The sequence below is a fragment of the Sphingobium sp. V4 genome (genome assembly GCF_029590555.1).
GTDB lineage: Bacteria > Pseudomonadota > Alphaproteobacteria > Sphingomonadales > Sphingomonadaceae > Sphingobium.
This window is the reverse complement of sequence record NZ_CP081002.1, coordinates 403,003-459,339: the sequence shown is the minus strand read 5'-3', so window position 1 is coordinate 459,339 and position 56,337 is coordinate 403,003. Positions and strand designations below refer to the sequence as shown.

Below are 56,337 nucleotides of genomic sequence, written 5' to 3'. Positions count from 1 at the left end.
ATCGACAGCGCCGACATCCAGCCCGCGCCCGATGTCGAGGTGAATGAACAGAGCGCAATTGCCGGCCTGGTCCGCATCGAACGCCGGACGTCGGACGCGAGCCATGCCGAAACCATGGTGCTGCTGCTGGACCTCGATGCGCTCAGCCTGACCCGCCATATCATGGATATCGCCGCGTGAACCAGGCCGTCGCCATCAGCGGCGACGGTGCTGGAGCCGGGTCGCCGCTTGCCGCACAGGGCGAGCTGACCACGGCCCAGTTCCGCGAGATCGCTGCGATCATGCAGAAGGACGCGCGCATCCATCTGGTGGAAGCCAAGATGACGCTCGTCCATTCACGCCTGAGCCGCCGGCTGCGCGAAAACGGGCTGACGCGCTTTGCCGACTATCTGGCGCTGGTGCGCGACGATGCGCAGGAGCGGGCGGCGATGGTCGTCGCGCTGACCACGAACCACACCCATTTCTTCCGTGAAGCCCATCATTTCGATCATCTGCGCGCCCATGTCCTGCCCCGCCTGCAAGCGCGGGCGCGGGCCGGGCAGAAGGTGCGGATCTGGTCGGCGGGCTGTTCCAGCGGAGAGGAAGTCTATTCGATCGCCATGACGATGGCCGGTGAAAGCGGGTCGAGCGCCGCCTGGCTGAAGCAGGGTGACGTGCGCCTGCTGGCGACCGACATCGCCCCACATGTGGTGCGGGCCGTCAGCGATGCGCGTTACGCGACTGGAACGATCCAGCCGATTCCGGCTGCCTATCGCCAGCAATGGCTGCGGCAGGAGGGGCCGGACAGCCATGTCGTGTCCGACGCGTTGCGATCGCTGGTGACCGCGCGGGTGCTCAACTTGTTCGAACCCTGGCCGATGCGCCAGAGCTATGATGCGATCTTCTGCCGGAACGTGATGATCTATTTCGACGACAAGGCGAAAGCCGAACTGGAGGCGCGCTTCGTCGAGATGCTCAGCCCCGGCGGTACGCTCTATATCGGCCATAGCGAAAGGCTGATCGGCCCCGCTGCGGGGCTGATGGAGCCGGCCGGCCAGACTATCTATGTTCGCAGAGGAGGCGCGCAATGAGCGAGACGACGCGCGTCCTGATCGTCGACGACAGCCCGTCGATGCGGGCGATGCTGACGAAATTGCTGGGCAGCGACCCGCAGATCGAGGTGATCGGCGCTGCGCCCGAACCCCATGCCGCGCGGGAGATGATCAAGACGCTGAACCCGGACGTGGTGACGCTGGATATCGAGATGCCGGGGATGGACGGCCTGTCCTTCCTGGAAAAGATCATGCGGCTGCGCCCCATGCCGGTCATCATGTGTTCCACGCTGACGGCGCGGGGCGCGGAGGCGACGATCGAGGCCTTGCGCCTGGGCGCGGTAGACTGCATCGCCAAGCCATCGGGCAATGCCGAGGAAATGGCGCAGAACGGCGCGCTGTTGCGCAAGATGGTGAAGGCGGCGGCGCGGTCCTCCGTCCGTCGCGCGCCCGCGCCGCCGGCTCCGCTGGCGTCCGCCGGCAAGCTGCGCGACGTCGTGATCGCGATCGGCGCGTCCACCGGTGGGGTCGAGGCGCTGTTCTCGCTGGTCGGCGCGCTGCCGCCCGATTGCCCGCCCGTGCTGGTCGTCCAGCACATGCCGGCGGCCTTCACCAGCGGCTTTGCCGTCCGCATGGATCGGGACTGCCGCGTCAAAGTGGTCGAGGCGGCGCATGGGATGATGCTGCAACGCGGGACGGTCTATGTCGCGCCCGGCGGCGCGCAGCATATGGAACTGGTCGGTGGCAGCAGCGGCAAGATCCGGCTTCTGCCCGGTGATCCGGTGTCGGGACATCGTCCATCGGTGGACATGCTGTTCCGTTCCGTCGCGCCCCTGGGGACGCGCGGGGTGGGAGTGATCCTGACCGGCATGGGCAGCGACGGGGCGCAGGGCTTGCGCGTCATGCGCGATGCGGGCGCCCGCACGCTGGGCCAGAACCGCGATAGCTGCGTCGTTTACGGAATGCCACGCGCCGCCTTCGAACTGGGTGCGGTGGAAAGGGAAGTGAGTTTGTCGGCCATGCCCGAGGCGATCCTCGGTCTGTGCCGGCTTTAAATCGGGGTAGGGTTCATGCCGGCAGCGTCTGCAATTAAGGTAATGGTGGTCGACGATCAGACGAGTATGCGCGCGATGATCCGCCGCACGCTCCAGGATCTGGGGTTCAAGGATGTGCGCGACAAGGCCGGTCCGGTCGAAGCGCTGGCCGCGATCAAGGCGGATCGCGTCCACCTCATCATCTCGGACTATAATATGCCCGACATGGACGGGTTGCAGTTTCTGGAGGCGGTGCGCGCCGATCCGGTGATCGGCAAGACCGTGTTCATCATGCTTACTGGTTCGGCCGACAAGGAGGTCGTGCAGAAGGCGGCGGCGCTGGGCGTCAACAATTATGTGGTCAAGCCCTTCGCGCCCGCCGCGCTCAAGGAGAAGATTGAGCGCGTCTTCGGCGAGCTGGCCTGAGCCCATGCGCCGCGTCGCGATCGTCCAGGGCGAATATCATGTCGTGTCGGAGCCGGGCGTCGTCATCACCACGCTGCTCGGTTCCTGCGTCGCCGCCTGCCTGCAGGATCCGGTGGCGCGGGTGGGAGGCATGAACCATTTTCTGCTGGGAGAGCCGGGCGCCGACGCGCCGGTCGGCACTGCGGACATGCAGCGCTATGGCGTCCATGCGATGGAATTGCTGATCAACGCCATGATGCAGCGGGGCGCCCAGCGTTCGCGCCTGCGTGGCCATCTCTACGGCGGCGCCAATATCATCGCGGGGTTGGGCGGGATCGGCAGCGGCAATGCCGCTTTCGCGCGTGGCTTCATGGAGACCGAAGGGATCGCCATCGGTCGATGCGAACTGGGCGGGGTGCAGGCGCGCAAGGTCGAATATATGCCTTTCGAAGGACGGGTACGATCGACCAGCGTCGCCGAGGCGCCGCCCCTGCCGCCCCGCACCCGGCCAGCGCCGGTGCTGGCTGCGGCGGGCGATGTCGAGCTATTTTGAGGAATCGGGGGACAAGATGACGAGGCAAGTGGCGCTGTGCGCCGCGCTGGCGCAGGAAATGCGCGTGACGCGGGGGCTCGTGGAGGAATTGGCGGCCACATTGGTCGCCGACGAGCGTTTCGTGATGGACTATCTGGACCAGCTCCAGGCGTTCGACCTGATCGTCCAGCATGTCGACGAAAGCGCGACGCTGCTCGACCGGGTGGCGACGGGGCAGGATCTGGACAGTGCGGTCGATGACGTGCGGCTGGCCGTGGTGCAGCAGCGCCTGCGCCTGGCGCTGGGCTGAAGCGGGAGAGGGGCGAGATGAGCAGCGGCGGCGGCGAACCGACGATCATTATCCGGAAGGTCAAGAAGGCAGCGCATGGCGGCCATCATGGCGGCGCCTGGAAGGTCGCCTATGCCGACTTCGTGACGGCGATGATGGCTTTCTTCATGCTGCTGTGGCTGCTGGCCAATCCTGACAAGGCGCAGTTGAAGGGGCTGGCCGACTATTTTTCGCCGGTATCGGCCAAGGATTCGCCGGCGACGACCCTGACATCGCTGCCAGGCGCGCAGCCGGGGCTCGGCGGTCATTCGCGTCATGCGCAGGCGGCGGACAGCGATCCTGTGGGCGAACCGTCGGCGGAGGCCGGTGTCAAGGGCGCGTCCCGGGGCGGCACGGCCGAAGTGCCCGAAGCGGCTTTACGGGTCCTCGCCGAAGAGATGCGCCTGTCGATAGAGCCACCGATCACCGCCGTCGATGCGAGGCGCAACGTCGATGTCGAACAGAGCCGGGACGGGCTGCGCATCCATCTGGTCGACAGCGCCAAGCGATCCATGTTTCGCGGCAGCACCGCGCAGCTCAACGATTTCGCGCGGGACATGCTGGCGAAAGTTGCTGGCAAACTGGCGGGAACCAAGGCGCAGATCGCGATCGAGGGGCATACCGACAGCACAGGCGGACAGAGCGACGCGAACTGGCTGCTGTCCGCCCAGCGCGCGCTTGCCGCCCGCTCCGCCATGGTCGCCGCCGGGTTGACGCCCGATCGCTTCGGCGAAGTGGTAGCGAAGGCGGGAACCGAGCCAGTCTATCCCGATCGTCCGGACCTGCCGGAAAACCGCCGCATCACGATCGTCGTCCTGGCCGCGCCGTCGGCGTTGCCCCGCGACGCCAGTTTCAAATTCTGACCGGGAGGAAGGGCGATGAAGATAATCGCAGGTGCGCTGATCGCCCTGATATTGGGGGTCGGCGTGGGCGGGGCGAGTGCCTATGGCGTCGGCATGATCCGGCCTCAGGAGCGCCGTCCCGCTGTAATCGAGACGGAATTTGTTCCTACAGGAGCCATAATGGCGCCACTTGTCTTTCCAGATGGTCGACTTTCGGGTTATACGTCTTTCGATATACAGCTGGAAGTCTCTCAGGGACAGGGGGAATTGGTGAAAGCGAAACTGCCGTTACTGCTGAATGCGGTGAACATGCGTACCTATCGCACGCCCCTGGCCAGCGGCCCTGACGGGTTGATCCCGGGTGTCGCAGCATTTCGGAAGGTGGTCATGGACGCTGCGCGTGAAATTTACGGTCCCGACATCGTTCGTGGCGTGGCTGTGACGCAGGCGTCGCCCGTTTAGGAACAGGAAAGGAGACGATCTTGCCCCTGCCCAAAGAGTCCGCAGAGAAACGCGCGCCTGACCGCGCGCACAGGCCGCGCGAGGCCCGTGTCACCACCATCCTGCTGATCGGCAAGATGATCAGCGCGCATGGCGAGGCGCTGTGCCGCATCCGCAACCTTTCGAATGGCGGTCTGATGGCGGAGGTCCATGTGCCGCTGCTGGTCGATGACCCGGTCGCGATCGAACTCAAGGCCGGCGATCAATTGTCCGGTCGCGTGCGCTGGCTGTGCGAGGGGCGCATGGGCATCGCGTTCGACACGCCGGTCGACGTGGGCACGGTGCTCGCGCGCGCGACCGTGCGCAGCATCGAGCAGGGGCTGGTGCGGGCGCCGCGCTTCGCGGTCGACTGCCGCGCCGAATTACGCGGCGATGGTCGGCGCCATGCCGGACGGCTGGTCAATGTCTCGCAGGGCGGCGCCCGGCTGGAGGTGGATTTCGAGGCGGAGCAGGATCAGTTGCTGACGCTTGCCATTCCCGGCCTGCCGGAACGTAAGGGCGGTGTGCGCTGGGCGAGCGATGGCGCGCTCGGCATGGCGTTCGTGGAACCGCTGGCCTTCGAGGAACTGGGCGGCTGGCTGGCCTGGCAGCAATCGCAGGCATGAAGAACGGCCCGACGACAGCCTGCCGCCGGGCCTTTGGATAGGAGGGTGGATCAAGCTAGCCCGGCATAGCGAAACTCTTGACCAGCGATCCGGCGATCAAGGCCCAGCCGTCGACCAGCACGAAGAAGATGATCTTCATCGGCAGGGATATGGTCGCGGGCGGGAGCATCATCATGCCCATGGCCATCAGTACCGCCGCCACCGCGAGATCGATGACGAGGAAGGGCAAGAGCAGCAGAAAGCCGATTTCGAAGGCGCGCCGCAGTTCGGAGATCATGAAGGCAGGCATCAGAGTCGTCATCGGCAGTTGTGCGCGATTGGGCGCGGGCTTCCCCGAGAGCTGGACGAACAGGCCGACATCCTCGTCGCGCACATGTTTCAGCATGAAACCGTGGAACGGCGCGCTGGCCCGTTCCAGCGCCTGCGTCTCGTTGATCCGTCCCTCATTATAGGGGACCATTGCCTGCTTCCAGGCCGTATCGAAGGTCGGTCCCATGACGAAGAAGGAGAGGAACAGCGCCAGGCTGATGACCACAGGGTTGGGCGGGACTCCCTGGACGCCCAGGCCCGAGCGCAGCAGCGACAGCGCCACGACGATGCGGGTGAAGGAGGTGATGGTCATCAATATGCCAGGCGCGAGGCTCAGCACCGTCAGCATCAGCACCAGCTGGATCGCGCGGCCGGACAAAGACCCGTCGCCCGTGCCCGGCAGCATGTCCTTCGCGTGGGCGGCCTGGGGCAGGGCGAGCATCAGCGCGGTCGCGGCGATGGCGCCGCCGATCAGGAAAGATTTACGCATCCGGCGTCTCCGTTCCGGCATCGAGGATCAGCAGCCCTTCGGGAGCGATCAGCAGCATATGTTCGCGCCCGTCCTTGCGGATCAGTGCGACGCAGCGTCGCGGGTCAAGCGCGAGCCGCTCGACCAGTTCGAGGCGGCGAGGGGCACCGGCAGGCCCGAAACCGGACAGGAATTTCTGCGGCAGGCGGATCTCGTAGCGGCGCACGATCCACAGCCCGCCCGCGAGCAGACCCAGCACCACGCCCAGCGCGCCGATCATGCGCAGCAGTGATAGCATATCCATGGCGGATCAGCTCTTGCGCTGGATGACGCGAGTGATTTCCAGCGACATATGTTCGCCATCGACCAGGATCTTGCCCTCCGCCACCAGTTCGTTGTTCACATAGACGCGCGTGGGATCATTATGATCGCAGTCGAGCGGGATCATCGCGCCGCGGCTCATCTTGAGCACCTGCCGGATGGGCAGGTCGGTGGAACCGAGCACGATCGACAGGTCAATGGGGATACCTTCGAGGACCGACATAGGGGTCTCCTTTCAGGTTCGTTATAGGAATAATTTTATAGGATCAGGCCCGGCGCCCGGCAAAAATTGCCTATAAGGGGACTGTCTGCCTCACGCAGTCAGGAGCATGAAAGAATGGACCTGGATTCATCCATCGGCGTGTCGGCCTCCGGCCTGCGCGCCCAGTCGCTGCGGATGCGGGTGATCGCCGAAAATCTGGCGAACTCGGATTCCGTGGCGACCAGGCCGGGGGGCGATCCCTACAGGCGGCGCGTCACCACCTTCCGGAGCGAAGTCGATCGCGCCACCGGCGCCACCCGCGTGGCGGTGAAGTCGATCGAGGGCGACAAGAGCCAGTTCCAGCGCGTCTACGAGCCGGGCAATCCGGCCGCCGACGCCAGCGGCTATGTTCAGCGCCCCAACGTCAACAGTCTCATCGAAACCGCCGACATGAAAGCGGCGCAGCGATCCTACGAGGCCAACCTCAACGCCATCGAATCCGCGCGCGGCATGACCATGCGGACCATCGACCTGCTGAAATAAAGGAACTTTACATGGCAATCGGAACCCTCGACGCGGCGGCCGCCTACGGCCGCTCGCTCAAGACCCTCGCGCCCTTGGCGGGCGAAGGCACCACCGGCATCGGTCAGAAGGAGGCCGGCGGCGGCAGTTTCGGATCGATGATCGAGACCATGGTGAGCGATGCTGTGGGAACGCTGCGCGTCGCCGAGACGGAAAGCGCCAAGCAGGTGGCGGGGAAGGGTGACATGATCGATGTCGTCACCGCGATCGGCGCGGCCGAGACGGCGCTCGATACGGTCGTCGCCGTTCGCGATCGTGTGGTGAGCGCCTATTCCGAAATCATGCGGATGCAGATTTAGCGAAACTCCGCCCCCGTTCGCCTGAGCCTGTTGCAGGGCCAAAGTTCTCGCCGGCAAGGCACGCGGCTTGGGACAGGCTCAGCGCTGAACGGCGGCGACCAATCATGCCGGCTCCACCACCACAAAGGAACAGTCATGGCTTCCACTGACGTCATGGAAATCGTGCGCGCCGCGTTGATGCTAGTGCTGACCATCGCGGGACCGATGCTGATCGCCGCGCTGATCGTCGGTGTCGCCATCGGCCTGTTGCAGGCGTTGACCCAGGTGCAGGAAATGACGCTGACCTTCGTGCCCAAACTGGTGGTGCTGGGGATCGTGCTGTTGCTCAGCCTGCCGATGATCGGCCAGGCGTTGTCGGTCTTCATGGACCGCATCGCCGACGCCATCGTCCACGGATAGCGTCATGGACCAGATTCCCATCGATGCGGCGACGTTCCTGATCCTCTTCGCGCGGGTGGGGGCGGTATTGATGCTGCTCCCCGCCTTTTCGGAGGAAACCGTGCCTCCGCAGATCCGGCTGGTCATGGCCCTGGGCTTTTCCCTCGGCCTCTATGGTCTCCTCGGCCCGAAGATCGCCCCGCTAGCCGCATCGCAGGCGGTTCTGCCGATCATTATCATCGCCGAAATGCTGGTCGGCATCGCCATGGGCATGATCGTCAAGATGCTGTTCAGCGCGGCGGCCATGGCCGGCTCCATCGCCAGTATGCAGATCGGCCTTGCTTCCGCGCTGGTGGCCGATCCGTCCCTAGGCGGCCAGTCGCCGCTGCTCGCGCGCCTTATCGGCCTCGCTGCGGTGATCGTTTGCATGGCGCTGGGTGTCCATCATCTGTGGATCGCCTCGATCGTCAACAGCTACGCCCTGTTTCCGGTGGGAGGTCTGGCACCGGCACGGGATTTCGCCATGCTGGCGGTGGGCGTGCTGGGGCGGGCGACCGGGCTGGGCGTCAGCCTTGCCGCGCCGTTGATCCTCTATGGCGTGATCTTCAACCTGGGCCTTGGCCTCGCCGCCCGCGTGGCGCCGGCGATCCAGGTCTTTTTCATCACCCAGCCGCTCAACCTGCTGCTTGGCCTTTCGCTGTTGGCGATGGTCGGGGGCACGATGCTGACCGGTTTCGCCACTGCCATGGGCGATTTCATGGCCAGCGGCTGGAGCTTTTGACCCATGGCCGAGGCCGACAAGGACCAGCGCACCCACGCCCCGACGCAGAAGCGGCTGGAGGACGCCCGCAAGAAGGGCGATGTCGCCCTCTCGCCGGAGATGCGCCATGCGACGATGATGATCGGCGCGACCATCGTCATCGGCTGGGCCGGCATGTCGGCCCTGTCCGGTCTGGCTAGCATGCTCGCTCGCCTCTGGGGCAGCGCCGATGATTACCGCCTCGACGGCCATGGCGCCCGCGATGTCGCGGCCGGGATCATGAGCCATGTCGCGCTCAGCCTGGCGCCCGTCATGGGGGTATTGTTCGCCTGCGCACTGGGCACGTTGTTCCTGCAGGGGCGGGTGACACTGAGTTGGTCGCGCGTCGCGCCCAAATGGTCCAAGCTGAACCCCATGTCGGGCTTCAAGCGCCTGTTCGGAACCCGTGCTCTGGTCGAGTTCGCAAAGACGCTCGCGAAGTTCGGCGCCATCGCGACGGTCGCCTTTCTCGTGCTGCGCCCGCGCTTTGGCGGCCTCGATCAACTGGTCGGCTATACGCCGGGCGGTGTCGGTCTGGTTGCGGGCCGCATGGCGTTCGAGGCGATCCGCGCCGTCACTCTGCTGGTCGTGCTGCTGGCGGTCGCGGATTTCCTCTACCAGAATCGCGCCTTCATCAAGCGGATGCGTATGACGCTTCAGGAATTGAAGGACGAGCATAAGCAGAGCGAAGGCGATCCCAAGATCAAGGGCAAGATTCGCCAGATCCAGATGCAGCGTGCCCGACGCCGCATGATGGCAGCCGTCCCGGAAGCGAGCGTCATCATCACCAACCCCACCCATTATGCCGTGGCATTGAAATATGACCATGGCGCCATGGCCGCGCCGGTGGTGGTGGCGAAGGGCGTCGATGCCGTGGCGCTGCGTATCCGCGAGGTTGCGAAGGGCGCCAATGTCCCCATCGTCGAGGCGCCGCCGCTCGCTCGCGCGCTCTATGCCACAGTCGAGATCGACCGTCCCATTCCCATCGAGCATTATGCCGCGGTGGCCGAAATCATCGGCTATGTCATGCGGCTCGCCAGACAGGGGCGGTAGTCGTGCGCGCTTTGCTGCGGTCGTCGGCTCCGCCGACGCCGGCACGATCGAAAGACGCAATTTGCGCTTCCTTCTCCCCATTCCCTCTCTCCATCCTCCTATAAGGACTAAGATGAAGATGCTGACGAAATCGCCGACCCTGACCCTGGCCGCGTTGTTCGCGGCATTGGCGCCGGTCCCGGCGCTGGCCGGTCCCACGCCGCGGATCAAGGATATCGTCGATGTCCAGAATGTGAGGCCCAACCAGCTGGTCGGCTACGGTCTCGTGGTCGGCCTGCAAGGCACCGGCGACCGCATCCGCAACATTCCCTTCACCGAAGAGACGTTGCAGGCGATGCTGGAGCGGATGGGCGTCAACATTCGGGGGACGCAAATGCTGACGCAGAATGTCGCGGCGGTGTCCGTGACGGCGACCATGCCGCCCTTCGCCCGCGCCGGATCGACCATCGATGTGCAGGTTTCGGCACTGGGCGATGCCACCAGCCTTCAGGGCGGAACCCTGCTGGTGTCATCGCTCCGCGCCCTCGATGGCGAAATCTATGCCGTGGCGCAGGGACCGGTCGCCGTGTCGGGCTTCAAGGCGCAGGGGGCCGCCGCGCGCCTCAGCCGTGGAGTCACCACGACCGCCCGGATCGCGGGCGGAGGTATCATCGAGCGGGAAGTGCCTTTCGCGCTCAAATCCGCCACCAGCCTGAAGCTGGCGCTCAAGAATCCCGACTTCACGACGGCGGACCGGATCGCCGGCGTCATCAATCGGCAGATGCCCGGCACCGCCGAAGTACTCGATCCCGCGACGGTCGAAATCCGTCCTGCCGGCGCCTTTGCCGGTTCGGTCGTCGAGCTAGTCACCCGTGTCGAGAATATGACCGTGGAGGTCGACCAGCCTGCCCGCATCGTCATCAACGAGGCAGCGGGCACGGTCGTCATGGGTGCCGATGTCCGCATCAGCCCGGTCGCCATTGCGCAGGGCGGCCTGACCATCAGCGTCAGCGAAAATCCGGTCGCCTCGCAGCCCGGTCCCTTGTCCAATGGCGAGACGGTCACGCTCCCGCGCACGCAGATCACAGCGGACGATGGCAACGGCGCCTCGCTCGCCCTGCTGGGTGGCGGGGCGTCGCTCCAGTCCCTGGTGTCGGGCCTCAATGCGCTGGGCGTCAGCCCGCGCGACCTCATCACTATTCTCCAGGCCTTGCGCAGCGCCGGTGCGCTCCAGGCCGAAATCGCGGTGCAATAATATGGCGGACGCTGTCAGCGCGCTGCCCGTGACATCCCGTGCCACCGGCAGTGCCGCAAAGGTCGCGCGCGAGTTCGAGGGTGTCTTTGCCGGCCAGATCGCGAAGATCATGATGGAATCGGTCGAGATGGACGGCGACTTCACCGGCGGGTCGGGCGAGTCCATGTTTCGCGGCATATTGGCCGAGCAGATCGGCGCGCAGATCGCGAAGGGGCGGGGCCTGGGCCTCGCATCAGCGGTGGAGGCGCAGATTATCCGGATGCAGGGAGGAGAGAAGGATGCCCAATGAGATGATCGACATCATGACTTCCCTGTCGGCGATCATGAACGAGGAAACTCGGCGGCTGCAGGGGCAGGAGCGCGCGTTGAGCCTTGCGGAACTGGCGGCGGCGAAGGCCCGCCTCGTCGCGCGGCTGGAGGAGTTGCTGGCCCGGCGCAACCGGCATCAGCCGGAATGGGCCGAGGAAATGGAAGTCGAGATACGAGAGCGGCTGATCGAAGCGCTGGCCGAACTGCGCCACGCCTCTGCCACAAACGCCAGCTTGCTGGAGCGCCAGATCGACCTGTCGATGGAGATGATGACCGCGATCGCCGCCGAAGCGCGTCGTTTGGCGGGCAATCGCGCCCGCACCTATGGCGCGCGCGGTGATCTGGCTAAGATGGAACTGACCACTCCTATCTCCTTCAACGGCGAATATTAAGTCCAGGCTGATCGAAAGAAAAGGCGCGGCAGGGACCGCGCCTTTTTCGTATCCGCCCTGTCCTGTTCTCATGGATGGGATGAAAGGGCCCGCGTCCGGGCCGCATCGGCCGGTTCCGGCCGGCCGAAATAATAGCCTTGGCCGAATGCGCAATCGAGGTCGCGGAGAAACCGCGCATGGTCCGGGGTTTCGATCCCCTCGGCGGTGACGGGCATGGAGAGGCTGCGGCCGAGATCGACGACCGCCTTGACGAGCTTGCGGCCCGCTTCCCGGTCCAGCGACTGGATCAGCGTCCGATCGATCTTGAGATGGTCGATCTCCAGATTGCAAAGGCGGCTGAGGCTGGCATAGCCCGTGCCGAAATCGTCCAGGGCGATGCGAACGCCGGTATTGCGCAGCGAACGGATGGTTTCGTGCGCGCTCGCCAGATTATGGATCAGCGCGCTCTCCGTGATCTCGACGATAAGGCGGCCGGGCGCCAGCCCGGAGGCGAAGAGGATGCGTAGCAGCATGACCGCATTGTCGGGATCGCAAAGCTGTGCGGGCGAGATGTTGATCGACACGGTGAAATGCGCCGGCCAGTCCCGCGCATCGCGGCAGACCTGGCGCAGCATCATGAACAGCAGATCCCGGTCCAGCCCCATGTCGTCGACGATGGGCAGGAAGCGGTCCGGCCCCAGCAGCCCCTGGCGCGGGTGGTGCCAGCGCGCGAGCGCCTCGAACCCCTTGGGGCGGCTGTTGTCTAGCAATATGATCGGCTGATAATAGGGCAATATTTCGCCCCGCATCAGGCTGGTGCGAAGATCATTCTCCAATTCCGTGCGATCGTCGAGGTCCGTGAACATCTCCGGACAAAAGCATCGCACGGTCTCGCCACCGGCCTGCTGAGCATGGGACAAGGCGAGGGAGGCTGCATGAAGCAGGTCATCCGCCGACAGCGCCGGCTCGTCCGCGATCACCAGTCCGCCCGAAGCGGTCAGGTAAACCACATGCTCTCCCAGCAGAATGGGTTCACGGATGACTTGTTGTACCGTGTCCGCGAGTGCCAGGGCGATCGCTTCGTCACCGGCAAAGGGAAAGAGGCAGGCGAATTTGTCCGCCGCGAGATGGATCGACCGGACGGTCCGGATGCTCCCCAGCCTCTGCCGGGCGACGATCTCCAGCACCGCATCGCCCTTGGCGGGGCCGCACAGGTCGTTGACCAGGTCGAAACGGTCAAGGTCGATCAGCAGCAGCGCCAGCCGATCGGCAGGCTCGCGGGCCTCGACCATCTCGTCCAGCGCATGTTGCAGGCGCTGGCGCGAGGAAAAGCCGTTCGACATGACGGCCGACGGCGGGAGTGAGGAGCGCGAACCGCGTCCGAGCGCAGACTTGATCGTGCCAGAAATCGACATGGTTCAACCGGTTATCCTCCACTCTCCATTATAGGGCGGAGAATGACGAGCGATGTCCGGGGCGGGCCAATCTTTATTCGAACTGTGCCGACAGCACGGTTGCGACATCTTCGGGGGCGACATCGTCGATGGCGATCTCCCGATCGGGATGTTCGCTATAGCCGAACATCCGCCCTTGCCGGTCGAATGTCACGGACAGCAGCCGAAGGCCTTCCGCTTCACGGATGACCGCCAGGCCGCCGGCCGACGGAAAGCGATCGGGATCGACAATGATCGTCGACCGGCCCGGTAATCCCGAACCCAGCGTCGGCCGGCATATCCGCAGGCCATAGGCGCGCGGTCCGGCATTGCGGGGCGCTTCGACCTGTTCGCCGGTCGCGATGCGCGCGATCAGCCCGTCGTTGAGCGGCGCGCCGAATACCGGGACGAGGCGCACGGTGACATTGTCCGACGCGTGGATGGCGTCCAGCACGGGCGCCGAGACGTCGTCTGGCATGAGGCTGCCCAATGCCGGGTGCGCGGCCTTGGGGCGTGGCAGTGGCCGGGTGCGTCGACCTTCGGCAGCCAGTTCGCGCCGTAGCGCGAGAATTCTGGCGCGGGTCTTGGCGATCCGGGTTTCCGGGTTGGCGATCATGGGCAGCATGGCGTCCAGTTCACCCCTCGCATGGGCGAGGACGACATCCTGTTCCAGCCCGGCGGCATCGCGCACGCCGAAGAGGCGACACAGCGCCTGCTGGATGTCAGCGCTCCAACGATCGAAGGGCTTGTAGGCATTTTCGATCCGGGACAGGATGACCGGCGCGATGCCATAGTCCATTTCGAAGGCGGCGATCGTCAACGAAGCGTCCGCCGCCCGCCGCGCGCGAACGGCGGCGGCCACCAGCACGGCCAAGCTGTCCGCAAGCGGATCGGCGCTGTCGGGCGACTGAAATTCCGCCGCCCACGCCGCGATGTCGAAAGCGGCATCATCAATATCGATCAACAGCCGCTCCGGATCGACCTCCAGCGCAGTAGCAATCTGCCTGATTTCATCGGCACGGGCGAAAATCTCACCGCGCTCGATCTTCGACAGGCGAATATAGGTTATGGAAGGAATCGACTGGGATAGTTGCAGCAGCGACCCGGCATTTCTTTTTTTCCTATATTCCCGAATATTATTGGGAAACAGGAAGGCGCGGAAGGCATCGACGCCGGCAAGTGGACGCAGAACGGGGGCCGGGCGGGTCGTTCTGGAGCGGGATTGGCCAAATTTCTGCGTCATATTGCCCTCTGCGTGCGGAACAATTTTAGGAACGGCTCGTCACTCCCTCATTTGCCCTATTCTCATAGCATTTTGTGTTGGTCAATGATTTACAATCAGCAACTCTGACGATGTCACAATTGGAAACATCCTATAGGGTATACTGTTGCGATTCATTATCGAGCACGAAATGCTGCCTCCAACGCATCTAGGCGGCAGATGTATCCCAAAAATTTCACAAGACTTCACGATTTTTCGCGCGGACTTATAGGATGCATCCGCTTAGCGGGATCGTGCATGGCCTATGGCGGAGCGATGCATGGAATTGCCACGCGCTTGTCGCCTGGCGCGTCTCATCTATATGACTACGCGCCCGGCTGGACTGAGCGACCGACCGGTCCCCTTTCGGAACGCGCAGTCAGGACCAGGACGGGCGGATCAGCCTTTGCCGATGGCCGTTTTCAGCAGGCCGATCTGCTTGCGGTACAGGTTGGTCATGGCTGCGAAATCCGCCTGAACCTCTCCCATCTTGAGAAGCTGGTCTTCCAGCGTGACATTATTGCCATCGGGCTTGGTCTCGCTGATGTCGCTTTCGAGGATCACGCGACTGTCCGCGCGCGGCGCTTGCGCACCGAGCGCGGCCATGCCGCCCGACAACTGGACATGAGGGCGGCCGACGCGCGGTTTCCCGCCGTTGCCGCCATAGACCTGGACAAGCGACGAAAAGTCCGGCGCTTCGACGGTCTGCGCCTTGAAGCCGGGGGTTTCGCCATTGGCGATATTTTCCGCGATCACCCGCTGGCGTTCGGAGAGATGCTTCATCGAACGGCCGATGCCGTCGAGTATCGAGGGAGTGAAGGTCATGTCGGGTCTGCTCCTTACACGGAAAGGCGACTGAGCGCCGCCTGATACTGGGCAAGCCGGGCCTGCTGATAGACGGAACCGCCGCCGGTCACGGTGCCGTTGATCTGGGCTTCCTTGGACGAATCCCAATAGAGCGATCGATAGGCGCTCTGCGTCATCGACAGGGCGGCATTGATCCGGGACAGCGCCGCTCCCGCGGACTTCAGGTCGGTCAGGTTGAGCATGTCGTTCAGGTTGAGGCTGTATGTGCCGCCGGGCGTCACTTTTGGCGCATCGGGATCCTTGGGCGCCGGGGCGACGAGCCGGATCGGGGTCATGCCCAGCTTGGCCAGCGCGTCGCCGCCGTCCGGGCCGGCGATCAGCTCGATGCTGTGTCCGGTTTTGGCGTCGACGCGCAACACCTGCTCGCCATCGACCTTCGCCGTAGTGGCGGTGCCGTTCACTCCGGTGATGCGCTGGATCTTCTGCGCCAGCGTGGCCATGCTTTCATCTTTGCCGATGGTGATGGTGCGTACTGTGCCGCCATCGACGCGCAGGCTGAACTTGTCGCCTTCCTTGAGCGTGGTCTGGGAGGAAATGGTGGCCGATACGGTCGGGCTCAGCGATCCCCGGCCGAGGCCCAGCGCGCCCAGCGCGGTCGCGCCGCCGGTCACGGCTGTGATCTTCACCGGTTCGACGCTGTGCGTGACGAGACCCCATTGGTCCACGTCCGCAACCGCGCCGGTGGTCGTGTCGATCCGGGCGACGAAGCCGTCGACCTTGCCGCTTTTCGTGCCTTCGAGCGCGCCATTGGTGCGACCACCCACATAGAGTGCGCCGTTCATATAGGCCAGGCTGTCGGCCTGATCGTCGCTGGTGGTGCCGATATAGCTCGTACTGGCCGAGGAGAAATCGGACGTGATCCGGGTCACAAAGGCATCGCGCCCGCCAGTCATGCCATTGGCCTGATCGCCATCGACCGCCACGCTGGCAGCGCCGGCGACCGCGATTTCGCGACTGTCCGATACCGCGATCGCACGGGCATCGACTGCGCCGAGGCTGACCGATCCAAGATCGGTCGACAACGCCTGCGCATCGATCCGCCTCAGCGTCGCATCGGCGCCCTCCCTGGTAAGCGCCAGCAGTTCGCCCGACCCGTCGATAGCCAGCGCGGTGATCGAGTCCGACCCGCCGCTGTCGATGGTCCGCTTTTCCTGAACCTTGCCGGTCGCATCGAGCCGCACGAGCACGGCGTCGCCACCGCCCGTGGAAGCGCGGCCCGCGACATAAAGGCTGCCGTCATCGCCGACGGCGAGCGCGGTGGCGCTTTCGTTGCCGACCTGCCGGATGGCCGTGGCGAAAGTCTGCGTCCCGTTGGCGGAGAAGCGCGCGACGAGCATGTCGGTCTGGCTGTCATCGCTGCCGGTGAAGGCGCCGCTGACCGTGCCCGCGACGACGATATCACCGTTGGCGGCGATGGTGACTGCAGCGCCTTCGCCGGTTCCGGCCGCGCCCAGGCTGCGCTGCCACACGGTCCGGCCCTCGCTGTCGACCTTGGTGAGGAACAGGTCGTCATCGCCGTCCGACAGGGAGCTGCCCAGATCGCCGGCGGTGGTGCCGACGACATAGCTGAAGCCCTGGGCATCCGTGGCGATCGCGCGGGCGGTCGTACCGACATAGACGATGGGATCGGCTGCATCCTCGTCATCGGCGTCGGCATTGGCGGCCGCGACGGCCTGAGCCTGGGCGGTTGCCTTGCTGTCGATGGCGTTGATCGTGCTCAGCCGTTCGGTTTCGAGCGCCGACGCCGGATCGTCCACGCGGAATATCTGCGCCGATGTAGGTCCGTCCGTGGCGGTTCGGCCACTGGCTATCATCAGCGCGTCGGTGGCGTTGACCTGATCGATCGACGCCTTCTCGATACCGGCTGCGGTAAAGGCCAGACCCCATGTGTCCCCGCTCTTCTCGACCGTGAATCGCGACTTCCACAGACTGGTCGGGTTGCCGCCCGCATCCAGGATCGGATTGCCGCTGCCATCAAGCGCGGGCGTCGCCCCGATTGCGGCATTCAGGGCGTCGGCAACCGAATCCAGCGTCGGTGGCTGTGTCGTGGTCGACAGATCCACCGTGACCGTTTCGGTGGCCGTGCCGCGCGTGAGTGTGACGCTGAACACTTCATTGCCAGTCAGGCCGGCGAGGGCGCCGTCGCGCGTCGCGCTGACGCCTTCGGCATAGACCTTGCCCGAACTGTCGGTCGTCTCGATGCCGATGCTTTCCGATCGACGCGTGACCAGCCCATAGTTCAGGGTCAGAAGATCGGTTTCCGCCTGTCCCAGAAAGGTTTGTAGGTCGCTTAACCCCTTGGCAAATATCTTTTGCAGCGCCAGCCGTTCCGTCGAAGACGTCGTCTTCTTGGCTGCGCTGTCGGCTAACAGGCGCAAGGCGTCCAGCGCCTTGTAGGTGGTGAAGGCGGTCTGGATGTCGGGCAGATCCTCCAGCCCATTGTCGCTACTGGTGTCGATGATCGTCTTCAGCCGCTTGATCGCCGCGATCTGGGTGCTCAGCGGGGCGTCGCTCGGTTCCTCCTGCCAGGGCGGCGTGGTTTCCGGCAGGGTGAAAGCTTTTTTCGCGTCGATCACTGCCGGCGTGTCGGTCGTCGACGCATAATAGGAGGTGAAGCCGTTGGTTCCTCCCAGCAGGGACAGGCCGACCAGGCCGTTGGATAAATTTATCGTCAAGCAATCCTCCATCGCCGGAAGCTGCCGGCACTCTCCTATAAGATAGAGGAATGCAGCCTTGATCCGGTTCGGCGCGGGGCAATATTTTGGGGAATATGTGCATATGAACATGATGACGCCGCAATTCGGCGAGCCGCCCGAATTGAAGAAATATTCGGGACTTCAGCGCGCCGCCGCGCTGATGCTGGCGCTGGGGCGCGATCATGGCGGGCCGATCTGGGAGCAATTGTCCGTCGAGGAAATCAAGGAATTGTCCTCCGCCATCGCCCAGCTGGGCCGTGTCCCCTCTGTCGTGGTCGAACATCTGCTGGTGCAGTTTTCCGGCGAAGTATCGAGCATGGCTTCGCTCCATGGCTCGTTCGAGACCACTGAAAGGCTGCTTGAAGGTATATTGCCCGCCGATCGCGTGCGGGAGATCATGGAGGATATTCGTGGTCCCTCCGGGCGGACGATGTGGGACAAGCTGTCCAATGTCAGCGAGGCCGTGCTGGCCGGTTATCTGAAGAATGAATATCCGCAGACCGTGGCCGTCATTCTGCACAAGCTGCGGTCGGATCATGCTGCCCGGGTGCTCGCCGAACTTCCCCGCGAGCTTGCGACCGATGTCGTCATGCGGATGCTGAAGATGGACACGGTGCAGAAGGATGTGATTCTCCAGGTCGAACAGACGCTGAAGAGCGAGTTTATGACGAACCTGTCCCGCGCCCAGCGCCGCGACCCGCACGAGACGATGGCGGAACTGTTCAACGCGCTCGACCGGTCGACCGAGGAGGCGATGCTGGTCGCGCTCGACGACCGGGCGCCCGAGTCGGCGGAGCGGATTCGCGCGCTGATGTTCACCTTCGAGGATCTGGCTAACCTGCTGCCAGGGGCCATCCAGACGATCGTGCGCAACAGCAACAAGCGCGATCTGGCGCTGGCGCTGAAGGGCGCGCCGGAGGAGATGAAGCAGATTTTCTTCAAGGCGATGACCGAGCGTGCGGCGAAGCTGATGCGCGACGATATGGCGGCGATGGGGCCGGTGCGCGCGCGTGAGTGCGAGGACGCGCAGGCGTCGCTCGTGCGCCTTGCCAAGTCGCTGGGCGACCGGGGTGAAATCATGCTCGTCGATCCGAAGAGCGACGATGCGATGATCTATTGAGCCGATGATGGAGGCTGCCATTTCGATAAAGCCGTTCGGTTTCGACCGGGTGTTCCGATCCGGCCCCGCGCCGGTGGAGGACGTTCCGGCGTCTCCGCCCGTCGAGGAACTGCAGGGTCAGATCGCGGCGCTGCAGGAGCGGATCGAGGAGATGCGCCAGGACCGGGAAACCGCGCTGCTGAAAGCCCGCGCTGAGGGGCTGGCCGCGGGGCTTGCTCAGGCGCGGGGCGAACGCGCGGAAGCCATGCTGTCCGCAACCGACGCCCTCCACGCTGCGCTGGACGAACTGGGTGGGCAATGGGCGCACGAAAGCGATCGCATCATGCGCGAGGCCGCCGAGGTGGCGCTTTGCGCCGCGGAGATGATCGCTGGCCATGCGATCCGGCAGGCGCCGGGGCAGGCGATCGACGAAGCGCTGGGCCGCGTGCTGCGGCAGGTCGTGCGCGGCACGTCCGTATCGATCCGCGTTCATCCCGACAGCCTGGAGGATGTCGAGCGGCTGGTGGCGGAACGCCGCGCGGGGGAACGACGCGCCCTCAATATCGCGATCGTCGCAGACGCGACGATCGCGCGGCATGACGCCCATATCGGCTGGGCCGAAGGCGGGCTGATCGTCGAGGCCGCAGCGCGCCGCGCCGCCGTGGCGCGCGAACTGGATGGGCTGCTGGGAGAGGCCGGCACGGTGTAAACTTTTCCCGCCGCGGGCAACTATTGCCTAGCTGATCCTCCTATAATGAAGGAGCGGGACGGCCAGGGGGCCGCCCCCTCTCTCAAGAAGAGGCAGCCTTGAACGCTTTGCGGAATTTTATCGAGCAGATCGGCCCTCGTCGCGCCTTGCTGATGGGGGGCGTTGCCGCGGCCCTGTTGCTGGGCATCGGCTATCTGGCTCTGCGAAGCCCATCGAGCGAGATGGGATTCCTTTACACCGACCTGGAACCCTCCGCCACGCAGGCGATCGGCGAAAAGCTCAAGGGACAGGGCGTCCCGTTCCAGATTTCTGCCGATGGCACGTCCGTCATGGCGCCGGTCGACAAATTGCCGGAACTGCGCATGGCCATGGCCGGCGATCAGCTCGGCGGGAAGATCGGCTATGACGTGCTGGACGCCGAACAGCCCTTCGGCATGTCGGCGTCGCGCGCGAAGCTCAACGAGACCCGCGCCATCGAGGGGGAACTGTCCCGGTCGATCGAAAGCCTGGAGCGCGTCACCAAGGCGCGAGTGCATCTGGTCATGCCGGAGCGCGCGATGTTCGAGACGGAGCGGCGCAAGGCGACCGCAGCGGTCACGGTCAAAACTACCGGCCGCCTCCCCGGTGAATCGGTGCAGGCCATTCGCCACCTGGTCGCATCGGCCGTGCCCGAATTGTCGCCCGAAAGCGTGTCGATCGTCGACCAGTCGGGCGCGCTTCTGGCCCGGGCGGGCGAGAGCGGAAGCGCCGGTTCATCCGAGATCGACGAGCGTCAGGCCTCCGTCGAGAACAAGTTGAGGACCGAGATCGAGGCCATGTTGGCGCCAATCGTGGGCGCCGGTAAGGTCCGCGCCGAGGTTGCCGCCGTGCTGGAGCGCGATCAGGTGCGTGAAGAGGCGGAGATATTCGATCCCGATACCCAGGTCGTCGCCCATCAGGTGACAGTCGAATCCAGCGATCAGAATGACGAAAGCGGCGCGGGCGCGCAGGGCGTGACCGTCGGCGCACAGTTGCCCGACAATGAGGCTGCGATCAACGGGACGGGGGGCGAGAGCCGCCGTTCCGCCCGCAACGAAACATCCGAGGACATCACCTACCAGAACAGCCGCACCCAGAAGGTGAGTGTCCGCTCGCCCGGTAAGGTGTCGCGCCTGACTGTCGCGGTGATGGTGGACGGCGGTCCCAAGGGTCTGCCGCAGGGCGAGATGCAGCGGCTTCAGCGCCTGGTGGAAAATGCAGTGGGCTTCGATGCCGAACGCGGCGACAGCGTGGTCGTCGAGAATATGAGCTTTGCCGCGCCCGGCGAGCTCGACGACGCGGCCGAGGGTCTGCCTTTCGGTGTCACCGCCGACGGCCTGCTCGACCTTGCCAAATATGTGCTGATCGGTGGCGTTGTCCTGTTCGCCATCCGCATGTTGCGGCCAAAGGTTATGCCTGTCGAAGGCGAAGTGGAGCCGGTCGAACATCTGCTGGCTGCGGAGAATGAGGAAATGGCCACGCTCGCCCAGCGTGCGGCCGATGGCGACGAGGAAGCGATCCGCCAGCTGGAGGAAGTCCGCGCGCAGGATGTGCCGCTGCTCGATGAGGAAATCGCGCTCGCCCAGATCGACGGGCGGATCAAGGTCTCCGCGCTGAAGCGCATCGGCGACGCCATCGCCGCCGGACCGGCGGAATCCGCCTCGGTGATCCGGCAATGGATGAATGCATGAAAGGGGATGCAATGAGTGAAAATATGGAACCTCGGCAACTCTCGCCGGCCCATCTGACCGACGGCGTCGATGATGTGGAGATGAATGCCGACCCCAATTGGTCGCCGCGTCCGACCGCGCCGCCCGCGCCCGATGATCTTCAGGCAGTGTTCGACGTGCCGGTCAAGGTGCAGGCGATCCTGGGCCGGGCGCGGATGGACATTGGCGAACTGCTGCGGCTGAAACCTGGCATGGTGGTCGAACTGGACCGCCGCGTGGGTGAACCGGTCGACATCTTCGTCAACAACCGCCTGATCGCACGCGGCGAAGTCGTCCTCATCGACAGCGCGCTCGGCATCACCCTTACCGAAATTGTGCGACAGGAGCGTTGATGTTCGTTTCAGACCATGATCCGACCCGCCTGCTGCTGGTGGGCGATTTGAACAAGACGATGGGTCTTGCCGTCGAGATGGTGCGCGGGTCCGCCGCCAGCATTGCGGTCGGCACGGCGGACTGCAATGCGCTGGAAAATTGGCGCCGGACCGTGGGCGAGCTGGTGGTGGTGGATGTCGCGGTGAACCTGCCCGACGTGATCGCCCGGCTGCGTGGCGAGCGTGCGGCCAACCAGGCGATGGCCGCAGCCGTAGAGGAACTGGTCGGACACAGCGTCGACGATGTCGAGCGCGCGCTGATCCTCCAGACCCTCGATCGCTGCCGGGGCAATCGCACCACGGCCGCCGCGATGCTGGGCATTTCGGTGCGTACGATCCGCAACAAGCTGCGCTTGTTCCTGAGAGATGACTTCTCACCGCCGGCGGGCCTGCTGCGGCATTGATCTCTTCCTTCTCCCCCGCGGGGAGAAGGATTGCCTGACCCTCATCGCATCGGAATACACTCATGAAAGTCCAGCTCCCCGCAAAGTTCGACGAGATGATCGCGCGCCTCGGCCCCGGCCGCGACCTGGCGCTGGCACTGGGCGTCACGGGGATCATTGCGATGCTGATCCTGCCGATGCCGGCATGGATGCTGGACCTGGGCCTGGCGCTGTCGATCACGGCGTCGGTGCTCATCCTGATGACCGCGCTGTTCATCGACAAGCCGCTTCAGCTGTCGAGTTTCCCTACGATCCTGTTGATCGTCACGATGTTGCGGCTCGGCCTCAACCTGGCTTCGACCCGGCTGATCCTGGGCCATGGGCATGAGGGGCACCAAGCCGCCGGCGGCGTGATCGCAGCGTTCGGCGAGTTCCTGATGGGCGGGGAGACGGTGATCGGCCTCACCATCTTCGCCATCCTGATCGTCATCAACTTCGTCGTCATCACCAAGGGCGCGGGGCGCATCGCCGAAGTCGGCGCCCGCTTCAGCCTGGACGCGATGCCCGGCAAGCAGATGGCGATCGACGCAGACCTGAACGCCGGCACGATCACCGAGGTGCAGGCGCGCGAACGCCGCGCCGAGATCGAGGCCGAAAGCGGCTTCTACGGCGCGATGGACGGCGCGTCGAAATTCGTGAAGGGCGATGCCGTTGCGGCATTGCTGATCACGGCGATCAATATCGTCGTAGGCCTGATCATCGGCGTCGCCATCCATGGCGTGCCCTTTGGCGAGGCCTTCACTACCTACACCATCCTGACTGTCGGCGACGGGCTGGTCAGCCAGATTCCTGCGCTGATCGTATCGACCGCAGCCGGCCTGCTGGTATCGAAGGGCGGGGTTGCCGGCAAGACCGGCGCGGCGCTGGGAGAGCAGCTCGGCCGCTATCCCAAGGCGTTCGGTGTGGTCGCCGCGCTGATGCTGATGCTGGCGCTGATGCCGGGCCTGCCCTTCGCGCCGTTCGCCCTGTTCGGCGGCATTTGCGGCTGGCTGGCCTGGTCGATGACGAGGAAGGCGGAGGCGGCGGCCATTCAGGCGCGCATCGAGGAAGTCGCCGCGCGACAGCAGGTCGCGCAGGTCGAGGAACCCATCGCCCGCACCCTTGCCATCGACGCGCTGCGGATCGAACTGGGCTATGGCCTGCTGCCGATGATCAATGATGCGAGCGCCGAACCGCGGCTCGACGATCAGGTCCGTGCGCTTCGCCGCCAGATGGCGATCGATTTCGGCTTCGTGCTGCCATCGGTTCGCATCCTGGACAATATGGCGCTCCAGGCCAATGAATATGTGGTCTATGTCAAGGAGACCGAGATCGCCCGCGGCGAATTGCGCATCGGCAAGCTGCTGGTCATCAACGCCTCTGGCCAGGAACCGGGCATCAGGGGCGAACCCACAAAGGAGCCGGTATTCCAGCTTCCGGCCCTCTGGATCGACCGCGATATGCGCGAGGAGGCCGGGTTCCGTGGGCTGGCGGTGGTCGATTGCGGCACCGTCGTTACCACCCATCTGACCGAAATCGTGAAGGACAATATCGCCGACCTGCTGTCCTATGCGGAGACCCAGAAGCTGCTGAACGAGGTCCACAAGGAAGCTGAGAAGCTGATTGCCGACCTGATACCGACGAGAATCTCCATTTCCGGGGTGCAGCGCGTGTTGCAGAACCTGCTGGCCGAAGGCGTGTCGATCCGCGACATCCCCACCATCCTGGAGGGCATCGCCGAGGCGACCGCGATGACCGCCAACCTGACCCAGGTGACGGAGCATGTCCGTGCCCGCCTCGCTCGCCAGATTTCCGCGCAGCAGACCCATGACGGCAGCATTCCGGTGGTGACGCTGGGCAGCCAGTGGGACGAGGCATTTGCGGAAAGCATTATCGGGCAGGGCGACGAGCGCCATCTCGCAATGGCGCCATCCAGCCTCCAGGCGTTCATCGCCGCCGTTCGCGAGACCTATGATCGTTTCGCAACCCAGGGCGAGATTCCCTGCCTGCTCACCAGTCCGCCGCTGCGCCCATTCGTGCGCTCGATCATTGAACGGGTGCGACCGGCAACCGTCGTGCTGTCGCAGAATGAGGTTCATGCCCGGGCGCGGCTGCGCAGCCTCGGAACAATCGGCTGACGCGACCGGGACGGCCGTCCATCCTCTATAATGAATGACATGCGGTGGCTTGTCGCCGCCATCAAGATCGAAAGACCATGACAGCAGCATCGATGATCTTGTCCGCTCCGGCATCCTCCACGCCCATGATGGCATCGCCGGAAGCGCCGCCCCTGTCCATGCCCGTCCCGGGCTTTGGCGCCTTGGTCGATGGCATGGCCGCGCCGAAAGCGGACGCGCCAGCGAATTTGGGGGCCGTCCCGACCGAAACGGCCGTCATGGCGTCGCCCGATATGGGGATGAAGCAGACATCCCTGCCAGAGGAGCCCGCCATGAACGCGGCGCCAGCGCCGCTGTCACCGCGTGGGCGGGACAAGGGCGAGTGCGTGCTGGCCGCGCCCGTTCGTCCCGAGATCGCTGTTTCGGAGGCGCGGCCAGAGCCAGAGCCGGAAACGCAACCAGAGCCGGAAACGCAGCCGCAGCCGTCCGAGGCCGGCGCAAAGCCGACAGCGATCCAGACAGCTGAAACGCCTGTGGAGAGTCCGGCGGAACCGTCGCCGCCCATGCCGCTTCCGATCGCTCCGGTTCAGGCTGCGCCGCTGCCGCCCATCGCCAGGCCTGCGGCAAAAGCGACCATGCGCGAAACGGACATGGCCAGGCCGGCCGAGGCTGCGGATCAGGATGGGGTTCCGACGGCTCCGTCCAATTCCGATGCGTTCCTGGCCGCGCCGTTGCCGATGAACCTGGCTGGCCCGGGCATCGCGCCCGCATTTACAGGCGAATTGGGCCAGCCGGCGAAGCATGTTTCGGGCAACCCGGAGGAGTCGGCTGGTGCAAATCCTTCGACGAACATGTCAATCGCAAGCCGCATCGCGCCGCCGGTGGACATGGCCCCTACTATGATGGCCGTTGCGACGCCGCGAGCCGCAGCGCCGATTCCTGCGGCCGGTGCAGATGGTGCTCGGGAGATGACGCCATCGACAGCGCCCATCCGGGCCGAGATTGCCGATCCGCGCAACCCCGCCCCTGAAAGGAGCGACATTACGCAGCCGCTGATGGCGTTCAAGGGCGAGAGCAGCCTGCCGGCGCCCCTGCTGACCCAGACCATGGCGCCCGTATCCGGAAGCCCGGCAGTCAGCCCCTATCCCCCCATGCCGCAGAGTGTGGCGATGGCGCCCGTCGTCCAGGCGCAACCCGGCCGTATCGGCGCGGATATTGGCGTCGAAATCGCCAGGGCCGCCAAGGGCGACAAGGAAGACCTGCTGATCCGCCTCGACCCGCGCGAAATGGGACGCATCGACGTGCGCTTGTCCTTCGATCGCGACGGCACGCTGCGCGCGGTCATGTCAGCCGAAAGCCCGGCGGCGCTTGACATGCTGCGGCGCGAAAGCGGTGATCTCAACCGCGCGCTGGTCGATGCGGGCATCCGCTCCGACCCCCAGTCGCTCCGCTTCGACGCAAGAGCGAACGACGGCGGGCAGGGGGGCAATGGCGGCCAGGGCTGGAAACGCGACCAACATCATCCGGCTGCGCAGGCGCGGCTTGCCGGGGACGGCGAGGCTGCCGATCCCCTTTACCGACCGCTGCGCGCCAGCGGGCGAATCGACCTCAAGGCATAAGGAAGCACGACATGACGACGGTCAACACGACGACGGCCTCCGGTACAGCGACTTCGCAACTGGCCGGACTGTCCACGGACTATACAATGTTCCTGAAACTGCTCACCACGCAGATGCAGAATCAGGATCCGCTCGATCCGATGGATACGTCCGAATATACCCAGCAACTGGTGCAATATTCGCAGGTCGAGCAGGCGATCCAGCAAAATGCGTCCTTGCAGGACATCGTGTCCCAGCTCAGCGCCCAGCAGATGTCGCAGGCGTCGAGCTTCATCGGGAAGGAAGCTCGTTTCGATTCCGCGATTGCCGGTCTTGGCAGCGATCCTGCGACCTGGACCTATTATGTGGACGGCACGCCGGCGTCGATCACCGCAACCGTGACCGATTCATTCGGCAAGGTCGTGCATACGGCGACGCTCGATCCCGAGACGCAGGGCCGCTTCGAATGGGACGGAACCCAGAGCGACGGCACGCGCGCGGCGGATGGCGCCTATACCCTGTCCGTCACGGCGACGGCAGCCAGCGGCGATCCGCTGGACGCCACCATCAATTCGGTCGCGAAAGTGAGCGACGTGGTCAGCAGTGGCACGGACATCATGCTGGGGGTCAATGGCATCCGAATGCCGCTTTATGGCCTGGTTGGCGTGGCCGCAGTCGAATGAGAGGGCAAGGGCTGACTCCGCTTTTTCGGTTCAGCCCGCCTGCCCGCCGGATTGTTGCTCCAGAACCGCGTTCAGCATGACGCAGCCCGATACCCGTTCGGGCAGGACCAACGCCATCAGACAGTCTTCGATTGATGGGTCCTCTTCAGGGCCGATGAGATCGATCAGATCATCCGTCGAATCGTTATACTGGCTCATGCAGTGCACGGCGGCAGCCTGCCAGAGAGATTTGAGACATTCGACCCGAATTTTAAGAGTAAATTCGAATTCCTGATCCGATACAGGCGATGCATCGGTAGCGTTCTTCACGTCACTGATCATCTTTTTACATGCGCTCTCAATCGCGATACGTCTCCGGGACAGCGGCGACAATTTTCATGCATGGTAGCGTTCCCGGCGCTCTCGACTCACTGCTTCATGTAGGATGTTCTTCCAACTAAGGGGTTTCCCGTAGGTGGGTTTGACAAGGTCGTCCGTCCCGGCGGGATCGCAGCCGGTATGGCTCAACCGCCAGCGGGACCGCCCATCGCCTTGACCAGGGCGATGCTTGCGCGCAAGCGGCTGGTATCGACAGCGATCAGCGCGCGGCGGGCGTCGAGCGCGTCGGTCTGGGCGGTCACGACCTCCAGATAATCGGACGCGCCGTCGCGATAGCGGCTGAAGGCAATTCTGCTGGTCCGTTCAGCGGCCTCGGCGGCGTCTCGCTGGTCCGCCGATTGCGTGGCGAGATGACGGTTCGCCGCGATTGCGTCTTCAGTCTGGCGGAAGGCGGTGAGCACCGTATCGCGATAGAGGGCAGCCAACTCTTCATATTCGGCGCGTGAAAAGCGGACCTGTCCTTTGCGACGGCCTCCGTCGAACAGGGTGGCGAGCGCCGACAATGGCCCCAGTCCCCAGAAGCTGTTGGGGCTGCGCAGCAGATCGCCGTGCGTCGTTTCCCAGCCGCCGGTGAGGCCGAGTGTGAGCGAGGGGAAATAGGCTGCCCTGGCGACGCCGATGCGGGCGTTGGCGGCAAGGACGCGTCGCTCCGCCGCTGCGATATCGGGCCGGCGCTGCAACAGTTCCGAGGGTGTGCCTGAAGGGATGGCGGGCATCTGCGGAAGCGCGTCCTGAGGGGCGATCGTAAAATCGGACGCGAGGATTCCGACCAGTGCCGCGATTTCATGTTCGGTCGCCGCGCGTTCATTTGCCACGGCGGAAATCTGGGCACGCGCGTTGCTGAGCGCGGTTTTCGCGCGGTTGACGTCCATGCCCGACGCGATACCGCCCGATCGGCGCGTGGCGGTCAATTGATAGGCGCGCTCGAATGCCTCGACTGTCTGGCGCAGCAAGGCCGCCTGGGCGTCGAGGCCGCGCAGCCGCGCATAGGCGTCGGCGACCGAAGCCTGCAAACTGAGCCGCGCCGACGCCAGGTCGGCCTCGCTGGCCTGCGCATCGGCGCGGGCAGCCGCGACGCTGTTGCGGATGCGACCCCACAGGTCGATTTCATAGTCGACCGCGCCGCCCGCTGCATAATCGTCATAGGTGATCGCGTTGCCATTGCCCTGGAAGCGATTGCCCGACACGCGGCGCCGGCTGGCATCGGCCCCGGCGCTGATAGTCGGGACTAGGCCGGATGCCTCCACCCGTGCGGTGGCGCGCGCCTGGTCGTATCGGGCGAGGGCGGCGGCCAGCGTCGGGCTGGCTCTTTCCGCGCGCGTCTCCAGATCGTTCAGCACCGGATCGCCAAAGGCTTCCCACCAGGCGCCGCGCGGCGCGGCATCCATCGGCCGGGCGGCGGTCCAGCCCGCCACTTCCTTGAAGGCGGCAGGGGTCGCCGTTTCAGGCGGATGATAGTCCGGCGCCATCGAACAGGCGGCGAGGAGAGTGGGCAGCAGTGCGGGAAACAGTGCTGCACGGCGGCGATCAACGCCCATGCGCGGCGCCCTTTCCACCGGCCGCCGCCGCCTGCACCTGAACGCGGTCGCCCGTGCGGATCGCGTCCGGCGGAGTGTCGATGACCTTGTCCGCCAAGGTCACGCCGCCCGACAGCTGGACGCTCGCCCCTTCGTCGCGGGCGATGGTGACTGGCTTCACCGTCACGCGGCCATCCCGGCCGACCACGGCGACCGTCGGGCCGTCATTGCCGTAGAGGATCGCGCTGCCCGGCAGCGTCAATCCGTTGCCTCGGCCGGCATCGACCTGGAAACGCACCTGCGCGAATGCGCCGGGCTTGAGCGCCGCGTCGGGATTGGCCGCCTGCAACTGCACCAGAACGGCGCCGGATTGCGGGTCGACCGCGCCGGCGCTGCTTGTCATGGTGGCGGGAAAGCTCCGCTCCGGATATTCGGGCAGCGACAGGGTCGCCATATTGCCGGGCCTGACGGCGGCCGAATAGCCCTGCGGCACGCGGACATAGATACGCACGCGATGCACGTCCGACACGGTGAAGAGAGGCTGCGCCGCGGCATTGCCCGCGACGACGAGCGCGCCGATCTGCGCCGAGCGGCTGGTGACGACGCCATCGAAAGGAGCAGTCAGGCGAGTGAATCCCTGGAGCGCCTTCAGTCGTTTTACATTGGCGAGCGCGGCATTGGATACGGCGACACGCGCGGCGAGATCGCCGGCTTTCTCATCCGTCTCCTGCTGCGAAACGGCATCTTCCTTCAACATGCTGGCCCAGCGCTTCGCCGTCGTGGCCGCCAGCCGCTGGTTGGCCAGCGCCGTCTGATAGTCCGCCTGTGCGGCGGCGAGTTGCTGGTCGACTTCGGGCGCGTCGAGAATCGCGAGCGGCTGGCCCGCATGGACGTGATCGCCGATGTCGGCCAGCCAGCGGCGGACATAGCCATTGGTGCGGGCATAGATGGCGGCGCTGTTGAACGCCTGGACATTGCCAGGCAGCACGAGTGCGTTCGCCTCCGCGTCAGCGGTGGGCGTCACAATCGCCACGACAGGCAGGGCCGCTTCCGCTGCGGTCTGGCGCAGCTGGTTGGTCGCGCTGATGCGTGAGGCGATACCGGCGCCGACGACCGCGATGGCCAGGATGGCCGCGCCAATGCCGACGCGCTTCAGGGTGCGGCTATCGGGTCCGGCCTGGGCGGGGTTCTCGATGGGGGCGTTCTGCTCAGACATGGTTGGGCTGCATTTCCATGGTGACGGGCTGTTGCCCTTGCTTGCGGTGGACAAGGGCGAAGACGGTGGGGACGAAGAAGAGGGTGGCGATGGTGGCGCACACCAGGCCGCCGACGACCGCGCGGCCGAGCGGGGCATTCTGCTCGCCGCCCTCGCCGAGGCCGAGCGCCATCGGGCCCATGCCGATGATCATGGCGAGTGCGGTCATCAGCACGGGGCGGAAGCGGACCATCCCGGCTTCAAGCGCGGCCTTGGTCGCATCCCCCAGTTCGGCGAGCCGTTCACGGGCGAAGCTGACCACGAGGATCGCGTTGGCGGTCGCCACCCCCATGCACATGATTGCGCCGGTCAGGGCCGGGACCGACAAGGTGGTGCCGGTCATGAACAGCATCCATATGATGCCGGCAAGGGCCGCGGGCAGGGCGGTGATGATGACGAAGGGGTCGACCCAGCTCTGGAAATTCACGACGATCAGCAGGTAGATCAGCACCACCGCGCCGGCAAGGCCGAAGCCCAGACCCGAAAAGGCCGTGTTCATCGTCGCATATTGGCCCCGGATGGTGACGGTCGCACCTTTGGGCTGGTCCTTTTCCATCGACTGGATGACCTTTTCGATGTCACCGGCCACCGCACCGAGATCGCGGCCCTGGGTGGTGGCGAAGATGTCCAGTACGGGCGCGATATTATAGTGGGACACGACCGGCACGGTGCTGGACCGAAGGATGGTCGCAAGCCCCCCCAGCGGCTGCACCGCCGTCGCGTTGGTGCCTGAGACGGGGACGTTGGCGAGGTCGCTGAGCGAGCCCACCAGATATTCGGGCGCCTGCGCGACGACCGGATATTGTACGCCATTTTCGGGGTTCACGAAGAAGACGGGCGCGGTCTGCGACGTGCCGGCCAGCTGGCTCGCCAGGCTGGTCGTGACGTCACGCTCGGTCAGGCCGAACTGGCCGACACGCGATCGGTCGACATCGATGTCGAGTTGCGGCGCGCGGCCGGGCTGCTGGATGCGGCCGTCGGCCAGGCCGGGAATGGTCGCGATCCGGGCCAGCAGCTTCTGGGCATAGGCGCGATTGGCCTGGGCATCCTTGCCGGCGATCTGGATGTCGATCGGGGCGGGTGCGCCGAAGTTCAATATCTGGCTCGTAATGTCGGCGGGCAGGAACGCGAAGGTCGTGCCGGGGAAGCGGCGCGGCAGTTCGCGGCGCAATTCGGCGACGATCCGATCGGTCGGGCGGTGGCCATGATTGAGGGCGATCAGCATGTCGCCATCCTGCGGGCCGATGGTGCCGCTATTATTGTAGACGGTGTTGATGGAACTGACCGGCAGGCCGATATTGTCGGTGATCGATCCCAGTTCGGCGGCCGGGATCATCTTGCGCACTTCCCGCCCGATCCGGTCGAAGCGGGCGGCGGTATCTTCGATCCGCGACCCGACCGGGACGCGGATATGCATGGCGATCTGGCCCGAATCGACCGACGGGAAGAAGTTGCTGCCCAGCATCGGCAGCAGTCCGAAGGACAGTATCACGATTCCCATGAAGCCCAGCAGGAAGGGCTTGCGGGCATCAAGGGCGCGGCGGAGCAAACCGATATAGCCGGTGCGGATCGCTTCGAAGCGCGCTTCGAATCTGCGCTGAAAGCGGACGAGCGGATTGCGGGATGCCGCATTGCCGCTCATGTGCGCGTCGCCATGATCGACATGCGGTCTCAGCAGATACATGGCGAGCGTGGGGACCAGCGTGCGCGACAGGATGAAGGACGCGATCATCGCGAAGACCACCGAAAGCGCCATCGGCACGAACAGGAAGCCCGCGACGCCCGGCAGGAAGAACATCGGCACGAACACGATGCAGATGCAGAGCAGGGCGACGAAGGCGGGCGCGACGATCTGCGCCGCGCCGTCCAATATGGCCTGGGTAACGCCCTTGCCCTGTTCCAGGTGCCAGTTGATATTCTCGATCGTCACGGTGGCGTCGTCGACCAGGATGCCGACCGCCAGCGCCAGGCCGCCCAGCGTCATGACGTTGAGCGTTTGCCCGAACGCCGCCAGCGCCGCGATGGCGGCCAGGATCGCCAGCGGGATCGACAGGGCGATGATGACGGTCGACCGCCAACTGCCGAGAAACAGCAGGATCATCAGCGAGGTCAATGCCGCCGCGATCGCGCCTTCGTGAATCACGCCCTCGACCGCTGCCTTCACGAACAGGGACTGATCGCCGACCGGCAAGATCCTGAGATTGTCCGGCAGGGTGGCTGCAATGCGGGGCAGGGCCTCCTTCACCCCGTCGACGATCGCCAGGGTCGAGGTCGCGCCATTTTTGAGCACCGTCAGCAGTGCAGAGCGGCTGCCTTCCACATGGACGATATTCTGCTGCGGACCGCTGCCGTCGCGGACATAGGCGACGTCGCGCATGTAGATGGTCGCGCCGTTGACGACCTTTACCGGCAAATCGTTCAGCGCCTCGATGGAACTTGGTGCATTGTTCAGGCGCACGCTATACTGGGTCGCGCCGACCTTGACGAAGCCTGCGGGATTGATCTGGTTCTGCGCGGCGATCGCATTGCCGACATCCTGCGCCGAGAGCCCCTTGGACTGGAGCGCCAGCGGGTTGAGGTCGATCTGCACCTGTCGCTGCTTGCCGCCCGAAGGGAAGGGCATGGCGAGGCCGGGAATGGTGACGAGTTGCGGACGAATCTGGTTCTGGCCCAGATCGAAGAGCTGCTGTTCCGACAGGCCCTTGCCAGAGAGGGCAAGTTGCAGGATCGGCACGGTCGAGGCGCTGTAGTTCAGGATGAGCGGCGGGGTGATGCCCGGCGGCATCTGGCGCAGTACGGTCTGCGAGATGGACGTCACCTGCGCGGTCGCGGTGCGGATGTCGGCGCCCGGCTGAAAATAGATCTTGATGATGCCCACGCCCTGGAGCGACTGGCTTTCGATATGTTCGATGTCGTTGACGGTGGTGGTCAGCACGCGTTCATAGGGGCCGACGATCCGGTTGGACATGTCTTCGGGCGAAAGGCCGGCATATTGCCAAGCGACCGCCACGACCGGGATGCGGATGTTGGGGAACATGTCGACGGGTGTGCGGAAGGCAGCGAGCAGCCCCACGATCGCGACCAGTATCGCCATCACAATGAAGGTCAGGGGGCGGTTGAGCGCAACCTTGACGATACCGATCATGCACGACTCCGGAACATCCCGGCGGGACTGCCGGACGTGAGAAAAATGCCTCTCCTGAAGGAACAGCTCGTTGTTAGCGCAACCATCCCGGCGGATAAAGCCGCTTGGCGCGGCATGATCTGACGAATGTCATTCATGAATGTGACGATGGTCCGGGTCCGGCAGGCTACGGCATCGGGGGCGGATCGCACATGGCCTTCGGAACGACGGCGAACCATCGCCACATCCAGTTTCGCCATGCAACCTGGAATTTGTCGCGTCTAATATATAATATGGCTGTATTGATAGCTTGGACGTCTTGATTCATGGATTTGCGACATTTGCGCTATTTCCTGTGCGTGGCCGAGGAAATGCATTTCGGCCGGGCCGCCTTGCGTCTCGGCATCTCGCAACCTCCGCTCAGCCAACAGATAAGATCGCTGGAAGAAGAATTGGGTGTCCGCTTGTTCGACCGCACGAGCCGGCGCGTGAGTTTGACCGAAGCAGGGCGGCTGTTCGCGCCCGAAGCGCGCGCGACGATCGCGCAGGCCGAACGGGCGGCGCAGACTGCGCGGCTGGCGCAGATGGGACAGATCGGCCACCTGTCCCTGGGCTTCACTGCATCGGGACCGTTCGTTCCGCGCCTCGCCAGGGCGCTGTACCAGTTCCGGCAGTCATTCCCGAATGTAACGCTCAACCTGCAGGAATTGGGGCGGGACGGGCAGATCGATGCCGTGGAGCGCGGCCATATGGATGTGGCGATCGTGCGCTGTTTCGATCAGCCCGTCCTGCCCGACGGCCTCGTGCCCCTGCAATTGGTCGAGGAGGAGATGTTCCTGGCGATCCGGCAGGATCATCGGCTGGCGCGGCAGCCGCGCAATCCGGCGATCGACGACCTTAAGGATGAACCGCTGGTATTGTACGGGGCGGTTGCCGGCGCCGGTTTCAACGAGCATTTTCTGGCGATGTGCGAACAGGCGGGTTTTCGGCCGAACATCGCGCAGGAGGCCGGCAGTCTCGCGACGCTGCTCGGCCTGGTGGCTGCCGGATTTGGCGCCACGATCCTGGCGCGGTCGCTGACCCGCTTGCACGTCGACAACCTGACCTATCGGTCTTTCGCGACGCCGGTCAAAAGTCGCTTGTGGTTGATCCACCGGAAAATTCTGTCCCCGACCGCACATGCGTTCAAGGAGACGATATTGACCGCCGAGGACGGTTGGGAACCATCGCCCTCAGCGGTCTTGTCTGGATAATGAAGAGGACGGTCAGACCAAATGATTGGTGCGGACCAGTTCGCGATACCAGTCGGCGCTGAGCTTGGGGGTGCGCTTCTGGGTCTTGAAGTCGACATGGTGGATGCCGAATAGCTTGGTATAGCCGTCCTCCCACTCGAAATTGTCCATCAGGCTCCAGACGAAATAGCCCTTGACGGGCAGCCCTTCGCGCGTGGCGCGCTGGAGGTGCGTCATATAATTGCGCAGATACATGACGCGGTCAGTGTCATAGACCTTGCCGTCCGCCGAAACCTTGTCGTCGGCCGAGCAGCCATTTTCGGAGATATAGAGTCCCTTGGGTTTCCAGTTCTCGGCTATGGCACGCATCCCCCAATAGATGACTTCGGGTGTCACATAGAGCCACGGCGAGGGCATACGCGGCGCCTGGCCGGGATGGGGCAGGATTTTGTAACCCGAAACCGAAGACGGATCGGCGCGCACCGTGTTGCCGGTATAGACATTGACCGACAGGAAATCGAGCGGCGCGCCGATCAGCTTCATGTCGCCATCCTTGACCTTGGGCGCGTCCTTGCCCTGCGCGGTCAGATAGCTGTCGATATAGCGTCCCTCCATGATCGCCGTCAGGAACATGGCGTTTTCTTCACGCACCGCCTTCTTTACCGCCTCGATATGTTCGGGGGTCTCGATCGCGGGGACGTAGATATTGGGATTGTCGGCGATGCCGACTTGCGTCCCTGCTTTCGTCGCAGCCCGGATCGCCTGCACGCCCAGGCCATGGGCCAGCACGCCATGGTGGCGGATCTGGTTGACCTGCCCCATCGGCAGCTTGAGGCCCGGTGCCTTGCCGCCGGTCATGTAGCTCAGGTCGGTGAAGCAGCGCAGTTCGTTGACCGTCATGAAATGCCGGACCCGGTCGCCCAGCTTGCCGGCCGTGTAGCCGGCATAGTCGGCGAAGGCGTAGGACGTGTCGCGGTTTTGCCAGCCGCCCGGTAGGGCATGGGGCAGATCCCAGTGGAACAGCGTGACATGCGGGGTGATGCCCGCCGCCAGCAGGCCGTCGACCAGGCGGTTATAATAGTCCACGCCCTTCTGGTTCGGATTGCCCTTGCCATCGGGGAAGATGCGCGACCAGGCGATCGAGAAGCGATAGGCCTTCACGCCCAGCGCCTTGAGCAGCGCGATGTCGTCCTGATAGCGGTGATAGCTGTCGCAGGCGACGTCGCCGGTGTCGCCATTGGCGACCTTGCCGGGGGTGTGGGAAAAGACGTCCCAGTTGGTGAGGCCGCGGCCATCTTCCTTCGCTGCGCCCTCGATCTGGTAGGCTGCGGTGGCGCAGCCCCAGAGAAAGTCGGACGGGAAGGAAAGCGCGTCCTGCGGGGCGGCGTTCGGCGCGGCCTGCGCGGTCGCAGCCGTGCCTCCGGTCAGCGTGGCGCCCAGTGCGGCTGCGCCCAGGCCCAGCCCCAGTTCACGGCGGTTGATACCCGTCATTTGTCTCGTCTCCTTATTGGCCGACGATCTGCACCAAGCCGGCGATCGCCTGGCCGGTGGGCAGCTTCGTCTTGCTCGTCAGCGATTTCGCGGCATCATTCCAGACCAGTTCGGCCTTGCTGCCGCCCTTGCGATAGGCGTTGGTCGTGCCATCATCGTCATAAAGGGTGAAGCGGGCGTCGGCCCCTGGGTAGACCCGGATGCTTTCCAGCACCTGCTTCTCCGCCGTGCTCTTCACCTGCACGCCCATCGGCACGATCGACCCGGCCTTCACGAACAGGGGGATCCGGCTGATGGGCGCATCGACCTCGATCGTCTGGCCGCCTTCGAACTTCTGGTTGGTCCAGTAATCATACCAGGCCGTGCCGGCGGGCAGGTAGACGGAGCGTTTCGTCTGGCCCTGCTGCGTCACCGGGGCGACCAGGAAGGCCGGGCCGAACATATATTGATCGCCGATGTCGGAGACCTTCGGATCTTTCGGGAAGTCCATGAACAGGCCGCGCATGAAGGGTGCGCCCGTATCATAGGTGTGACGGCCCAGCGCATAGATATAGGGCATCAGTGTGTAGCGCAGGCGCAGCCAGTCGGCCAGGATCGGCTCGGCCGCCTTGCCATATTCCCACAGCGCCGTGCCCGGCCGCTGGCCGTGGATGCGCAGCGTTGGGGTGAAGACGCTATACTGGAACCAGCGCACGAACAGTTCGGGATAGTCGGGATAGTCCGGGCCCATCGCGGTGGCCCCGGAGGGATCGACGAGGATCGGATGTTCCGCCCTGGGGCCGCTGGGCCATTGCCAGCCGCCAATGTCACTGCCCCAATAAGCGAGGCCCGAGGCGGTGAAGTTAAGCCCGGCGGGCACCTGGCGCTGGAGCGCTTCCCAAGTGGACTTGACGTCGGAGGACCAGAAGAGGCCGCCATTGCGCTGCGACCCGAGATAGGCGGCTCTGGCGAGGATCATGTTGCGGAAGCCGGGACGGTCGCGTTCCGATCCTTCGGCTACGCCCGTGGTGTGCACCAGCGGGAAGAGGTTGTGATAGCGGTCGCCCGATCCCTTGGCATAGAAATAGCCGTCGGGCACCAGGTCCGGCTCGGTTTCGTCCAGCCAGAGCCAGTCGAAACCCTGGGACGCGATATTGTCGCGGATCTTCCCCCAGAACCATTCGCGCGCCTCCGGGTTGGTGCTGTCGATGAGCGCGCCGGCGCGGTCGAAGCGCATTGGCAGGCCGTCAATGGGATTGCCGTCCTTGTCATGCAGGAACCAGCCCTTGGTCGCGAGCATGTCGAAATAGCGCGATTCGCGCTCGAAGCGGGGCCAGACGCTGATGATCGAGCGCATACCCATGGCGTTCAGCTTGTCGTTCATCCCCTTGGGATCGGGGAAATAGGTCCGGTCGATGTCCATCTGGCCCATGCGGGTCCAGTAGAACCAGTCGAGCACCATCACGTCGAGCGGCAGGTTACGCTGGCGATAGCCATTGGCGATGTCGAGCAGTTCCTTCTCGCTCTCGTAGCGCGCCTTGCTCTGGATCAGGCCGAAGCCCGCCTTGGGCGGCAGCGGCGTCGCGCCGGTGAGCTTTGCGTAACCGGCATAGAGATCGTCGGTCGTCTTGCCGGTGATGACGAAGAAGGAGACGCGCTCGCCCACCTGGCTTTGCCAGCGGGTCGTGCTGTGGAGGCCCGGCCACACCAAGGTGCGGGCCGGATTGTCCCAGACGATGCCATAGCCCTTGTTCGTCACCATGAAGGGGACGCAGACCGTCTCGCCAGCGGGCGCGTCGTAATGATGCTGGCAGTCGATCTGCTTGCCACGCAGATCCATGTAGCCTTCCTGGTTCTGACCCAGGCCGTAATAATGTTCGTCGGCCGGAGACTCGAAGCTCGCGCCGACCTTGAAGGTCTTTTCGCCATTGACCGTAACCGGTGCCATTTCCCAGCCGGTCATTTTCGTCAGGAGCGTGCCGCCCGAGTCGCGGACGGAAAGGCTGACCGGCGGCAGCGAAGGTGCGAAATAGCGCTCCATCTGCGTCGGCGCCTTGGGCCATTCCTTGGCATCGACCGTCAGGGTCAGCGCGGAGGAGGAGAATATGTCGCCGCTCGCATCCGCGCGGTGGGTCCAACCGGTCGCATCCGATCGGGCGTTCGGTCCATCACCGGGAGGCGCCTCGGCCAGCGCCTTGTCCAGCGCGATCGTCACGCGGACGATATTGGGGGCATAGGGCTCTATCGCCACCTGGCTGCCATGCCGGTCCAGCAGGGCCAAAGGTTCCGCCAGCGCCGGGGCCGCCATGGCGAGGCAGGAAGCGCCAAGCGCGAAGGCGGTGATATGTCTTGCGATCATTCCTGAATTCCCTGTCTTCAAACGAGGCCGCGACCGTCGATCCGGACGGCGGGCACGAAATTGATGCCGTGGGGCATGTCGAAACGGAGACCCGCGTCATCCTGGCGGAAGGCGAGCGGACCGCCGCCGAGCAGCGTCACCCGCTCGATCTGCCCGGCCACGCGCCCGTGCGCCAGTGAGCGGATGGTCGTAGGTCCGGCCGCACGGCCGAGGAACAGCGCGTAGAGCGCGCCCTTGTTGGTCGTGAAACGGATGTCCTGCGCGGTGAAGGGCTTGGCCTTTTCCTCATTCTGCATCCCCGCGATCAGCCGGGTCGGCCCTTCGCCATAGATGCGCCACGGCCGCGACCCGAAGATCGCCTCGCCGCCATGGACCATCCACGCCGCCATGCCGTCCAGAACCTTCTCCGTCTCGCTGTCGATAGACCCGTCGCCGGGTTGCGGGATGGAGAGGAGGAGATTGCCGTTCTTCGACACCACATCGGCCAGTCGCTGGATTACCTCTTCCGCGCTCTTGTAGCTTTTGTCGCGCAGGCGGGCTTCGTTGTAGAACCAGTCGCCGATGCAGGTGTCGGTCTGCCACGGCTCGTCCCAAAGGCGATCGGCAAAGCCGCGCTCCACATCCTGCACCATGCCGAAGCGGGCATAGGGCTTGAGCTGCTTGCCGGTCAGCACGACGTCGATCTGGCCATGCCAGTCGATCGAGCGGTTATAATAGTCCGCCGCCGCCTCGAGCCCGACCGGGCCGAAGGGCAGTTCATGATCGTCCATATAGACAAGGTCGGGTTTGTATTTCGCGACCAGATCGGTCTGGCGCAGCAGCCAGCGCGTGACGTAGGCCGGGTCGTCCTTTGGCCCCGTCTCGATCCACTGGCCGTTATTCGCGTCATGCCACTGGTTCATCGCCTCGATGCTGTCGATGCCGTCGGGCAACACGGCATGGCCGCCGGTGTAGAGTTCCTGCGGGTCGAGACCGTCCCACCACTGCCCCTTGCCATCCTCCTTGCGCAGGCGAAAGGCGTCGTAGCGCACGCCCTTCCGGTCGCCCGCCGGGTCATAGCCATAGGCGGGCTGATACCAGTGCCAGGCATGGGCGGCATGGTTGGATACGCCGAATTTCAGGCCAGCGCCCCGCGCCGCCTTTTCCCAGATGCCGACCACATCCTTCTTCGGCCCGACGCGCAGACTGTTCCAGGCGTGATAGCGGCTGTCATAGCAGTCCAGATTGTCGTGATGGCAGGCCAGCGCCATGAAATATTTCGCGCCCGCCTTCTGATAGCGGGCGATCAGTGCATCGGGTTCCCACTTGTCGGCGGTCCAGAGATTCTGGATGTCCTTCATCCCCGAGGCCGACGGATGACCGTAGGTCTTCAGATGATGTTCGTACATCGGGTGGCCCTGGATATACAGGAAGCGGCCATACCAGTCGCCCTGGGCCGGCACCGATTGCGGCCCCCAATGCGACCAGAGGCCGAGCTTCGCGTCCCGGAACCAGTCGGGGTAGCGGTAATTGTCGACCAGCGACGGCCAGCTTGGCTGCACCGGTCCGCGCATCGTGCCCATCGGGCTGGCGGCGCGGGCCGCGCGGGCGAGGCCGAGCGCGGCGGTCCCGGCGAGGAAGGCGCGGCGTCCGAAGCGGTCCATCACTTCGTCCCCAGCGTCCTGGCGATGGCAGCTTGCGCCAGCGGGCGCATGATGGCGTAGCCTTCCTTCGTCGGATGCACGCCGTCGCTGGAGAGCCCGGGCTTCATCGCACCGTCCGCCTGCGCCATCGCCGCGTGATAATCGACGAAGGTGAAGCCATTGGCCCGGGCATAGGCGGCGAGCCACTGATTGATCGCCGCGATCTGCGGCGCGGGCTTCATTGCCGGACTCCATGGGAAGGCACCCGCCGGGGGGACAGAGGCGATGATGACCTTGATCCCGTTGGCGCGGGCGAGGTCGGCCATGCTCTGAATATGACCGAGGACGGTTTCCATCGTCGCAGCGCCGGTATTGCCGGCGACGTCGTTGGTCATGGCCATGATGTGGACGGCCTGAGGCTTGAGCGCGATCACGTCGTTGCGGAACCGCACCAGCATCTGCGCAGTCGTCTGGCCGCTGATGCCGCGATCGACGATGCCGTCGGTGAACATCGAGGGGTCGGCGTTGATCCAGTTGTCGGTGATCGAATCGCCCATGAACACCACCCGCACCTTCTTGCCTTCCAGCGCCCGGTTGTCGGCGGCGTAGCGGCAGAGTTGCCCGAAATCGCGGGTCAGCATGTGGAGGTTCCACATCTTCCATTCCGCCTCGTTGGTCGGCTTGGCGTGAACGGGACAGGGGTCGGCGACGATGCCGACCGGATCGTCGGCATGGGGATCGCCTGGCACTTTCGTTTCGGCCAGAGCCGGGCCGGTCAGCGCAAGCGCGCAGCAAAAAGCGATAAGTCGCAGCATCCTCTTCCTCGTCATCTTTGGGCGAGCGCCTGTTCGATCGCGCGCTCCGCGATCGGCGCCATCCTGGCATAACCATTTTCGAGCGGATGCACTCCGTCCTGTGTGTAGGCGGCGGCCATCAGGCCGTTCCGGTCGACGAGCGCGGCGTGATAATCGGCGAAGACATGGCCCCGCCGCACGCAGAAGGCGCGGAGCCAGGCGTTGAGCCCGACCAGCAGTGCGGGCTTGCGCTCCTGCACCACATTCTTCGCCGCCGGGGTGTAATCGTTGACCGGCAGGATAGACCCGAACACGACCTTGATACCGTGCGCATGGGCGAGGTCCGCCATCGCCTCCCAGTTGCTCTCGATCTGCTCCGGGCTTTCCTGCTGCAGGAAGCCCTGCACGTCATTGATTCCCGCGAGGATCACCACGACCCTTGGCTTCAACGCCACGACATCCTGATGGAAGCGGAGCAGCATCTGCGCCGTCACCTGGCTGCCGATGCCGCGATTGACATAGGGCTTGCCGGGAAAGCTGGCGGTGAGGTTCCAGCCGTCGGTGATGGAATCTCCCAGAAAGACGACACGTTGCTCGCCGGGCGCGGGCGCGGGCAGCGCAGCGTTGGCCTGGGCGTAGAGATAGCGTTCGCCAAAATCCTGCATCAGGCTGGGCACCAGCCTGGCGCGGAACGGGCCGAGCCATGGTCCCCAGTCCTTGTCCGCCACCGTGCGCCGCTCGGGCGCGCTTCGATAGGGGGCAGGCGCCGCCGCCAGCGCGCCGGTTGCGCCCGACACCAGCAGAAGGAAGGCGAGGGCTGCCTTCATGCAGGGACAAGTCCGTGCCGGGCGGCGAAGGTCGCGAAGAGACCGGGCCAGGCAGCAGCCTGCATCGTGCGTGGCAGGCGGACGCCGAAGCCATGGCCCCCATCCTCGAAGATATGGAGAGCGACGGGACGCCTCGCCGCTTCCATGGCCTGGAACAGGGAGATGCTATTGGCGGGCGGCACCAGCCCGTCGTCGCTCGCATGAACCAGGAAGACGGGCGAGGTGGCCGGATCGACCCGCCGCTCGACCGAGCGTGCCCGGCACATAGCTTCGGGCGCGTTCGCGCCCAGCAGATTGTCGCGCGACCCGCCATGGGTGAAAGGCGCGTCGAGACTGACGACGGGATAGACTAGGCCTGCAACGTCGGGGCGGGCATTTTGCCGGTCGGCGGCATCGACGGGATGATAGACCGTTTCGCCATGGCGCGTCGCCAGCGACCCGGCCAGGTGCCCCCCGGCCGAGAAACCGAGTACGCCGACGCGGCTTGCGTCGACACCGAAATGGACAGCTCTGGCGCGGATGATCCGCATCGCCCTTTGTGCATCCTGCAACGGCACATCCTCGCGCCGTGTCCAGCCCTCACCGGGCAGCCGATAGAGCAGGATGAACGCGGTGATCCCGCGCGCGTTCAACCAGTTGGCCTGGCTGGTGCCTTCATTATCGTAGGAGAGGAAGCCATAGCCGCCGCCCGGAACGACCAGCATCGCCGCGCCATTGGCGCGGGCAGGGCGGCGGACGATCAGCACCGGCCGATCAATGCCCGTCACCCAACGGTCCGGCCTCGCCGCGTCCTTCGACTGGTCGTCGATCCTGCGGACGATCGTCGCGCCGGTGTCGCCGGGCGGCGTGCCGGGCCACAGGTCGATGACTTCGTCGGTTGCGCCTGCCTGCGCGGACGCGAGGCCCGGCATCACGGCCAGTCCTGCTGCGGCGATCAGCGCTGCGCGCCTGTTCATGCCGGTCATTGATCGTCGTCCGCGGCGCGGGGTGGCACCACGAAGATCGGCGACATGGCAGTGCCGATATTATGGGCCGCATCGCGCACCAACTGGCTGCATTGTTCCATCGTGGCGCGATTGGCGGCGCCGTCAACGAACGGCATGGTCAACGCAGCCCGCGCCACGCCGCCGACCAGGATCGGGGCGGACAGATCCGTGATGCCGGTCAGCATCGGACTGGGCGAAATGGCGCCGCCGGCCGTGACGGTGGCGTCGAGGCGAGCGGTCAGGTCCGCCTCGTCCAGTTCGTCGGTGATCGCGCGTATATCCTCCAGCATCGCGGCCCGCGCTTCGGGTGGCTGGAAGGCGAGCAGGATACGGCCGCTGTTGGAGCGATGGAGCGGCCGCCGATAGCCGACGCGCACGGCGAAACCGGAGAGGCCAGGCGCCTCGATAGCGATGATGACGACCATTTCCGGGCCCGACGCGACGGCGAGGTGGCAGCTCTGTCCCGCCTTGCGGGCGAGATCCTGCATCACCGGCAGCGCGGTCGATGCCAGGTCGCGAATCGGCGGCTGGTTCATGCCCAGGGCGAACAGCCGGTTGGTCAGGCGATAGCCATCCTCGGCGCGGGCGATATAGCCATGCTCCTCCAGCACTTGCAGCATCCGGAAGATTTCGCTGACCGATCGGCCCAAGGCGGCGGATATGTCGGACATGATGAGGGGGTCGGTTGCGCCGGCCAGAAGCTCCAGAATTTCCAGCCCTTTCTTGAGCGCCGGCGCCTGGTAGCGCGTCTTGCCGTCCATCCCCATCCCTTCCCGAAAGTCCTGGTCTATTGCCTGTCAGGGCGTCATCGCCGGTAACGGCTTCCTACACAATATGCACATATAAAATCAATTTTTATATTTCATAATTTGAAATGTGGGAGTAATGGGTGCCCATCGTGGTATCGCTCCCAATGGCGGTCCCGATGCTTTGCAGGGAAGTATCTGGCCGCGCCGGGCGTGGCCGCGAATTGATCGATGCTCCGAATCGGGAGCCAGGGAGAGGAAAGGGTTTCATGTCCACTATGATTCACATGCGCCGTGCTGCGCTGCTGGCGAGCATCTCGGTTGCCAGTATCGCGCTGGGCTGCGGCGCCAGCGCCTTCGCTCAGGATAGCATTCCGCAGGCCGATGCCGCCCCGGCGGACGAAGGCGACATCGTCGTTACCGGCGTGCGCGCGAGTCTTTCGAACGCTCTGTCGATCAAGCGTAATTCGGACGTGATCGTCGATTCGATCGTTGCTGAAGACATCGGCAAGCTGCCCGACCGCAATGTCGCCGAAGCGTTGCAGCGCATTCCCGGCATTCAGGTGCAGCGCCAATATGGCGAAGGCAGTTCGGTAGCGATCCGCGGCCTGACCCAGGTCCGCACCGAGCTCAACGGCCGCGACATCTTCACTGCCAGCGGCGCAAACCAGCTCAGCCTGGAGGATATTCCCTCCGAACTGCTCGCCGGTATCGACGTCTACAAGAACCCGTCGGCCGACCTGATCGAAGACCAGCTGTCGGGCACGATCAACTTCCGCACGCGCAAGCCCTTTGATTTCGACGGCTTCAAGGCGGCGGCGACGCTGACGCAGAGTCATTTCGACCTGGTCGACAAATATAAGCCATCGGCGTCGCTGATGCTCAGCGATCGCTGGGACACCAGTATCGGCGAGATCGGCATCCTCGCCAGCGTTTCCTTCCAGAAGACCGCCTTCCGTCAGGATACGATTTCGACCGAGCCTTTCTACACGCTCGATCCCACCAATGCCGCAGACGCCGCCGTCCTGGCGACGCTGGGCCGCACCGGCCAGACGACCACCCTGCCGCATGGTACCGGCATCGGCGAAGTCTATGGCGATCGTCGCCGTCTGGGCACGGACGTGTCGGTTCAGTGGCGCCCGAGCGATACGCTGGAACTGACGGCGGAGGTCTTCCGGTCGGACTATAAGTTCCGCTTCGATGACTACAGCTTCTTCGCCTATACCTCGACGAGCGCGATCCAGCCGCAACCGGGCGCGCCCTTCACCTATGCCGACAATGGCGATTTCCAGAGCGGCACCTTCATCGACCTGCCGATCGGCAACAACACCAGCGCGCAGACCCGCCGGTCGAAGACGACCGACTATTCGCTGAACCTGAAGTGGAAGCCGACCGAGAATCTGACGGTCACCGCCGATGGTCAATATGTCGATGCGAAGACCAAGAATCTGCGTTCGATCTTCGGCCTCAACGGCATGGCCGATACGCTGTACCAGGATATTTCGGGATCGGTCCCGGTCGTGAACATAGGTTCGGCCACCGGCCTCACCAATCCGGCGACCTATAACAGCGCCTTCTATCTCGACAATCTCAACGAATCCAAGGCGTCGGACAAGACCGCACGCGTGGATGGCGAATATCGTTTCGATGCCGGCATCCTGTCGTCGATCAAGGCGGGCATCCGCTTCGCCGACCGCAAGAACCGGACGATCGACACCGGTTATCGCTACACCGGCCTGTCGGCCATTCCGACCGAGCTGGAAAATGTCGACCTGAGCGATTTCTTCCGTGGCGACGCCGACCTCTTCGGCAACATCATCGCCTTCAACCGTGGCATCATCCGCAACTATCAGCAGACGCTCGACACGCTGGGCATCGCCAGCGCGCCGGCCTATGTCCAGAGCGGCACCAATGAGCAGCGGCAGAAGACCTATACCGGCTATGCCACCGCCTTCTTCAAGACCGATCCGGTCGACGGCAATATCGGTGTCCGTGTCGTCCGCACCGACCTGGACGTGTCGGGCTATTATCAGCAGACCCCCATCATCCAGAACCCGGACGGGACAGAAAGTACCGGCACGACGGTCTTCAACCCGATCGCCGTGTCGCGCAGCTACACCTCGGTCCTGCCGAGCCTGAACCTGCGCATCCACCTGATGGACAATCTGCAATTGCGCCTGGCGGCGGCGAAGAATATCTCGCGGCCGACCTTCACCCAGCTGAACCCGAGCCTGACCATCACCGAGCCGGGCAGCGCGCAGCAGAACCAGGTTCACACCACGAGCGGCGGCAATCCGTTCCTCAAGCCGATGAAGTCGGATAATCTGGACGCGTCGCTGGAATGGTATTTCTCGCGCACCGGTTCGCTGACGGCGGCGGCTTTCTACAAGAATATCAAGAATTACATCCAGACGGCGGTTTCGACGCGGAACGTCACCTTCGGCAATGGCAACAGCTATGACTATGAGGTGACGTCCTACAATAATGTCGCCAAGGGTAAGGTGAAGGGCTTTGAACTGGCCTATCAGCAGTTCTTCGACTTCCTGCCCGGACCGCTGAGTGGCCTGGGGATGCAGGCCAACTTCACCTATGTGGACTCGCAGGCGCCGTCGCCGGCGACCTCCGGTCCCGTGACGAACGTGCCGCTGGAGCTGCTGTCCAAATATAATTACAATCTGGTCGGCATCTATGAACTGGGCGGGCTGTCGGCGCGCGTCGCCTATAACTGGCGCAGCAAATATGTCGTCACCACGGCGGGCAACGGCACCGGCAACCTGCCGATCTTCAACAAGCCGTTCGGGCAGCTGGACGCGTCGATCAGCTATAATGTCACGCCCCAGTTCGCACTGGCGGTCGATGGCACGAACCTGACCAACACGCGTCGTGCGACCTATTTCGGCATCGACAGCCGTCCGCGTGACGTGGTGGTGAACGATCGTCGCATCAGCCTGACGGCCCGGATCACCTATTGATCCGCGATGCGGGCGTTCATAGCGTCCCCTCCCTGGCAGGCCGGACCCACAAAGGGCCGGTCTGCCTCTTCAGGGAATAGCGAGGATGGCCTGATGCAAGTGACGGATGTGGCACCGCGGACCCAGGGCGAGCATGGCAGCCGCAGGGCGATGATCCTGACCACCGGGCTGTTCTTCCTGTGGGGCATGGCGAACAATCTGAACGATGTGCTGATCGCGCATTTCCGGCAGGTCTTTTCGCTGTCGGATTTTCAGTCGGGACTGGTCCAGTCGGCCTTTTATCTCGGCTATTTCTGCTTCGCCATTCCAGCCGCGCTGGCGGCCGAGCGGCTGGGTTACAAGGCGACGGTGATCCTGGGCCTGCTGCTGTTCGGTGGTGGCGCATTGCTGTTCCTGCCGGCATCGATCCAGCTCAGCTATGGCTTCTTTCTGTTCGCCTTGTTCGTGATCGCGAGCGGCCTTGCCTTCCTGGAGACGGCGGCCAATCCGATGGTCGCCGTCATGGGGGCGGCGGACAATTCGGCGCAGCGGCTGAACCTGGCGCAGGCCTTCAACCCGCTGGGGTCGATCGCGGGCGTGGCGCTGGGCGCGAGCCTGATCCTGTCCGACGGGCAGCCTCACAACACTGCGGCCGGCGCCGCCGCCGTGCGGCTGCCCTATCTCGGCATCGCGCTGGTCGTGCTGGGCTGGGCAGCGGTGCTGGCGGTCACGCGCTTCCCGCGCCCCGCGACCGAAGCGGACGGCGGGCGCGGCCCGGCGCTGGCTGGCTATGGCGCGCTCTTGCGCCGACGGCGCTACATGGCGGGCGTGGCGGCGCAATTTTTCTATGTCGGTGCGCAGGTCGGCATCTGGAGCTATCTGATCCGCTATGCGGAGAGCGTGCTGCCGGGCATCGGCACGCAGAAGGCCGCCTGGCTGCTCACCCTGTCGCTGGCGATCTTCATGATCGGGCGCTTCATCGGCGCGGCGCTGCTGGCGCGGTTCGATGGCGCGCGGCTGATGACGCTGTTTGCCGGCATCAACATTGCGCTGTCGCTGATGGCGGTCGCGGGCGGCGTTGCGGGCCTTGTCGCGCTGGTCGCGACCAGCTTCTTCATGTCGATCATGTACCCGACCATCTTCGTCCTGTCGCTGCGTGGACTGGGGCCGCTGACCAAGGCGGGCGCGTCGATGATCGTCATGGCCATCATCGGCGGCGCGGTGCTGACCATGGCGATGGGCCTGCTGTCCGACCTGGCCGGCACGATCCGCGCGGCGATGTTCGTGCCGGCACTCTGCTTCGCGGTCGTCGCCCTCTATGCCCGCGCGGCTCGATCGGAAGGATCTGCATGACCGATACCATCTTCCCAGCGCTGGGCATGGGAACCGCACCGATCGGCAATCTCTACCGGGTTGTCGGCGAGCAGGAGGCGCGCGCCACCCTGAACGCCGCCTGGGATGCGGGCATAGCCTATTATGATACCGCGCCCCATTATGGCTTCGGCCTTGCCGAACGGCGTCTGGGCGCGATGCTGGCCGAGCGCGATCCGGCTGGGAAGGCGATCATCTCTACCAAGGTCGGACGCCTGCTCGTGCCCACCGGCGCGACGGGAGAGCGGCATGGCTTTGTCGATGCCGATCCGTATGAGCCGGTCTTCGACTATAGCCATGACGCCGTGCTGCGGTCCTTCGAGGGAAGTTGCGCGCGGCTGGGCCGGGAGCGGATCGACCTGCTGCTGGCGCATGATCTGGGCCGCCAGACCCATGGCGACGCACATCCCGACCATTTGCGCGCCTTCCTCAACAGCGGCTATCGGGCGATGCGTGATTTGCGTGATGGCGGCGCCGTCGGGGCGATCGGCATCGGCGTCAACGAGGTTGCCATCTGCGACGAACTGCTGGACCATGTCGAGCTGGACATGATCCTGCTTGCCGGGCGCTATACCCTGCTCGACCGCGGCGCCCAGCGGCTACTGGCGCGCTGCGCGGAACTGGGCGTGCAACTGATCGTGGGCGGCCCCTATAATAGCGGCATTTTGGCGCGCGACCTGGCCGGTCCGCTGCATTTCGACTATGCCGCGCCCAGCGAGGAGATCGTCGGCGAGACGCGGCGGCTGGCCCAGGCCTGCGCCGATTTCGGCGTCTCGCTCCCGGCGGCCGCCCTGCAATTTCCGCTTCGCCATCCGCAGGTCGTCAGCGTCATTCCGGGCCTTGTCGGGCCTGAGCAGGTCGCCGATACGATGACGCGATTGGCCACGCCGATCCCCGATGCTCTCTGGCCGGCGCTCGACATGGCGCTGGAGCCGGAATCCCCTGTCATGCTGGGGGACGATGCGCGGCTGATCCTGTTGCATCCGCAGGACAATGTGCTGATCTGCGTTCGCGCCATCGAGGCGGGGGATTTGTTGCCGGCATCAGGCGGCACCATTCCCGCTCGGGAGGGTATCGCCATCGGCCACAAGGTCGCGCGCGTGCCACTGAATGCCGGGGACAAGGTCATAAAATATGGCGCGCCGATCGGGTCGATGACCGCCGGCGCAGCGACCGGCGATTGGGTTCACATGCACAATATGAAGAGCGACTATATCAGCAGTCATACCCGCAGCGCGCTGGGGGAGGGGGCATGATCCAGGCCTGGCTCCGGCAGGATGGGCGCAAGGGCATCCGCAATGTCGTTGCGGTCGCCTATCTGGTCGAATGCGCGCATCATGTCGCGCGGCGGATCGTGGACAAGGCGGACGATCCCGACGTCCAGCTGATCGGCTTTCCCGGCTGCTATCCCAATGCCTATGCCGCAAAGGTGATGGAGGCGATTGCCACCCATCCCAATGTCGGCGGGCTGGTGATCGTGTCGCTGGGGTGTGAGAGCTTCAACCGCGAGCGGCTGCTGGCGGTGACAAGGGCGAGCGGGCGGCCGGCGGAACTGTTGGTGATCCAGGAAAATGGCGGCACGGCGGCGACGATCGCGGCGGGGCTGGAGGCGGTGGCGCGGGTGCGCGCCGCCATCGCCGATGTGCCCCGCGTCGATATGGCTGTGGAGGAGCTGGTCGTCGGTACCATTTGCGGCGGGTCGGACGGGACCAGCGGCATCACCGCCAACCCGGCGGTCGGTCGCGCCTTCGACCGGCTGGTGGCGGACGGGGCGGCCTGCATCTTCGAGGAGACGGGCGAACTTGTCGGATGCGAGACGATTATGGCGGACCGCGCCCGCACGCCCGAACTCGCCGCCGCGATCGAGGAATGCGTGCAGAAGGCGGAGCGTTATTACACCATCATGGGCTTCGGCAGCTTTGCGCCCGGCAATGCCGAGGGTGGCCTGACGACGCAGGAAGAAAAGTCGATGGGGGCCTATTCGAAGTCCGGCTCCTCGACCATCGACGGCATATTGAAGCCGGGAGACGTGCCGCCGACCGGCGGGCTTTATCTGCTGGACGTCGTGCCGGACGGCGAGCCGCGTTTCGGCTTTCCCAATATCTCCGACAATGCCGAGATCGTCGAACTGATCGCGTGCGGCGCGCATCTGACCTTGTTCACGACCGGACGCGGATCGGTCGTCGGATCGGCGATCTCGCCGGTCATCAAGATCTGTGCCAATCCCGACACCGCCCGCCGCCTGGCCGCCGACATGGACGTCAATGCCGGCCGCATCCTGGAAGGGGAAGCGACGCTGGAACAGGTGGGTGCGGAAATCTACGACCGGGTGCTGCGCGTTGCCGCGGGTGAGCGCAGTGTCTCCGAATCCCTCGGCCATCAGGAGTTTATTTTGACCTACAAGGCTTTCGATCCTATCGGCCCCGACTGCCTGCCGACGCAGGTGCGAGCATGAGCGGGCGCCTCGACGGCAAGGTCGCGCTGGTGACGGCGGCGGCACGCGGCATCGGCAGGGCGACCGCGCAGCGTTTCGTGGCGGAAGGCGCGCGGGTGATCGCGACCGATCGGGACCGCGATGCGCTCGAAGGGCTGGACGGATGCGACCTACGCGCGCTAGACGCAACCGACGGCGCGGCGGTGCGGGCACTGGCGGCGGAGGTCGGCGCGATCGACATTCTCGCCAATATCGCGGGCGTGGTTCATGCCGGCAATATATTGGAATGCAGCCAGGAGGATTGGGACTTTGCCCTCTCGCTCAACATGACCGCCATGTATCACAGCATCCGCGCCTTCCTGCCGGGGATGCTGGACAAGGGCGCGGGGGCGATCGTCAACATGTCCTCCATCGCCAGTTCGGTAAAGGGCATTCCCAACCGCTTCGCCTATGGCGCGAGCAAGGCGGGCGTCATAGGCCTGACCAAGGCGGTGGCGGCCGATTTCGTGGGGCAGGGGATCCGGTGCAACTGCATATGCCCCGGCACGATCGACACGCCGTCGCTCCAGCAGCGGCTGCACGACACCGGCGATTATGAAGCCGCCCATAGCGCTTTCGTGGCGCGCCAGCCCATGGGACGGCTCGGCCGGGCGGAAGAGATTGCGGCGCTGGTCCTCTATCTCGCCAGCGACGAGGCCGCCTTCACCACCGGCGCGGTCCATGTGATCGACGGCGGATGGGTCAACTGATGCGGCATGTGTTGCTGATCGACCTGGCCGATGAGGCCGAAGCCATCGCGCAATATGAAGCGTGGCACGCCGCAGGGGCATTGCCGCCGGCGATCGGCGCCAGCATTCGCGCGGCGGACATCGTCGCGATGGACATTTATCGAAGCGGCAACCGGCTGGTCATGTTGATGGAAACCGGCCCGGATTACGACCCGGCGGCCAAGGCGGCCGTCGACGCCGCCGATCCTGCGGTGCAGGCGTGGGAAGCCCAGATGGATGGCGTCCAGCGGCCGCTGCCCTGGGCCGCGCCGGACGCCAAATGGACGCAGGCTACCCGCATCTTCTCCCTCGACCAACAGCCCTGAAAGGCCTTTGCATGATCCTTGCCCGGACCCTGACCGCCGCGAGCCTGTTGCTTGCAACCCCCGCGCTGGCACAGGGCGATGTCCCGCATATCGAAAGCAAGGCGGGGCGCCATGCGCTGATCGTCGACGGCGCGCCTTTCCTGATGCTGGGCGGGCAGGTCAATAACAGCAGCAACTACGCCGCTCCCCTGGCAAAGGTCTGGCCGGTGCTCGATCGGATCGGCGCGAACACGGTCGAGGCGCCCATTGCGTGGCAGCAACTGGAGCCGCAGGAAGGCAGGTTCGACTTCTCCTTCGTCCAGACGCTGCTCGACGAGGCACGCAAGCATGACAAGCGTGTGGTGCTGCTGTGGTTCGGCGCTTGGAAGAATACCGGCCTGGCCTACACGCCCGACTGGGTTAAGCTCGACAATCGCCGCTTCCCCCGGATGAAGACGAAGGAGGGCAAGGATCATGACGTCCTTTCGCCCCATGGGGGAGCGACGCTGGAGGCGGACAAGCGCGCTTTTCTCAAGCTCATGACCTATATCCGCGACCATGACGCCCAGAATACGGTCATCATGGTCCAGCCGGAGAATGAAGTCGGCTCCTACCGCAACCCGCGCGACCATGGCGCGGCGGCGCAGGCGTTGTTCGACGGGCCGGTGCCCGAGGCGCTGACGAAAAGGCTGAAGAAGCCGGCCGGCAGCTGGGCGACCGTATTTGGCGACCAGGCCGACCGCGCCTTCAACACATGGCACACGGCGCGCTATATCGAGGCGCTGGCCAGTGCGGGCAAGGCGATCAAGCCCTTGCCCATGTATGTGAACGCCGCGCTGGGCGACCCCTTCGCCAAGCCCGATCCACAAGCGCTCTCGAGCGGCGGGCCGCAGGGGGACGTGATCGACATCTGGAAGGCCGCAGCGCCCTCGATCGATCTGGCCGCCCCCGACATCTATGATCGCGCGAGCCGCAACGTCTTCAAGCATCTCGATCTCTACGCCCGTCCCGATAACGCGCTGATGGTCCCCGAAATTGGCAATGCCCGCGAATATGCGCGCTATTTCTGGGCGGCGCTGGGGCGCGGGGCGATCGGCTTCGCGCCGTTCGGCATGGATGACACCGGCTATTTCAATTATCCGCTGGGGGCCAAGAGCCTTGATGATGCGACGCTCGACGCGTTCGGCGCGAAATATCGGGTGGTGGCATCGGCGCCCTGGGCGAAGATCGCCTTCACCCATCCGGTCTGGGGCGCGGCGCGGCCCGATGATGCTGCCCCGATCAGCACCACCATGGGCGACTGGACGATCACCGCCAGCTTCGGCCAGTGGCAGTTCGGCCAGCGCGAGTGGTTTCCCAAGGCCGACCTGCCAGCCTGGGCGAACGAGCCGACCGGCGGCATGGTGGTCGCGCAGCTATCGGCCAATGAGTTCCTCTTCACCGGCGACCATGTTCGTGTCGGCTTCGCGCCGAAGGAGGGCAGCGCGCCGGGCGGGATGATCGTCAAAGTGGAGGAAGGCCATTTCGACAGGGACGCCTGGGTCATGGATCGTATCTGGAATGGCGATCAGACCGATTATGGGCTGAACCTGATCGACAAGCCGGTCTGGATCAAGGTGACGATGGGCCGTTACCGCTGATGCGGGCATAGCCCATAACGTCATGGTATGGGCAGGTGCGTCCTGCCCCCTTATCGTCAAGGCCAAACGGTGGGATGATGGCGTCTCGATGAGGGAGCCATCATGTCCAACGCCATTGCCACCGTTTCGCTCAGGGGTACGCTCGAGGAAAAGCTGCGCGCGGCGGCGTCGGCGGGATTTGCGGGCGTCGAGATTTTCGAGAATGACCTGATCGGGTCGTCGCTGTCGCCGAGCGATGTGCGCAGGATGCTCGATGATCTCGGCCTTGCCTGTATGCTCTACCAGCCGTTCCGTGATTTCGAGGGGATGCCGGGTACCTTGCGCCAGCGCGCGATGGACCGGGCGGAGCGCAAGTTCGACCTGATGGGCGAACTGGGCGCGGACCGCATTCTGGTCTGCTCCAACTGCTCGCCCGCTTCGCTGGGCGAGCGGGAGCGGATCGTCGATGATTTCCGCGAACTGGGCGACCGCGCCGCAAAGCGCGGCATCCTGGTCGGTTACGAGGCGCTGGCCTGGGGTCGGCATGTCTTCGACCACCGCGATGTCTGGTCGATCGTCGAGCAGGTCGATCATCCGAACATCGGCATCATCCTCGACAGCTATCATTCGCTGTCGCGCAAGATTCCAAGTGAGAGCATCCGCGCCATAAGGGGCGACAAGATCGTCTTCGTGCAGCTGGCCGACGCGCCGCTGCTCGACATGGACCTGCTTTACTGGAGCCGTCATTTCCGCAATCTGCCGGGCCAGGGGGGGCTGGATGTCGAAGCCTATGTCGCGGAGATCCTGCGCACCGGCTATGAAGGGCCGCTGTCGCTGGAAATCTTCAATGACCGCTTCCGGTCCAACAGCGCCGCGCTGGTGGCGGAGGACGGAAGGCGCTCGCTCGACTATGTGCGCGACGCGGGCTTGCGGCTGCTGGGCCGGGAGACGGCGATGCCCGCACCGCAGCCGATGCTGGGGGCGGAGTTCGTGGAGTTCACCGCCGATGGCGCAAGCTCGGCCCGGCTTGGCAGCACGTTCGCGGCGTTGGGCTTCACCCTTGCCGGCGAGCATCGGCACAAGAAGGTGACGCGCTGGCGCCAGGGCGGCGTCAACTTCGTCGTCAACGCCGAGCCTAAGGGCTTTGCCAGCGCCTATCGCACCGCCCATGGCCCCTCCATCTGCGCCATCGGCGTTCGGGTGGGGGACAAGGCGGCAGTCCTGGCGCGCGCGGCGGCGCTGGGCATCAAGGCCTATAGTCCCGAAGGACGTCCGGGCCGCATGGCGATGCCGGCGTTGCGGGGCGTCGGCGGCAGCCTGGTCTATCTGATCGACGACAATGAAGTGGAAGGGCTTTGGGCGCGGGAGTTCGTGGCGCTCGATGTCGAACCGGATGCGCCCGTCCATGCTCGTGGTTTCGATCATCTGGCTGCGGTGGTGCATGAGGATGAGTTCCTCTCCTGGCAACTCTACTGGCGCGCTTTGTTCGGGCTGGAGGCCAAGGCGGCACAGGATGTGATCGACCCCTCGGGGCTGGTTCACAGCCAGGCAATGCAATCGCCCAATGGCGGGTTTCGCGTGACGCTCAACGCCTCCGATGCCCGCGAAACCTTGTCGTCGCGATTCCTGGGGCAGGGCATAGGTGGCGGTTATCAGCATGTTGCGATCGCCACCGACGACATATTCGCAACGGCGCAGGCGTTGCGCGACTGCGGCGCGGCGATGCTGACGATCCCGGCCAATTATCATGCCGACCTGGCGGCCCGCTTCGGGTTCGACGATGCGACGGTCGCGCGCATGGCGGAACTGGGCATCCTCTATGACGAGGATGCGGACGGCAACGGCTTCTGGCAGCTTTACAGCCGTGCCTTCGACAAGCTGTTCTTCTTCGAGTTCGTTCAGCGAACGCCCGGCTATGTCGGCTATGGCGCGCCCAATGCCGGCGTCCGGCTGGCTGCGCAAAACCGCTTCCGGGACGACATGGTCGTGGACTGACGTCCACGACCCTTCGCGATTACAGGATCAGCTTCACCGTCAGCCCCGCCACGACAGCATCGGCGTGGCGGCTGGTGGCACCCACGCGGTGGATATATTGCAGATTCGGGCGCAACAGCAGTTCGCGCGTCGCCTGCCAGCCGTAGAAAATCTCGCCGCTCGCTTCCCATGTCTGCACGTCGACGGACTGGCCCAGCGATTGCTGGTCGCGCTGCCGGTCGGAGATGCGCGGATTGACGCGGGCATAGACCAGACCAAGGCCGAAATTGTCCTTGGGCCGGCTGTCCCACAGGCCGCGCGCGACGAAGCCGCCACTCAGGAAGAAGGGGACGCGGGCGGTGTGCCGGTCGGACAGGGTCATGGTGCCGAACAGAGCCAGGCCGCGATCGCCCGCGCCGAAGCGGGCAATCATCTTCTCGCCCATGATCCAGGCGCTCCAACGTTCCTGCCGCATGGCGGGCGATAGGCCCGAAAGCACATAGCTGTTGCCATTGACGTCGTCGCGAACATCGGCGCGGTCGGTCGTGTCGACGAGCCCGCCGACGCGGATCAGGCCGGGCAGCCCGCCTTCCTGCTGGCCGAATTTCCATCCCAGTTCGACCGGCAGAACGAAGCTGTCGAAGCGGGGCGCCAGCTTCCAGCCATTGCCGGTCTGGGCGCGGATGCTGTTCACCTCGAAGGCGGCGACGGTGACGGTCAGGTTCCGGGCGATCTCCTGCCGCGCGCGCAGTCCCCAGCGGGGGATGGGAAAGCCCGAGAAGCCGCTATTGTAAAAGAGCGTGGTCGGGCGCGGACAGAAGGCGAAATTCTGGAATTGGCAACCGGAGGGCAGCGTCGCAAAATCGTCGCCGGTATGATAGAGGCCGAATTTCAGGGCGGTCTTCCCGCCATTGAGCTGCTGTTCGTAGCTCAGTTCGGCCGGACGCAGATCCTGCCCGCCGCCGAACAATTCCTGCACCTCGAACAGATTGCCGATGCGGGTGGCGGTCAGATCCTCTCCCTTGCGGTGGATGATCGTGGCGATGAGCTTGCCGCCTTCCAGCCCGAACGTCTTTTCGGTGTCGACCACGGCGGAGGCGAGCAATTGCTGGGTATAGGCCGCCCCCTGGTCCTGCCCGCCGCTGATCGAAGCCGCGCTTTCCGACACATAGGAAAAGGTGAGTGTAACCCCCTTGTCCTTGAGATGCGTGCGCCAGCCGGGCCGGGTGACCGGTTCGGGAGCCGGCGTCTGGGGGCCGGCGGGCGGACCGGATTGCGCGACGGCGGCGACGGCGACCTGCACCGGCTGGACGATGGCGGGTGGCGTATCGGCGATCATGCGCGGGCGCTCCGCTGCGTGGCATGATCGAAATCGGCCATCATGCGCGCACTGTCGGGTTCGACCCCGGTGAAGCGGGCGAAGGCATGAGCAGCCTGCATCACCGCCATGCCGCCACCGTTGAGCGTTGCGCAGCCCTTGGCGGCGGCGGCCGCGAGCAGGGGCGTTTCGAGCGGGAAATAGATGATGTCCGACACCCATTGGTCGGGGGTCAACAGGTCGGGGTCGAAGGGCAGGCCGGGGTGGCTCTCCATTCCGATCGGCGAGGCCTGCACGACGCCGTCCGCGCCGGCGATCGCTTCGGCCGCCGTGGCCGCCACGCTGACGTCGGCCGTCGGGAAGAGGTAGCTCAGCCGATCGGCGAGGGTCACGGCGCGGTCCCGCGCCGGATCGAAGATGGCGAGGCGCGCCGCGCCGAGATCGAGATGGGCGTAGCCCACTGCCGCCGCCGCGCCGCCGGCGCCGATCATGGCGACCCGCCCGCGCGGCCGATCGCCAAGGCCAGCGAGGAAGTGGGCGCGATAGCCCGACCAGTCGCTATTGTCGCCATGCGTCCGGCCGTCGCGGAACAGGATGGTGTTGACCGCGCCCAGCGCCTTCGCGGCATCCGACAGGCTGTCGAGCAGGGGGATCACATCCTGCTTGAAGGGGTGCGTGAC

At 64.9% G+C, this 56,337-nt stretch carries 55 protein-coding genes and 1 pseudogene (2 of these 56 cut by a window edge); 35 read left to right on the top strand and 21 right to left on the bottom strand.

Annotated features, from left to right (window positions below; all coding sequences use genetic code 11):
- The 9 genes in view from K3M67_RS17770 to K3M67_RS17730 are tightly spaced (at most 20 nt apart) and all read left to right on the top strand, a layout consistent with a single transcriptional unit that may run on beyond the window.
- A protein-coding gene (locus K3M67_RS17770) for a chemotaxis protein CheW (protein WP_066863444.1) crosses the window boundary here: on the top strand, window positions 1-180 show its final stretch. Its footprint begins 315 nt before the window's first position; the window shows 180 of its 495 coding nt (coding positions 316-495); the start codon falls outside the window, past its left edge; the stop codon is at window positions 178-180.
- Complete coding sequence (locus K3M67_RS17765; protein WP_502958921.1) at window positions 177-1,070, top strand: CheR family methyltransferase; 894 nt, start codon at window positions 177-179, stop codon at window positions 1,068-1,070. Before K3M67_RS17770 ends, K3M67_RS17765 begins: the two co-directional genes overlap by 4 nt.
- Window positions 1,067-2,086, top strand: a complete 1,020-nt coding sequence (locus K3M67_RS17760; protein ID WP_066863441.1) for a protein-glutamate methylesterase/protein-glutamine glutaminase — start codon at window positions 1,067-1,069, stop codon at window positions 2,084-2,086. The genes K3M67_RS17765 and K3M67_RS17760 overlap by 4 nt, the downstream gene beginning before the upstream one ends.
- A gap of 15 nt (window positions 2,087-2,101) precedes the next feature.
- On the top strand, window positions 2,102-2,491 hold the full coding sequence (locus K3M67_RS17755) for a response regulator (RefSeq protein WP_066863438.1): 390 nt from the start codon (window positions 2,102-2,104) through the stop codon (window positions 2,489-2,491).
- A gap of 4 nt (window positions 2,492-2,495) precedes the next feature.
- Complete coding sequence (locus tag K3M67_RS17750; RefSeq protein ID WP_285833626.1) at window positions 2,496-3,023, top strand: chemotaxis protein CheD; 528 nt, start codon at window positions 2,496-2,498, stop codon at window positions 3,021-3,023.
- 16 nt (window positions 3,024-3,039) lie between these two features.
- Window positions 3,040-3,312, top strand: coding sequence for a hypothetical protein (locus tag K3M67_RS17745; protein WP_066863779.1), 273 nt, complete (start codon window positions 3,040-3,042; stop codon window positions 3,310-3,312).
- 17 nt (window positions 3,313-3,329) lie between these two features.
- Window positions 3,330-4,193 carry a flagellar motor protein MotB gene (locus K3M67_RS17740; RefSeq protein WP_066863432.1) on the top strand — a complete coding sequence of 288 codons (864 nt, stop codon included), beginning with the start codon at window positions 3,330-3,332 and terminating at the stop codon, window positions 4,191-4,193.
- 15 nt (window positions 4,194-4,208) lie between these two features.
- Window positions 4,209-4,634: a hypothetical protein gene (locus tag K3M67_RS17735; protein WP_066863429.1), complete on the top strand. Its 426-nt coding sequence runs from the start codon at window positions 4,209-4,211 to the stop codon at window positions 4,632-4,634.
- Between the two features lie 20 nt (window positions 4,635-4,654).
- Entirely contained in the window at window positions 4,655-5,278 is a 624-nt protein-coding gene (locus K3M67_RS17730) for a PilZ domain-containing protein (RefSeq protein ID WP_066863426.1), read from the top strand.
- Between the two features lie 55 nt (window positions 5,279-5,333).
- On the opposite strand, the gene fliP is transcribed toward K3M67_RS17730, so the two are convergent.
- The 3 genes from fliP to K3M67_RS17715 are packed head-to-tail and all read right to left on the bottom strand — an operon-like array spanning window position 5,334 to window position 6,600.
- A complete protein-coding gene (fliP, locus tag K3M67_RS17725) occupies window positions 5,334-6,077 on the bottom strand; it encodes a flagellar type III secretion system pore protein FliP (RefSeq protein ID WP_285833625.1) in 744 nt (247 codons plus the stop codon).
- Window positions 6,070-6,360, bottom strand: coding sequence for a flagellar biosynthetic protein FliO (locus tag K3M67_RS17720; protein WP_066863420.1), 291 nt, complete (start codon window positions 6,358-6,360; stop codon window positions 6,070-6,072). The genes fliP and K3M67_RS17720 overlap by 8 nt, the downstream gene beginning before the upstream one ends.
- 6 nt (window positions 6,361-6,366) lie before the next feature.
- Window positions 6,367-6,600: a FliM/FliN family flagellar motor switch protein gene (locus K3M67_RS17715; RefSeq protein ID WP_066863417.1), complete on the bottom strand. Its 234-nt coding sequence runs from the start codon at window positions 6,598-6,600 to the stop codon at window positions 6,367-6,369.
- A gap of 114 nt (window positions 6,601-6,714) precedes the next feature.
- On the opposite strand from K3M67_RS17715, the gene flgC reads away from it, so the two are divergent.
- The 8 genes from flgC to K3M67_RS17675 all read left to right on the top strand — a co-directional run bounded on the left by flgC (window position 6,715) and on the right by K3M67_RS17675 (window position 11,625).
- A complete protein-coding gene (flgC, locus tag K3M67_RS17710; RefSeq protein ID WP_285833624.1) occupies window positions 6,715-7,122 on the top strand; it encodes a flagellar basal body rod protein FlgC in 408 nt (135 codons plus the stop codon).
- Window positions 7,123-7,133: 11 nt separating this feature from the next.
- Window positions 7,134-7,460 (top strand): flagellar hook-basal body complex protein FliE, encoded by a 327-nt coding sequence (gene fliE / locus K3M67_RS17705; RefSeq protein ID WP_285833623.1) that lies wholly within the window; start codon window positions 7,134-7,136, stop codon window positions 7,458-7,460.
- Between the two features lie 135 nt (window positions 7,461-7,595).
- Window positions 7,596-7,859, top strand: a complete 264-nt coding sequence (locus K3M67_RS17700) for a flagellar biosynthetic protein FliQ (protein ID WP_066863409.1) — start codon at window positions 7,596-7,598, stop codon at window positions 7,857-7,859.
- Between the two features lie 4 nt (window positions 7,860-7,863).
- A complete protein-coding gene (locus K3M67_RS17695; RefSeq protein ID WP_285833622.1) occupies window positions 7,864-8,619 on the top strand; it encodes a flagellar biosynthetic protein FliR in 756 nt (251 codons plus the stop codon).
- Window positions 8,620-8,622: 3 nt separating this feature from the next.
- Window positions 8,623-9,690: a flagellar biosynthesis protein FlhB gene (gene flhB, locus K3M67_RS17690; protein WP_066863403.1), complete on the top strand. Its 1,068-nt coding sequence runs from the start codon at window positions 8,623-8,625 to the stop codon at window positions 9,688-9,690.
- Between the two features lie 118 nt (window positions 9,691-9,808).
- Window positions 9,809-10,924 carry a flagellar basal body P-ring protein FlgI gene (locus K3M67_RS17685; RefSeq protein WP_198163011.1) on the top strand — a complete coding sequence of 372 codons (1,116 nt, stop codon included), beginning with the start codon at window positions 9,809-9,811 and terminating at the stop codon, window positions 10,922-10,924.
- Between the two features lies 1 nt (window position 10,925).
- Window positions 10,926-11,213, top strand: coding sequence for a rod-binding protein (locus K3M67_RS17680; RefSeq protein WP_066863397.1), 288 nt, complete (start codon window positions 10,926-10,928; stop codon window positions 11,211-11,213).
- A complete protein-coding gene (locus K3M67_RS17675) occupies window positions 11,203-11,625 on the top strand; it encodes a flagellar biosynthesis protein FlgN (RefSeq protein WP_066863395.1) in 423 nt (140 codons plus the stop codon). Before K3M67_RS17680 ends, K3M67_RS17675 begins: the two co-directional genes overlap by 11 nt.
- A gap of 68 nt (window positions 11,626-11,693) precedes the next feature.
- Here the strand turns inward: K3M67_RS17675 and K3M67_RS17670 are convergent, their stop codons facing one another.
- The 4 genes from K3M67_RS17670 to K3M67_RS17655 form a co-directional block, all read right to left on the bottom strand.
- Window positions 11,694-13,019: a putative bifunctional diguanylate cyclase/phosphodiesterase gene (locus K3M67_RS17670; RefSeq protein WP_285833621.1), complete on the bottom strand. Its 1,326-nt coding sequence runs from the start codon at window positions 13,017-13,019 to the stop codon at window positions 11,694-11,696.
- A 73-nt stretch (window positions 13,020-13,092) separates the two neighbouring features.
- Entirely contained in the window at window positions 13,093-14,280 is a 1,188-nt protein-coding gene (locus K3M67_RS17665) for a helix-turn-helix domain-containing protein (RefSeq protein WP_285833620.1), read from the bottom strand.
- A 417-nt stretch (window positions 14,281-14,697) separates the two neighbouring features.
- Window positions 14,698-15,123 carry a flagellar biosynthesis protein FlgB gene (locus tag K3M67_RS17660; protein ID WP_285833619.1) on the bottom strand — a complete coding sequence of 142 codons (426 nt, stop codon included), beginning with the start codon at window positions 15,121-15,123 and terminating at the stop codon, window positions 14,698-14,700.
- 14 nt (window positions 15,124-15,137) lie between these two features.
- Window positions 15,138-17,840, bottom strand: coding sequence for a hypothetical protein (locus tag K3M67_RS17655; RefSeq protein WP_285833618.1), 2,703 nt, complete (start codon window positions 17,838-17,840; stop codon window positions 15,138-15,140).
- Window positions 17,841-17,952: 112 nt separating this feature from the next.
- Between K3M67_RS17655 and K3M67_RS17650 the strand changes: the two genes are divergently transcribed.
- The 6 genes from K3M67_RS17650 (at window position 17,953) to flhA (ending at window position 24,348) form a co-directional block, all read left to right on the top strand.
- A complete protein-coding gene (locus K3M67_RS17650; protein ID WP_443018175.1) occupies window positions 17,953-18,981 on the top strand; it encodes a flagellar motor switch protein FliG in 1,029 nt (342 codons plus the stop codon).
- 4 nt (window positions 18,982-18,985) lie between these two features.
- A complete protein-coding gene (locus K3M67_RS17645) occupies window positions 18,986-19,669 on the top strand; it encodes a FliH/SctL family protein (protein ID WP_084439226.1) in 684 nt (227 codons plus the stop codon).
- Window positions 19,670-19,767: 98 nt separating this feature from the next.
- Entirely contained in the window at window positions 19,768-21,378 is a 1,611-nt protein-coding gene (fliF, locus tag K3M67_RS17640) for a flagellar basal-body MS-ring/collar protein FliF (RefSeq protein ID WP_502958920.1), read from the top strand.
- An 11-nt stretch (window positions 21,379-21,389) separates the two neighbouring features.
- The gene (gene fliN / locus K3M67_RS17635) at window positions 21,390-21,749 is read left to right on the top strand and encodes a flagellar motor switch protein FliN (RefSeq protein ID WP_502958919.1); all 360 of its coding nucleotides are present in this window, start codon (window positions 21,390-21,392) and stop codon (window positions 21,747-21,749) included.
- The gene (locus tag K3M67_RS17630) at window positions 21,749-22,192 is read left to right on the top strand and encodes a helix-turn-helix domain-containing protein (RefSeq protein ID WP_066863375.1); all 444 of its coding nucleotides are present in this window, start codon (window positions 21,749-21,751) and stop codon (window positions 22,190-22,192) included. Before fliN ends, K3M67_RS17630 begins: the two co-directional genes overlap by 1 nt.
- A gap of 62 nt (window positions 22,193-22,254) precedes the next feature.
- Window positions 22,255-24,348 carry a flagellar biosynthesis protein FlhA gene (gene flhA / locus K3M67_RS17625; RefSeq protein WP_285833617.1) on the top strand — a complete coding sequence of 698 codons (2,094 nt, stop codon included), beginning with the start codon at window positions 22,255-22,257 and terminating at the stop codon, window positions 24,346-24,348.
- 61 nt (window positions 24,349-24,409) lie between these two features.
- Here the strand turns inward: flhA and K3M67_RS17620 are convergent, their stop codons facing one another.
- Window positions 24,410-24,661: a hypothetical protein gene (locus K3M67_RS17620; protein ID WP_198162997.1), complete on the bottom strand. Its 252-nt coding sequence runs from the start codon at window positions 24,659-24,661 to the stop codon at window positions 24,410-24,412.
- On the opposite strand from K3M67_RS17620, the gene K3M67_RS17615 reads away from it, so the two are divergent.
- Window positions 24,660-25,946: a flagellar hook-length control protein FliK gene (locus tag K3M67_RS17615; RefSeq protein WP_285833616.1), complete on the top strand. Its 1,287-nt coding sequence runs from the start codon at window positions 24,660-24,662 to the stop codon at window positions 25,944-25,946. The genes K3M67_RS17620 and K3M67_RS17615 overlap by 2 nt on opposite strands.
- A gap of 11 nt (window positions 25,947-25,957) precedes the next feature.
- A complete protein-coding gene (locus tag K3M67_RS17610; RefSeq protein WP_285833615.1) occupies window positions 25,958-26,608 on the top strand; it encodes a flagellar hook assembly protein FlgD in 651 nt (216 codons plus the stop codon).
- 30 nt (window positions 26,609-26,638) lie between these two features.
- Here K3M67_RS17610 and K3M67_RS17605 read toward each other — a convergent pair whose 3' ends face one another.
- The 4 genes from K3M67_RS17605 to K3M67_RS17590 form a co-directional block, all read right to left on the bottom strand.
- Window positions 26,639-26,929 (bottom strand): hypothetical protein, encoded by a 291-nt coding sequence (locus K3M67_RS17605; RefSeq protein WP_285833614.1) that lies wholly within the window; start codon window positions 26,927-26,929, stop codon window positions 26,639-26,641.
- Between the two features lie 182 nt (window positions 26,930-27,111).
- Complete coding sequence (locus K3M67_RS17600) at window positions 27,112-28,524, bottom strand: efflux transporter outer membrane subunit (protein WP_285833613.1); 1,413 nt, start codon at window positions 28,522-28,524, stop codon at window positions 27,112-27,114.
- Entirely contained in the window at window positions 28,514-29,719 is a 1,206-nt protein-coding gene (locus tag K3M67_RS17595) for an efflux RND transporter periplasmic adaptor subunit (RefSeq protein ID WP_285833612.1), read from the bottom strand. The genes K3M67_RS17600 and K3M67_RS17595 overlap by 11 nt, the downstream gene beginning before the upstream one ends.
- A complete protein-coding gene (locus tag K3M67_RS17590; RefSeq protein WP_285833611.1) occupies window positions 29,712-32,903 on the bottom strand; it encodes an efflux RND transporter permease subunit in 3,192 nt (1,063 codons plus the stop codon). Before K3M67_RS17590 ends, K3M67_RS17595 begins: the two co-directional genes overlap by 8 nt.
- Window positions 32,904-33,208: 305 nt before the next feature.
- Here K3M67_RS17590 and K3M67_RS17585 point away from each other — a divergent pair, with 305 nt between their 5' ends.
- A complete protein-coding gene (locus K3M67_RS17585) occupies window positions 33,209-34,135 on the top strand; it encodes a LysR substrate-binding domain-containing protein (protein WP_285833610.1) in 927 nt (308 codons plus the stop codon).
- 12 nt (window positions 34,136-34,147) lie between these two features.
- Here K3M67_RS17585 and K3M67_RS17580 read toward each other — a convergent pair whose 3' ends face one another.
- From K3M67_RS17580 to K3M67_RS17550, 7 genes are read right to left on the bottom strand one after another with little or no spacing between them, the layout of a single operon-like run.
- A complete protein-coding gene (locus tag K3M67_RS17580; protein WP_285833609.1) occupies window positions 34,148-35,605 on the bottom strand; it encodes a GH1 family beta-glucosidase in 1,458 nt (485 codons plus the stop codon).
- Window positions 35,606-35,618: 13 nt separating this feature from the next.
- Entirely contained in the window at window positions 35,619-37,943 is a 2,325-nt protein-coding gene (locus K3M67_RS17575) for a glycoside hydrolase family 31 protein (RefSeq protein ID WP_285833608.1), read from the bottom strand.
- 17 nt (window positions 37,944-37,960) lie between these two features.
- A complete protein-coding gene (locus K3M67_RS17570; RefSeq protein WP_285833607.1) occupies window positions 37,961-39,586 on the bottom strand; it encodes an alpha-L-fucosidase in 1,626 nt (541 codons plus the stop codon).
- The gene (locus K3M67_RS17565; RefSeq protein WP_285833606.1) at window positions 39,586-40,380 is read right to left on the bottom strand and encodes an SGNH/GDSL hydrolase family protein; all 795 of its coding nucleotides are present in this window, start codon (window positions 40,378-40,380) and stop codon (window positions 39,586-39,588) included. The genes K3M67_RS17570 and K3M67_RS17565 overlap by 1 nt, the downstream gene beginning before the upstream one ends.
- Before the next feature lie 11 nt (window positions 40,381-40,391).
- The gene (locus K3M67_RS17560; protein ID WP_285833605.1) at window positions 40,392-41,186 is read right to left on the bottom strand and encodes an SGNH/GDSL hydrolase family protein; all 795 of its coding nucleotides are present in this window, start codon (window positions 41,184-41,186) and stop codon (window positions 40,392-40,394) included.
- Entirely contained in the window at window positions 41,183-42,151 is a 969-nt protein-coding gene (locus tag K3M67_RS17555) for an alpha/beta hydrolase (protein WP_285833604.1), read from the bottom strand. Before K3M67_RS17555 ends, K3M67_RS17560 begins: the two co-directional genes overlap by 4 nt.
- On the bottom strand, window positions 42,148-42,933 hold the full coding sequence (locus K3M67_RS17550; RefSeq protein WP_285833603.1) for an IclR family transcriptional regulator: 786 nt from the start codon (window positions 42,931-42,933) through the stop codon (window positions 42,148-42,150). Before K3M67_RS17550 ends, K3M67_RS17555 begins: the two co-directional genes overlap by 4 nt.
- Before the next feature lie 254 nt (window positions 42,934-43,187).
- Here K3M67_RS17550 and K3M67_RS17545 point away from each other — a divergent pair, with 254 nt between their 5' ends.
- From K3M67_RS17545 to K3M67_RS17510, 9 genes and pseudogenes are all read left to right on the top strand, one after another.
- Window positions 43,188-45,890 carry a TonB-dependent receptor gene (locus tag K3M67_RS17545; RefSeq protein WP_285833602.1) on the top strand — a complete coding sequence of 901 codons (2,703 nt, stop codon included), beginning with the start codon at window positions 43,188-43,190 and terminating at the stop codon, window positions 45,888-45,890.
- 93 nt (window positions 45,891-45,983) lie between these two features.
- On the top strand, window positions 45,984-47,222 hold the full coding sequence (gene fucP / locus K3M67_RS17540) for an L-fucose:H+ symporter permease (RefSeq protein WP_285833601.1): 1,239 nt from the start codon (window positions 45,984-45,986) through the stop codon (window positions 47,220-47,222).
- Window positions 47,219-48,166 (top strand): annotated as a pseudogene (locus K3M67_RS17535) (aldo/keto reductase); the annotation flags it as partial. The gene fucP and the pseudogene K3M67_RS17535, both read left to right, overlap by 4 nt.
- Complete coding sequence (locus tag K3M67_RS21980; protein ID WP_502958923.1) at window positions 48,161-48,496, top strand: UxaA family hydrolase; 336 nt, start codon at window positions 48,161-48,163, stop codon at window positions 48,494-48,496. The pseudogene K3M67_RS17535 and the gene K3M67_RS21980, both read left to right, overlap by 6 nt.
- Window positions 48,493-49,695: a UxaA family hydrolase gene (locus tag K3M67_RS17530; protein WP_285833599.1), complete on the top strand. Its 1,203-nt coding sequence runs from the start codon at window positions 48,493-48,495 to the stop codon at window positions 49,693-49,695. Before K3M67_RS21980 ends, K3M67_RS17530 begins: the two co-directional genes overlap by 4 nt.
- Window positions 49,692-50,423, top strand: a complete 732-nt coding sequence (locus K3M67_RS17525) for an SDR family oxidoreductase (RefSeq protein WP_285833598.1) — start codon at window positions 49,692-49,694, stop codon at window positions 50,421-50,423. Before K3M67_RS17530 ends, K3M67_RS17525 begins: the two co-directional genes overlap by 4 nt.
- On the top strand, window positions 50,423-50,767 hold the full coding sequence (locus K3M67_RS17520) for an L-rhamnose mutarotase (protein ID WP_285833597.1): 345 nt from the start codon (window positions 50,423-50,425) through the stop codon (window positions 50,765-50,767). Before K3M67_RS17525 ends, K3M67_RS17520 begins: the two co-directional genes overlap by 1 nt.
- A gap of 11 nt (window positions 50,768-50,778) precedes the next feature.
- On the top strand, window positions 50,779-52,386 hold the full coding sequence (locus K3M67_RS17515) for a DUF5597 domain-containing protein (protein ID WP_066863331.1): 1,608 nt from the start codon (window positions 50,779-50,781) through the stop codon (window positions 52,384-52,386).
- 102 nt (window positions 52,387-52,488) lie between these two features.
- Window positions 52,489-54,360 (top strand): bifunctional sugar phosphate isomerase/epimerase/4-hydroxyphenylpyruvate dioxygenase family protein, encoded by a 1,872-nt coding sequence (locus K3M67_RS17510; RefSeq protein WP_285833596.1) that lies wholly within the window; start codon window positions 52,489-52,491, stop codon window positions 54,358-54,360.
- A gap of 19 nt (window positions 54,361-54,379) precedes the next feature.
- On the opposite strand, the gene K3M67_RS17505 is transcribed toward K3M67_RS17510, so the two are convergent.
- Entirely contained in the window at window positions 54,380-55,678 is a 1,299-nt protein-coding gene (locus K3M67_RS17505; protein ID WP_066863326.1) for a carbohydrate porin, read from the bottom strand.
- On the bottom strand, window positions 55,675-56,337 hold the 3' portion of the coding sequence (locus K3M67_RS17500) for a shikimate dehydrogenase (protein WP_066863322.1). 234 nt of this gene lie beyond the right edge of the window; the window shows 663 of its 897 coding nt (coding positions 235-897); its start codon lies off the right edge, out of view — the gene reads right to left on this strand; its stop codon occupies window positions 55,675-55,677. Before K3M67_RS17500 ends, K3M67_RS17505 begins: the two co-directional genes overlap by 4 nt.

Bases quoted from the DNA above. Each gene is read 5' to 3' on its own strand.
- K3M67_RS17760 (WP_066863441.1), top strand. From the start codon at position 1,067: ATGAGCGAGACGACGCGCGTCCTGATCGTCGACGACAGCCCGTCGATG.
- K3M67_RS17755 (WP_066863438.1), top strand. From the start codon at position 2,102: ATGCCGGCAGCGTCTGCAATTAAGGTAATGGTGGTCGACGATCAGACG.
- K3M67_RS17750 (WP_285833626.1), top strand. From the start codon at position 2,496: ATGCGCCGCGTCGCGATCGTCCAGGGCGAATATCATGTCGTGTCGGAG.
- K3M67_RS17745 (WP_066863779.1), top strand. From the start codon at position 3,040: ATGACGAGGCAAGTGGCGCTGTGCGCCGCGCTGGCGCAGGAAATGCGC.
- K3M67_RS17740 (WP_066863432.1), top strand. From the start codon at position 3,330: ATGAGCAGCGGCGGCGGCGAACCGACGATCATTATCCGGAAGGTCAAG.
- K3M67_RS17735 (WP_066863429.1), top strand. From the start codon at position 4,209: ATGAAGATAATCGCAGGTGCGCTGATCGCCCTGATATTGGGGGTCGGC.
- fliP (WP_285833625.1), bottom strand. From the start codon at position 6,077: ATGCGTAAATCTTTCCTGATCGGCGGCGCCATCGCCGCGACCGCGCTG.
- K3M67_RS17720 (WP_066863420.1), bottom strand. From the start codon at position 6,360: ATGGATATGCTATCACTGCTGCGCATGATCGGCGCGCTGGGCGTGGTG.
- K3M67_RS17715 (WP_066863417.1), bottom strand. From the start codon at position 6,600: ATGTCGGTCCTCGAAGGTATCCCCATTGACCTGTCGATCGTGCTCGGT.
- flgC (WP_285833624.1), top strand. From the start codon at position 6,715: ATGGACCTGGATTCATCCATCGGCGTGTCGGCCTCCGGCCTGCGCGCC.
- fliE (WP_285833623.1), top strand. From the start codon at position 7,134: ATGGCAATCGGAACCCTCGACGCGGCGGCCGCCTACGGCCGCTCGCTC.
- K3M67_RS17700 (WP_066863409.1), top strand. From the start codon at position 7,596: ATGGCTTCCACTGACGTCATGGAAATCGTGCGCGCCGCGTTGATGCTA.
- K3M67_RS17695 (WP_285833622.1), top strand. From the start codon at position 7,864: ATGGACCAGATTCCCATCGATGCGGCGACGTTCCTGATCCTCTTCGCG.
- flhB (WP_066863403.1), top strand. From the start codon at position 8,623: ATGGCCGAGGCCGACAAGGACCAGCGCACCCACGCCCCGACGCAGAAG.
- K3M67_RS17685 (WP_198163011.1), top strand. From the start codon at position 9,809: ATGCTGACGAAATCGCCGACCCTGACCCTGGCCGCGTTGTTCGCGGCA.
- K3M67_RS17680 (WP_066863397.1), top strand. From the start codon at position 10,926: ATGGCGGACGCTGTCAGCGCGCTGCCCGTGACATCCCGTGCCACCGGC.
- K3M67_RS17675 (WP_066863395.1), top strand. From the start codon at position 11,203: ATGCCCAATGAGATGATCGACATCATGACTTCCCTGTCGGCGATCATG.
- K3M67_RS17670 (WP_285833621.1), bottom strand. From the start codon at position 13,019: ATGTCGATTTCTGGCACGATCAAGTCTGCGCTCGGACGCGGTTCGCGC.
- K3M67_RS17665 (WP_285833620.1), bottom strand. From the start codon at position 14,280: ATGACGCAGAAATTTGGCCAATCCCGCTCCAGAACGACCCGCCCGGCC.
- K3M67_RS17660 (WP_285833619.1), bottom strand. From the start codon at position 15,123: ATGACCTTCACTCCCTCGATACTCGACGGCATCGGCCGTTCGATGAAG.
- K3M67_RS17650 (WP_443018175.1), top strand. From the start codon at position 17,953: ATGACGCCGCAATTCGGCGAGCCGCCCGAATTGAAGAAATATTCGGGA.
- K3M67_RS17645 (WP_084439226.1), top strand. From the start codon at position 18,986: ATGATGGAGGCTGCCATTTCGATAAAGCCGTTCGGTTTCGACCGGGTG.
- fliN (WP_502958919.1), top strand. From the start codon at position 21,390: ATGAGTGAAAATATGGAACCTCGGCAACTCTCGCCGGCCCATCTGACC.
- K3M67_RS17630 (WP_066863375.1), top strand. From the start codon at position 21,749: ATGTTCGTTTCAGACCATGATCCGACCCGCCTGCTGCTGGTGGGCGAT.
- flhA (WP_285833617.1), top strand. From the start codon at position 22,255: ATGAAAGTCCAGCTCCCCGCAAAGTTCGACGAGATGATCGCGCGCCTC.
- K3M67_RS17615 (WP_285833616.1), top strand. From the start codon at position 24,660: ATGAACGCGGCGCCAGCGCCGCTGTCACCGCGTGGGCGGGACAAGGGC.
- K3M67_RS17620 (WP_198162997.1), bottom strand. From the start codon at position 24,661: ATGGCGGGCTCCTCTGGCAGGGATGTCTGCTTCATCCCCATATCGGGC.
- K3M67_RS17610 (WP_285833615.1), top strand. From the start codon at position 25,958: ATGACGACGGTCAACACGACGACGGCCTCCGGTACAGCGACTTCGCAA.
- K3M67_RS17605 (WP_285833614.1), bottom strand. From the start codon at position 26,929: ATGATCAGTGACGTGAAGAACGCTACCGATGCATCGCCTGTATCGGAT.
- K3M67_RS17600 (WP_285833613.1), bottom strand. From the start codon at position 28,524: ATGGGCGTTGATCGCCGCCGTGCAGCACTGTTTCCCGCACTGCTGCCC.
- K3M67_RS17595 (WP_285833612.1), bottom strand. From the start codon at position 29,719: ATGTCTGAGCAGAACGCCCCCATCGAGAACCCCGCCCAGGCCGGACCC.
- K3M67_RS17590 (WP_285833611.1), bottom strand. From the start codon at position 32,903: ATGATCGGTATCGTCAAGGTTGCGCTCAACCGCCCCCTGACCTTCATT.
- K3M67_RS17585 (WP_285833610.1), top strand. From the start codon at position 33,209: ATGGATTTGCGACATTTGCGCTATTTCCTGTGCGTGGCCGAGGAAATG.
- K3M67_RS17580 (WP_285833609.1), bottom strand. From the start codon at position 35,605: ATGACGGGTATCAACCGCCGTGAACTGGGGCTGGGCCTGGGCGCAGCC.
- K3M67_RS17575 (WP_285833608.1), bottom strand. From the start codon at position 37,943: ATGATCGCAAGACATATCACCGCCTTCGCGCTTGGCGCTTCCTGCCTC.
- K3M67_RS17570 (WP_285833607.1), bottom strand. From the start codon at position 39,586: ATGGACCGCTTCGGACGCCGCGCCTTCCTCGCCGGGACCGCCGCGCTC.
- K3M67_RS17565 (WP_285833606.1), bottom strand. From the start codon at position 40,380: ATGCTGCGACTTATCGCTTTTTGCTGCGCGCTTGCGCTGACCGGCCCG.
- K3M67_RS17560 (WP_285833605.1), bottom strand. From the start codon at position 41,186: ATGAAGGCAGCCCTCGCCTTCCTTCTGCTGGTGTCGGGCGCAACCGGC.
- K3M67_RS17555 (WP_285833604.1), bottom strand. From the start codon at position 42,151: ATGACCGGCATGAACAGGCGCGCAGCGCTGATCGCCGCAGCAGGACTG.
- K3M67_RS17550 (WP_285833603.1), bottom strand. From the start codon at position 42,933: ATGGACGGCAAGACGCGCTACCAGGCGCCGGCGCTCAAGAAAGGGCTG.
- K3M67_RS17545 (WP_285833602.1), top strand. From the start codon at position 43,188: ATGTCCACTATGATTCACATGCGCCGTGCTGCGCTGCTGGCGAGCATC.
- fucP (WP_285833601.1), top strand. From the start codon at position 45,984: ATGCAAGTGACGGATGTGGCACCGCGGACCCAGGGCGAGCATGGCAGC.
- K3M67_RS21980 (WP_502958923.1), top strand. From the start codon at position 48,161: ATGGCGCTGGAGCCGGAATCCCCTGTCATGCTGGGGGACGATGCGCGG.
- K3M67_RS17530 (WP_285833599.1), top strand. From the start codon at position 48,493: ATGATCCAGGCCTGGCTCCGGCAGGATGGGCGCAAGGGCATCCGCAAT.
- K3M67_RS17525 (WP_285833598.1), top strand. From the start codon at position 49,692: ATGAGCGGGCGCCTCGACGGCAAGGTCGCGCTGGTGACGGCGGCGGCA.
- K3M67_RS17520 (WP_285833597.1), top strand. From the start codon at position 50,423: ATGCGGCATGTGTTGCTGATCGACCTGGCCGATGAGGCCGAAGCCATC.
- K3M67_RS17515 (WP_066863331.1), top strand. From the start codon at position 50,779: ATGATCCTTGCCCGGACCCTGACCGCCGCGAGCCTGTTGCTTGCAACC.
- K3M67_RS17510 (WP_285833596.1), top strand. From the start codon at position 52,489: ATGTCCAACGCCATTGCCACCGTTTCGCTCAGGGGTACGCTCGAGGAA.
- K3M67_RS17505 (WP_066863326.1), bottom strand. From the start codon at position 55,678: ATGATCGCCGATACGCCACCCGCCATCGTCCAGCCGGTGCAGGTCGCC.